Source organism: Thermotoga maritima MSB8, assembly GCF_000008545.1.
Lineage (GTDB): Bacteria > Thermotogota > Thermotogae > Thermotogales > Thermotogaceae > Thermotoga > Thermotoga maritima.
In genome coordinates, this window is sequence record NC_000853.1 from 1,211,103 (window position 1) to 1,268,773 (window position 57,671).

Annotated in this window: 48 protein-coding genes and 1 tRNA gene (2 of these 49 cut by a window edge); 15 read left to right on the plus strand and 34 right to left on the minus strand. The window is 47.1% G+C overall.

Annotated features, from left to right (window positions below; translation table 11 throughout):
* The 12 genes from lacZ to malE form a co-directional block, all read right to left on the minus strand.
* Window positions 1-2,934, minus strand: the 5' portion of a protein-coding gene (gene lacZ / locus TM_RS06070) for a beta-galactosidase LacZ (protein WP_004080135.1). Its footprint begins 321 nt before the window's first position; 2,934 of the gene's 3,255 nt are visible here — the first part of the coding sequence; the start codon lies at window positions 2,932-2,934; its stop codon lies off the left edge, out of view.
* 5 nt (window positions 2,935-2,939) lie between these two features.
* A complete protein-coding gene (locus tag TM_RS06075) occupies window positions 2,940-3,920 on the minus strand; it encodes an ABC transporter ATP-binding protein (protein ID WP_004080134.1) in 981 nt (326 codons plus the stop codon).
* Window positions 3,921-3,934: 14 nt separating this feature from the next.
* Window positions 3,935-5,884 (minus strand): beta-galactosidase, encoded by a 1,950-nt coding sequence (locus tag TM_RS06080; protein ID WP_004080133.1) that lies wholly within the window; start codon window positions 5,882-5,884, stop codon window positions 3,935-3,937.
* Between the two features lie 12 nt (window positions 5,885-5,896).
* A complete protein-coding gene (locus tag TM_RS06085; RefSeq protein WP_004080132.1) occupies window positions 5,897-6,856 on the minus strand; it encodes an ABC transporter ATP-binding protein in 960 nt (319 codons plus the stop codon).
* Between the two features lie 21 nt (window positions 6,857-6,877).
* Complete coding sequence (locus tag TM_RS06090; protein ID WP_004080130.1) at window positions 6,878-7,753, minus strand: ABC transporter permease; 876 nt, start codon at window positions 7,751-7,753, stop codon at window positions 6,878-6,880.
* 16 nt (window positions 7,754-7,769) lie between these two features.
* Window positions 7,770-8,774 (minus strand): ABC transporter permease, encoded by a 1,005-nt coding sequence (locus TM_RS06095; RefSeq protein WP_004080128.1) that lies wholly within the window; start codon window positions 8,772-8,774, stop codon window positions 7,770-7,772.
* 69 nt (window positions 8,775-8,843) lie between these two features.
* On the minus strand, window positions 8,844-10,745 hold the full coding sequence (locus TM_RS06100; RefSeq protein ID WP_004080126.1) for an ABC transporter substrate-binding protein: 1,902 nt from the start codon (window positions 10,743-10,745) through the stop codon (window positions 8,844-8,846).
* Between the two features lie 154 nt (window positions 10,746-10,899).
* Window positions 10,900-11,901, minus strand: a complete 1,002-nt coding sequence (locus tag TM_RS06105; RefSeq protein WP_004080120.1) for a LacI family DNA-binding transcriptional regulator — start codon at window positions 11,899-11,901, stop codon at window positions 10,900-10,902.
* A gap of 15 nt (window positions 11,902-11,916) precedes the next feature.
* A complete protein-coding gene (locus TM_RS06110; RefSeq protein WP_227738447.1) occupies window positions 11,917-13,728 on the minus strand; it encodes a glycosyl hydrolase 53 family protein in 1,812 nt (603 codons plus the stop codon).
* Window positions 13,729-13,752: 24 nt separating this feature from the next.
* Window positions 13,753-16,224 (minus strand): ABC transporter permease subunit, encoded by a 2,472-nt coding sequence (locus tag TM_RS06115; protein WP_004080111.1) that lies wholly within the window; start codon window positions 16,222-16,224, stop codon window positions 13,753-13,755.
* Window positions 16,224-17,957 (minus strand): DUF4896 domain-containing protein, encoded by a 1,734-nt coding sequence (locus TM_RS06120; protein ID WP_004080110.1) that lies wholly within the window; start codon window positions 17,955-17,957, stop codon window positions 16,224-16,226. Before TM_RS06120 ends, TM_RS06115 begins: the two co-directional genes overlap by 1 nt.
* 60 nt (window positions 17,958-18,017) lie before the next feature.
* Window positions 18,018-19,193: a maltose/maltodextrin ABC transporter substrate-binding protein MalE gene (malE, locus tag TM_RS06125; RefSeq protein WP_004080109.1), complete on the minus strand. Its 1,176-nt coding sequence runs from the start codon at window positions 19,191-19,193 to the stop codon at window positions 18,018-18,020.
* Between the two features lie 326 nt (window positions 19,194-19,519).
* Here malE and TM_RS06130 point away from each other — a divergent pair, with 326 nt between their 5' ends.
* Genes TM_RS06130 through TM_RS06190 form a run of 13 tightly spaced genes read left to right on the plus strand, consistent with a single transcriptional unit; the run spans window position 19,520 to window position 30,078 of the window.
* Complete coding sequence (locus TM_RS06130) at window positions 19,520-19,987, plus strand: Na+/H+ antiporter subunit E (RefSeq protein ID WP_004080108.1); 468 nt, start codon at window positions 19,520-19,522, stop codon at window positions 19,985-19,987.
* Complete coding sequence (locus TM_RS06135) at window positions 19,984-20,232, plus strand: cation:proton antiporter (protein WP_004080106.1); 249 nt, start codon at window positions 19,984-19,986, stop codon at window positions 20,230-20,232. The genes TM_RS06130 and TM_RS06135 overlap by 4 nt, the downstream gene beginning before the upstream one ends.
* Window positions 20,229-20,552 (plus strand): monovalent cation/H(+) antiporter subunit G, encoded by a 324-nt coding sequence (gene mnhG / locus TM_RS06140; protein ID WP_004080104.1) that lies wholly within the window; start codon window positions 20,229-20,231, stop codon window positions 20,550-20,552. The genes TM_RS06135 and mnhG overlap by 4 nt, the downstream gene beginning before the upstream one ends.
* Window positions 20,549-20,791: a Na(+)/H(+) antiporter subunit B gene (locus TM_RS06145; RefSeq protein WP_004080102.1), complete on the plus strand. Its 243-nt coding sequence runs from the start codon at window positions 20,549-20,551 to the stop codon at window positions 20,789-20,791. The genes mnhG and TM_RS06145 overlap by 4 nt, the downstream gene beginning before the upstream one ends.
* The gene (locus TM_RS06150) at window positions 20,788-21,552 is read left to right on the plus strand and encodes a Na(+)/H(+) antiporter subunit B (RefSeq protein WP_004080100.1); all 765 of its coding nucleotides are present in this window, start codon (window positions 20,788-20,790) and stop codon (window positions 21,550-21,552) included. Before TM_RS06145 ends, TM_RS06150 begins: the two co-directional genes overlap by 4 nt.
* A 6-nt stretch (window positions 21,553-21,558) precedes the next feature.
* On the plus strand, window positions 21,559-21,897 hold the full coding sequence (locus TM_RS06155) for a sodium:proton antiporter (protein ID WP_004080098.1): 339 nt from the start codon (window positions 21,559-21,561) through the stop codon (window positions 21,895-21,897).
* Entirely contained in the window at window positions 21,894-23,294 is a 1,401-nt protein-coding gene (locus TM_RS06160) for a complex I subunit 5 family protein (RefSeq protein WP_004080096.1), read from the plus strand. The genes TM_RS06155 and TM_RS06160 overlap by 4 nt, the downstream gene beginning before the upstream one ends.
* A 1-nt stretch (window position 23,295) precedes the next feature.
* Window positions 23,296-25,176 (plus strand): proton-conducting transporter membrane subunit, encoded by a 1,881-nt coding sequence (locus TM_RS06165; protein ID WP_004080094.1) that lies wholly within the window; start codon window positions 23,296-23,298, stop codon window positions 25,174-25,176.
* Window positions 25,177-25,180: 4 nt separating this feature from the next.
* Complete coding sequence (locus TM_RS06170) at window positions 25,181-26,062, plus strand: respiratory chain complex I subunit 1 family protein (RefSeq protein ID WP_004080087.1); 882 nt, start codon at window positions 25,181-25,183, stop codon at window positions 26,060-26,062.
* 12 nt (window positions 26,063-26,074) lie between these two features.
* Window positions 26,075-26,611, plus strand: coding sequence for a NuoB/complex I 20 kDa subunit family protein (locus TM_RS06175; RefSeq protein ID WP_004080086.1), 537 nt, complete (start codon window positions 26,075-26,077; stop codon window positions 26,609-26,611).
* Window positions 26,592-27,119 (plus strand): NADH-quinone oxidoreductase subunit C, encoded by a 528-nt coding sequence (locus tag TM_RS06180; protein WP_004080084.1) that lies wholly within the window; start codon window positions 26,592-26,594, stop codon window positions 27,117-27,119. The genes TM_RS06175 and TM_RS06180 overlap by 20 nt, the downstream gene beginning before the upstream one ends.
* The gene (locus TM_RS06185; RefSeq protein ID WP_004080082.1) at window positions 27,112-28,218 is read left to right on the plus strand and encodes an NADH-quinone oxidoreductase subunit D; all 1,107 of its coding nucleotides are present in this window, start codon (window positions 27,112-27,114) and stop codon (window positions 28,216-28,218) included. The genes TM_RS06180 and TM_RS06185 overlap by 8 nt, the downstream gene beginning before the upstream one ends.
* 12 nt (window positions 28,219-28,230) lie before the next feature.
* Entirely contained in the window at window positions 28,231-30,078 is a 1,848-nt protein-coding gene (locus tag TM_RS06190) for an FAD-dependent oxidoreductase (protein ID WP_004080080.1), read from the plus strand.
* 24 nt (window positions 30,079-30,102) lie between these two features.
* On the opposite strand, the gene TM_RS06195 is transcribed toward TM_RS06190, so the two are convergent.
* From TM_RS06195 to TM_RS06280, 18 genes are all read right to left on the minus strand, one after another.
* Window positions 30,103-31,089 carry a LacI family DNA-binding transcriptional regulator gene (locus TM_RS06195; RefSeq protein WP_004080078.1) on the minus strand — a complete coding sequence of 329 codons (987 nt, stop codon included), beginning with the start codon at window positions 31,087-31,089 and terminating at the stop codon, window positions 30,103-30,105.
* A 1-nt stretch (window position 31,090) separates the two neighbouring features.
* Window positions 31,091-32,038, minus strand: coding sequence for an ABC transporter ATP-binding protein (locus TM_RS06200; protein WP_004080075.1), 948 nt, complete (start codon window positions 32,036-32,038; stop codon window positions 31,091-31,093).
* The gene (locus tag TM_RS06205; protein ID WP_004080073.1) at window positions 32,035-33,015 is read right to left on the minus strand and encodes an ABC transporter ATP-binding protein; all 981 of its coding nucleotides are present in this window, start codon (window positions 33,013-33,015) and stop codon (window positions 32,035-32,037) included. The genes TM_RS06200 and TM_RS06205 overlap by 4 nt, the downstream gene beginning before the upstream one ends.
* A complete protein-coding gene (locus TM_RS06210; protein ID WP_004080070.1) occupies window positions 33,012-33,860 on the minus strand; it encodes an ABC transporter permease in 849 nt (282 codons plus the stop codon). Before TM_RS06210 ends, TM_RS06205 begins: the two co-directional genes overlap by 4 nt.
* Before the next feature lie 5 nt (window positions 33,861-33,865).
* Window positions 33,866-34,855, minus strand: coding sequence for an ABC transporter permease (locus tag TM_RS06215; protein WP_004080068.1), 990 nt, complete (start codon window positions 34,853-34,855; stop codon window positions 33,866-33,868).
* Between the two features lie 55 nt (window positions 34,856-34,910).
* On the minus strand, window positions 34,911-36,584 hold the full coding sequence (locus TM_RS06220) for an ABC transporter substrate-binding protein (RefSeq protein ID WP_004080066.1): 1,674 nt from the start codon (window positions 36,582-36,584) through the stop codon (window positions 34,911-34,913).
* 131 nt (window positions 36,585-36,715) lie between these two features.
* On the minus strand, window positions 36,716-37,822 hold the full coding sequence (locus tag TM_RS06225; RefSeq protein ID WP_004080064.1) for an ROK family transcriptional regulator: 1,107 nt from the start codon (window positions 37,820-37,822) through the stop codon (window positions 36,716-36,718).
* Window positions 37,823-37,835: 13 nt separating this feature from the next.
* Window positions 37,836-38,816, minus strand: a complete 981-nt coding sequence (locus tag TM_RS06230) for a glycoside hydrolase family 130 protein (RefSeq protein ID WP_004080062.1) — start codon at window positions 38,814-38,816, stop codon at window positions 37,836-37,838.
* Between the two features lie 52 nt (window positions 38,817-38,868).
* Entirely contained in the window at window positions 38,869-40,551 is a 1,683-nt protein-coding gene (locus TM_RS06235) for an ABC transporter substrate-binding protein (RefSeq protein WP_004080060.1), read from the minus strand.
* Window positions 40,552-40,553: 2 nt separating this feature from the next.
* A complete protein-coding gene (locus tag TM_RS06240) occupies window positions 40,554-42,563 on the minus strand; it encodes a glycoside hydrolase 5 family protein (RefSeq protein WP_004080058.1) in 2,010 nt (669 codons plus the stop codon).
* Window positions 42,564-42,721: 158 nt separating this feature from the next.
* The gene (locus TM_RS06245) at window positions 42,722-43,522 is read right to left on the minus strand and encodes a MurR/RpiR family transcriptional regulator (protein ID WP_004080056.1); all 801 of its coding nucleotides are present in this window, start codon (window positions 43,520-43,522) and stop codon (window positions 42,722-42,724) included.
* On the minus strand, window positions 43,506-44,648 hold the full coding sequence (locus TM_RS06250; protein WP_004080054.1) for a glycosyltransferase: 1,143 nt from the start codon (window positions 44,646-44,648) through the stop codon (window positions 43,506-43,508). The genes TM_RS06245 and TM_RS06250 overlap by 17 nt, the downstream gene beginning before the upstream one ends.
* Window positions 44,645-45,928 carry a mannosylglucosylglycerate synthase gene (gene mggS, locus TM_RS06255; RefSeq protein WP_004080052.1) on the minus strand — a complete coding sequence of 428 codons (1,284 nt, stop codon included), beginning with the start codon at window positions 45,926-45,928 and terminating at the stop codon, window positions 44,645-44,647. Before mggS ends, TM_RS06250 begins: the two co-directional genes overlap by 4 nt.
* Window positions 45,925-48,423 (minus strand): alpha-mannosidase, encoded by a 2,499-nt coding sequence (locus TM_RS06260; RefSeq protein WP_004080050.1) that lies wholly within the window; start codon window positions 48,421-48,423, stop codon window positions 45,925-45,927. Before TM_RS06260 ends, mggS begins: the two co-directional genes overlap by 4 nt.
* Complete coding sequence (locus tag TM_RS06265) at window positions 48,420-49,487, minus strand: ABC transporter ATP-binding protein (RefSeq protein ID WP_004080048.1); 1,068 nt, start codon at window positions 49,485-49,487, stop codon at window positions 48,420-48,422. Before TM_RS06265 ends, TM_RS06260 begins: the two co-directional genes overlap by 4 nt.
* 13 nt (window positions 49,488-49,500) lie before the next feature.
* Complete coding sequence (locus tag TM_RS06270; RefSeq protein ID WP_010865285.1) at window positions 49,501-50,298, minus strand: carbohydrate ABC transporter permease; 798 nt, start codon at window positions 50,296-50,298, stop codon at window positions 49,501-49,503.
* On the minus strand, window positions 50,295-51,140 hold the full coding sequence (locus TM_RS06275; protein ID WP_004080044.1) for a carbohydrate ABC transporter permease: 846 nt from the start codon (window positions 51,138-51,140) through the stop codon (window positions 50,295-50,297). The genes TM_RS06270 and TM_RS06275 overlap by 4 nt, the downstream gene beginning before the upstream one ends.
* A gap of 42 nt (window positions 51,141-51,182) precedes the next feature.
* A complete protein-coding gene (locus tag TM_RS06280; protein WP_004080042.1) occupies window positions 51,183-52,445 on the minus strand; it encodes an ABC transporter substrate-binding protein in 1,263 nt (420 codons plus the stop codon).
* A 155-nt stretch (window positions 52,446-52,600) separates the two neighbouring features.
* Here TM_RS06280 and TM_RS06285 point away from each other — a divergent pair, with 155 nt between their 5' ends.
* Window positions 52,601-53,668, plus strand: a complete 1,068-nt coding sequence (locus TM_RS06285; RefSeq protein ID WP_004080040.1) for a radical SAM protein — start codon at window positions 52,601-52,603, stop codon at window positions 53,666-53,668.
* Between the two features lie 4 nt (window positions 53,669-53,672).
* Here the strand turns inward: TM_RS06285 and TM_RS06290 are convergent, their stop codons facing one another.
* Genes TM_RS06290 through TM_RS06305 form a run of 4 tightly spaced genes read right to left on the minus strand, consistent with a single transcriptional unit; the run spans window position 53,673 to window position 57,516 of the window.
* Window positions 53,673-55,619, minus strand: a complete 1,947-nt coding sequence (locus TM_RS06290; protein WP_004080037.1) for an ATP-dependent helicase — start codon at window positions 55,617-55,619, stop codon at window positions 53,673-53,675.
* A 9-nt stretch (window positions 55,620-55,628) separates the two neighbouring features.
* Window positions 55,629-55,997: a divergent PAP2 family protein gene (locus TM_RS06295; RefSeq protein ID WP_004080035.1), complete on the minus strand. Its 369-nt coding sequence runs from the start codon at window positions 55,995-55,997 to the stop codon at window positions 55,629-55,631.
* Entirely contained in the window at window positions 55,990-57,072 is a 1,083-nt protein-coding gene (gene ychF / locus TM_RS06300; RefSeq protein WP_004080033.1) for a redox-regulated ATPase YchF, read from the minus strand. Before ychF ends, TM_RS06295 begins: the two co-directional genes overlap by 8 nt.
* Window positions 57,073-57,081: 9 nt before the next feature.
* On the minus strand, window positions 57,082-57,516 hold the full coding sequence (locus TM_RS06305; protein ID WP_004080031.1) for a hypothetical protein: 435 nt from the start codon (window positions 57,514-57,516) through the stop codon (window positions 57,082-57,084).
* Window positions 57,517-57,642: 126 nt separating this feature from the next.
* Here TM_RS06305 and TM_RS06310 point away from each other — a divergent pair.
* Window positions 57,643-57,671, plus strand: a tRNA-Pro gene (locus TM_RS06310) (it continues 48 nt past the right edge of the window).

Genomic DNA, 57,671 nt, shown 5'->3' on the forward strand with positions numbered 1-57,671 from the left:
GAAAGAAAAGCGATACGGCTTTGGTAGAAGCCTGTACTCCAGATGAGGCATCGCACCCCAGCTGTCGTCTCCTCCAAGGCCCATCTGTCTGAAGTCCACGTTCACGGTGACGAAGTCCCTCTCCGGGAGTTCACTTATGTGCTGAACCCTCTCGAGATCCTCCATGGAAAAAGGCCAGACGCTGAAGTCTATCTGCGGCATGCCCGACACAAAGAGTTTTGTTTCACCATCGGAAAGCGCGAACCATCTCACGTCCGATCTGTTCCCCGTTTCCTGGGGCCTGACGTACCTGTGCATCATCTCACCGACAGCTTTTCTGTACCTTGCGAAAAGACCACTTTCTTTTCTGTCCCAGTAAGTCTCGTGCGGTCCCCTTCCGTACCACTCCACGGTGCCGAACTCTTCAGGAACCGTGAACTGAAAGCCAATCCTTGGAATCTCCGGTACATCCTCAGCGGGAATCAGAGAAAGGTCCACTAGGACGTCTCCATTTCCGAAAACGGTGTATGTTGTGTACACCCAGCTGTTTCCCGGAAGCTGAAAAACACTATGGACAGAAACACGATTTTCTTCCTTTTTCCAGTGCATTTTGAAGAGTTTTCTCTCTTTCGATGCCCTCTTCCAGATGGCGAGCCTCTGTGGCATTCTGTTTCCGATGTCGTTGTCGGTTGGAACCCTCCAGAAGTTGGGAACAACGGGACTTTTCAGGATCTTTTTTCTTCTGTGAAGGATCTGCTCCAGAAGGCCTGTGAGTTTTGAGAAGACGTACACCGTGTCTTTTGCTTCAACGGTGAGATGTTTCCCATCCTCCCTGAGTGACACTCCATCTGAAATGGATTTTTTCTCAAATGCCGGTGCTTTCAGAAGGAACTGCTCCCACGCCACAACGTGGCCTTTTTCTGCCCAGGGGGTATCCTCAGAAAGGGAGAAACTGATCTCGAGGAAATACTCAGAATCGTCCATTTCTGGGAGTGGTATCTTCAAGAGACGCTTTTCTCCAGGTTCAGCGAAGATCTTGAAGGTTTTTTCTTCGATGACTTCTCCGTCTTTTCTGATTTTCCAGGCGCCATCGAACATCTCAAGGTTCGTGAATAGATACCTGTTTTCCACCTCATAAGTGTCTTTCGATACCTGTCTTATTTTGACGTTCTGATAGACCTTCTTCACCTCGTAAAGTTCCGGCTCAGGTGTTCTATCGGGCAGTACCACACCGTTTATACAGAAGTTTCCGTCATTCGGTGTGTCACCGAAGTCACCACCGTACGCCCAGAATTCTCTTCCGTTCTCGTCTTTCTTTCTTATTCCCTGATCCACCCAGTCCCAGATGCAACCTCCATGAAGGTACGGATACTTTTCTATCACGTCCCAGTAGTCCTTCAGATTTCCCACACTGTTTCCCATCGCGTGGGCATACTCACACATGATGAAGGGCTTTTCCCTCTTCTTTGAAGCGTACTCAAGAAGAATGTCCATCTTCGGATACATGAGAGAGAAAACATCGACGTAGTACGATTCTCCCCTCCTTGTTGTTCCCTCGTAATGGATAAGTCGCGTGTTGTCTCTTTTCTTTATCCAGAGAGCGGCTTTTTCGAAATTCACTCCATCTCCCGCTTCGTTCCCGAGAGACCAGAAGATGATACTGGGATGATTCTTGTCGCGCTCGACCATCCTTTTGATTCTGTCGAAATGTGCCTTCTCCCATTCCCATCTGTTCGCAAGGGTCACTTCAGGATCCCAGTCTATACCGTGGGATTCGATGTTTGCCTCGTCTATCACGTAGAGTCCAAAGTAGTCACACAGATCGTACCACTTCGTCTGGTTCGGATAGTGTGATGTGCGAACCGTGTTTATGTTGTGCTGCTTCATGAGCTTTATGTCCTGAATCATTCTCTCCACTGTCACCGCATGACCCCTGTCGGGATCGAACTCGTGTCTGTTCACTCCCTTTATGTAGAGAGGTTTCCCGTTGAAAAGAAGCGTTCCGTCTTTTATCTCTATCTTCCTGAATCCGAAGTTGACTTTCTTTTCGTCCTCTCCCAGTTTCAGCTTCAGAACGTACAGGTGAGGTGTCTCCGCGGACCACTTCTTCGGATCTTTCACGTCAAAGGCAAAGGAAAGGACTCTGTCCTCCGGCTTTACTGTCTCTTTCACGAGTGTTTTTTCGTCTCCATCCGGTGTGATGAGTGTTACTTCAAGGTCTTTTTCTTCTTCCTCACCGAGATTTCTCATCTCTACGTCCAGAAAGATCTTTCCGTTTCTGTAATTTTCATCCAGATCCGTTCTCACGAACACGTCCCTGATGTGAAACTTCGGCAGCGCGTACAGATAAACGTCCCTGTATATCCCCGCAAACCACCACATGTCCTGATCTTCGAGATAGCTTCCATCGCTCCACTTCAGAACCTCAACGGTGATCAGATTCTTCCCTGGTCTTAGAACATCGGTGAGTCTGAATTCAGCGGGCGTGCAGCTGTCTTTGCTGAAACCGATCTTCTTCCCGTTCACCCACAAATAGAAGAAGGATCGAACACCTTCAAAATGCAGAAAGATCTCCTTTTTAAACCAATCCTCAGGTATCTCGATCCACCTTCTGTACACCCCGGTCGGATTGTCGTCTTTTGGAACAAAAGGAGGGTTCGGTTCAAATGGATAAACCACGTTCGTGTAGATGGGCTTTCCATATCCTTTCATTTCCCAGTTGCTTGGAACTTCTATCTCATCCCAGTTCGAGTCGTCGAATTTCTCCGAAAAGAAATCCTCCGGCACCTCGAAGGGATTTTTCGCGAAGAGAAACCTCCAGTTCCCGTTCAAAGAGATGAATTCCTCAGGGTACTCCCATTCCCCGCTGAACGGGTCCAGATAGGGTATGAAGGAAGCGTGTGACTTCTCCGTTCCTTCACTCACAAGCTGTGGGTTTTCCCATTCGTAGGGCATATTCTTCACCCCTCCATTAAAAAACAGGCCACTTTATGACCCGGTTTTATCTCCTTTAAAAGTGGTTCTTCTTCCCTGCATCTCTGGCTGGCATGCGGACACCTCGGGTGGAATCTGCACCCCGGTGGGGGCGCTACCAGTGAGGGTGGCGAACCGGGAATTCCTGATCTCAGTTTCTTATCACCGATCGCTGGAAGAGACTGTATCAGATAACGTGTGTAAGGATGGAGAGGATTTTTGAAGATTTCCAGCGTGGGGCCCTCCTCCACGATCTTTCCTGCGTACATGATCGCCATCCTCGTTGTGATCTGGGCGTGCACACCCATATCATGAGTTACCAGAACAACGGTGTTTTTCAGATCATTTTGAATCTTTCTTATAAGCTGCATAACAGCTCGCTGAGCCACCACATCGAGTGCCGTCGTCGGTTCATCAGCGAATATGACGCGCGGTTTCAGGACCGTGGCGAGTGCTATGGTAACCCTCTGTCTCATACCTCCCGACAGCTGATGCGGGAACATGTTCAGAACTCTCTCAGGAAGGCCAAGATCCTTCAGATGCTGAACTGCGAGGTCGAGAAACTCCTTAGTCTGCTTTTTAACGTGACTGCTCAGAATTTCTATGAACGTATCTCTCACTCGCTTTACGGGATTGAGAACGTGCATTGATCCCTGTGGAATGTAAGAAATAAAACTCCACCTCAATTTCCTTATTGTTTCGCTTTTCAACAATGTTACATTCGTAGGCCTTCCTTCTATGTTATACAACAACTCACCATCCATCAGACGTAGCGGTGGATCGAGAAGAGCAAGCAAGGCCTTCAAAAGCGTGGACTTTCCACAACCCGATTCACCAGCTATGCCGTAAATTTCGTTAGGTAGTATGTCGAGGCTAACGTTATCAACAGCTTTTACCACTTTTTTACTGCCCCAAAGGTCAAGCACGTAATAAGCTTTCAAATTCTTTCCCGATATCAACGTTTCCATCTGCTGGATCCCCCTCAGCGTTCGTTTTCCTTCCATATCAGCAGTCCATAGGGAGGAATCTTTTGATCTCCTAGAACTATCTGAACTTTCGTTGGTATTTCTAAATCTACCTCCTCAGAGGTGAAATTGAAAGAAAAAACATATTCACCTCTCCTTTGAATGCGTACTCCTTCTGGCATCCTTTTCGTTTCAATTCCTGATTCTTTTGAAAGTGCTTCAAAGAAATCTACGAGAAAGTCTCCATTCGGCCAGAAAGCAAGGTAGAAGACGTTTTCCTTTCGAAAGATGGCTCCAAAACCATCTTTGAATCTTGCGATCACTTCCGTGATGGTGGGGTCCACATCCTCTCTCCATATCGAGACAGGGTATTCCTTACCGTTCCAAACAAGTGTCTCAACATTATCTCCAAGGCTTTCAACCTGTCTCACTTCAACGGGTATGATCTCCTTGAGAAGACCTGGGGGCATTTCTGGTGGTATCTGGAATGTCTCTGTTTTGCTTCCGCTTCTTGGGCCAAGTACGAGAAGACCGTCGTATTTTTTGAACGTGTCCAGAACCTCCTCCTTCACGATGGCAAGGCTTGGAACAACGATCATTTTGTATCCGTCCAGTGAAGATCCAGGGGGTACTATATCCACGTTCAGACCGAGTCTTCTGAGGGCACTGTAGAATCTGAAGACAAGATCGATGTAGTTCACCCCCTCGCCGTGCGGTTGTATGGAGAAGACCCACGCCGTTTCATAATCGAAGACAAGTGCCACTTCGCTTTCCACGGGCTCATTGATATCGATGTTTTTGAGCTCCTCGAAAACCTGCTTTACCTCGTGGTATCCAGGGTAAGGTGCTGAATCCGGTGCCAGAAGTCCAGAGTGCATCTGCTCCTGCGCAAAAGGTGCCTGTCTCCATCTGAAGTAGGAGACCACCTCCGCACCGTGTGCGAACGCCTGCCACGTCCAGAGTCTCACCGCTCCCTTGGCGGGCCAGAGATTGTAAGGAGCCCAGTTCACAGGTCCTGCTTGCTGTTCCATCACCCAGAATCTTCCTCTGCCCACTCCCCGGTACAGATCGTGCGAGAATGAGATGATGTCCGGGTGTCCCACTCTGTCGAACGGATTTTTTGTCTCACCCTTCATTCTCAGAAAAACGAGGGTGTGTCCGAGCGGGTAATTGTCCCAGGTTGCGAAATCCAGGTCTTTCGAGAGTTTGTAATGATCAAAATCTGTGAAACCGGACATGAAATTGTGTGTGATGAATCTTCCCGGCGAATACTCCCTTATTATCTCCACCTGGAGCTTGTTGAATTCCACCACTTGGTCGGAGGCTAACCTGTAGTAGTCGAGAAGATGCGACGGGTTCGGGTCGGCAGGGGTGAGATTCGGAAGCTCTATTTCGTCGAAGGATCGATACTCCTGGCTCCAGAACACTGTTCCCCACGCTTCATTCAATTTCTTTATGTCTCCCTCGTACTTTCTTTCCAGCCATTTTTGGAAGGCTTTTTTGCACCTCGGACAGTAGCACCTCACCGTATCGTGACAGCCGTACTCGTTGTCCGTCTGCCAGCCTGCGACTGCCGGGTGTTTTCCGTATCTTTTCACTATTATGGTGACGATTCTTTTCACTTCCTCTCTATAAACAGGGCTGGAGAAGCAATAATGTCTTCTGGAACCAAAATTTTTCACCCTGCCATCTTTATCAACGGGAAGGATCTCCGGGTGTTCATCGATGAGCCACTTCGGAGGTGTGGCTGTGGGAGTTCCCAGTACGATCTTGAGCCCCATCTTCTCTGCCAGCTCAAGTGTTTTGTCGAGCCAGTCCCAGTTGAACTTTCCACGCTCCGACTCTATCCTGCTCCAGGCGAACTCTCCAATCCTCACGTACTCTATCCCGAGTTCTTTCATCCTTCTGAAGTCTTCTTCAACTTTCTCTGTTCCCCAGTGTTCTGGATAGTAACAGACGCCGAGCATCACAGTCCCCCCTCACTTTTTGTAGATATGACATTTCACCAGTACTCCATCCACGAGAACATCATCTGGCTTCTCACGTCTACAGATTTCCTTCACGTAAGGACATCTTCCCGCGAATTTGCAACCTTCTTTCAGATATTCTTCGTATTCGGTGTCTGAGACTGTGATTTCTCTGGACCATTTCTTTTCCGGATCAGGATCGGGAATGGATTCACGAAGCAGTTGTGTATAAGGATGCTTTGGATCAATCAACACTTTGTCAACAGGTCCCGTTTCTACGATGTTTCCCCGAAACATGATGGCTATTCTGTCACTCACGTAATACGCCGTTGCTAGATCATGCGTGATGTAAATAACACTGACTCCCAGCTGATCCCTCAACTTTGCAAATAAATTGACAATGGACATTCTCAGTGATGCGTCAACCATCGAAACTGGTTCGTCTGCGATCAAAAGAGAGGGATTACTCAAAAGTGATCTTGCGATGGAAGCCCTTTGAAGCTGCCCACCTGAAAGTTCGCTTTGATAACGACCATTAATATCTTCAAACTTCAGCCCAACAAGTTGGAGTTTCTCATCTATTAATTTCTCTGCTTCGTTTCTTGAATTTGCAAGTCCGTAGTTCATAACAGTTTCGAAGAATATATCATCTACCGTGAGCAGTGGATTAAAACTCTCAAAAGGATTTTGAAAAACTGCCTGCACCTTTCTCAAAAAATCTTTTTTTCTCTTTTTCCACCATTGGATGCTATTGCCTTCAAAAATAATATCGCCACTGGTTGGTTCTTCAAAGCCCAATATCATTTTGGCAGTTGTAGATTTTCCACAACCGCTTTCTCCAGCAAGGGTAAAGATCTCTGCCCTCTTTAAAGAGAAAGACACATCGTCAACAGCCGTTATTTTCGATCTGAAAAGAAGAGAACCTATTGAATACACCTTGGTAAGATTCTTAAGAATCAGTGTATCTTCCACGCAATAACACCTCCGTTATTGCTACTTTCCAACACCTACTCTCTGAAAACGTGCCCTTGGATCGAGATACTCACTTATACTCACCGATAACCAGTAAAGGGCTATGAAAAGCAATATAGCGGTTACTATGGGAGCAGCAAGCCACCACCATAGCCCAAGGAACAAAGCTTGTCTGGTTATAGCTCTCTGAAGCATGGTCCCGAGTGTCGGAACGGTAGGATCTATTCCTAATCCCAAGTAAGCCAAGGTAATTTCCATCCCGATTGCCCACGACATGTTGTTTATAAAGGTCGTGAATATCACTGGTAAAACATGAGGAAGAAGCTGCTTACCAACGATTTTCATGGTTGACATACCGGAAAGAACTGCTACACGAACAAAATCTCTTTCCCTAACGCTGAGTACCTGAGATCTTATAACACGTGCATCCCAAGCCCACGAAAAGAACGCCAGTAACAGACCCAGGTTGACAAACGATCGAGCCCAGTCTTTTAGAATCATGGAAATCACTATGAGAACAATCAAAATTGGCAGAACCATTGTTGTGTCTCCAATTGTCATCAACACCTGATCCAATGCTCCACCTTTATAACCCGATACTATTCCAACAATAATTGCAATGATACGTGAGAAGAAAGCTGTTATGACAGCTATCAAGAGTGAATTTCTAACAGCAAATGTTAAACGCCAGAATACATCCTGACCGAGCCAGTTAGTACCAAAAGGATGTTCAAAAGAAGGGGGAAGTCCACGTGGTACCTGGTATATACTTACGGGATCATACGGCGATACATAAGATAATAGAGATAGAACAAGAAGGAACAGCAAGGCAATAAAAGCTACCGTGAATCGATAATCTCTAAAAAGATCTCTGAAAACTCTTACTATTTGTTTCATCTTCTCACCTTACCTTTCATCTGTATCTCACTCTGGGATCAAACAATGGATAGATCAAATCCAACAGGAGAATAGAGGTTGTAATAGCAATTGTAGATATACACATCACGCCCATGATCAGATTGTAATCTGCCTTCATGATGGCATCGTACAAGATCCATCCTATTCCTGGATATGCAAAAACCATCTCGGTGATGAGAGCACCTGAGAATATACCTCCAAACTGGAGACCTAGCTGGGTTATCATGGGAAGCATCGCGTTTCTGATGACATGGTTTCGCACAATCATTTTCTCTGTAACTCCAGCTGTTTTCGCGTACCAAACATGGTCTTCAGATTTTACTATCTGAACTATCAATTTCATGCTCTGAAACTGCCAAGCAATTCCTACTATCATGAGGGTGAGGGCTGGAAGAGTTCCGTGTTTTACGATGCTCAGGATAGTTTCTAAATCGAAAGAGAGTTTTTGACCAATTCCGATCCCTCCACTGAGGGGAAATATGGGAAAAACATAGGCGAACAGGATCAAACAGATCAAAGCCATAACGTAGTAAGGGATCGGCCTTATTATCATGACAACAACATCGAGTGCTTCCATCCAACGTTTTCTATAGTATCCCACAATTCCTCCAACGATCACAGCTATTATCCAGCTCAAAATGGTTGTAAGTGATAGCAATCCAACGGTCCATGGAAGAGCCTGAGAAATAACCTTTGATACAGAAACCGGAAACCTAGAAAACGAAGGTCCAAAATCACCTGTGAGTAATCTTTTCCAAAAGTCCAAATACTGTTCCCAAAGAGTTCCTTCCAGACCGTAAAGCTGCCTCAGCGTCCTCATCATCTCCTCCTGCTGCTCTGGGGGAATATAAACGCCAAAGGTTTGGTACTGCTGAAGTTGCTGTTTAACAGGATCTGTGGGAAGTAACCTTGGAAGAAAGAAAATCGCTGAAAGACCTAAAAATGTCACTATGAAATACTGAAGCAGGCGAGGTATGAGGTAACCCTTTATGAAGTTCATGTTCGATCTTTTCCTCCTTTGTTCTTTTCAAGTTAAGGGAGGGGGAACCCCTCCCCGAAAGTTCCATGATCATTTAGCAGGTTTGACCATGTGGAGCAGGTACTTCAGCTGAGGCCAGGTGGTGAAATTGTCGCACCTTGCGTAATCGTTCTCTGGACTTGGGAAGTTGGTCCAGTAATACTCGTCGAAGACGATCGTTATAGGACAGTTGAACACTGGAATTGCTACCATCTCTTCAATTTCAAGCTTCAATCCTTCAACTCCAAGCTCTATAACTTTTTCGTAATCGTTCCAGTCTGTTTTTTCGAGCTCTTCTATTATCTTGTCCATCCTGGGATCACTCCACCTAAGAGCACTACCAAGTGTCAGTTCACCAATGGGTTTTACAAACTCACTTCTGAACGCATTGAAACATCTGTAAAGATCCGGATGGAATCCCCATGGTTCACCAGCAAAACCACCGTGTGCTGTGTTAACTACCTCAAATCGCCCTTCACCTGCGAGTGTTGAAGCAGCAGAAGAAACGTTGAAGACGACTTCTATACCGAATTCTTTCCACTGTTCGGCGATTCCCTCTATGATGATGTTCGCCATATCCGTGGGATCCGGTCCCCTGAGTATGGTTATCTTCCAGAGATCACCGTTCGGCAGGTGCCACTTCCCATTCTCATCCCGGTAAAATCCGTGTTTCTTCAAAAGTTTCTCCGCTGCATCCGGAGCGTATTTCCACCAGCCGTAACCCAGGGTCAGACGCACTTCTTCCTCGCTGTTCGGATCGATGTCCACTTTGTACATCTTCTTAGCCCATTCCAGGAGTCTCCATGGAGCCTTTGGATCCCATGGTTTGAAGGTTTCACCGTTTCCAAGATCCAGCGTGAGTTCTTCCAGCCACGGTTCCAGTCTCTTGAAGTACCATTCGTAGAAGTTTTTGTTGACAACCAGCGGGAGTCCCGGAGTCATGGCCACCATCCCATCGTACGTCGAGATGGCGAGTTTTACTATGTCTATAGACAGAGCAAGTGCCCATCTCACGTCTTTGATGTTGTACGGATAGACCATGTGGTTGAAACCGGGGCCTCTGGTGGAGATATCCCTCGGGTCTATGTATGGCCACGTCTTTCTGTAGCTTCTGGTAGTTTTGCTCATTCTCAGAAGTGTAATCAATTGTTCTGCCGATCCCTGAAGAACGTCCAGTTCGTGCCTCAGCATGGCCATCGTGTTCTTCTCAGGAGTACCGTAGTTTATGAAGAGGACGTACTCGGGGACAGGTTCACCGAAGAGCTGACCGGTGACCGTTCTCTGCCAGTCTTTTCTCTTCTCCCAGAGCACCCAGTATCCTGCGGGATCGTAATCTTTCAGAACGTACGGGCCCAGACTCACGGGCGGATTGAAGTCGAAAGAGACCACATCCTCCACCTTCTCGAAGATGTGCTTCGGCATGGGTCTCAAGGCGCCCCATCTTTCAACAAAGTAGGCATGGAATCTGCTGTTTGGTCTCTTGAGCTCCACCACGACCGTGTACTTGTCGAGGGCGTAGACGTCCTTCACATCCTGCATCGGGCCGTGATAATCCAAACCAGATGTGTCTTTCACCGTTTTAATCGTGAACACAACGTCGTCCGCCGTGAATTCAACCCCGTCGCTCCAGTAAATTCCCTTTCTGAGCTTGATTGTAAGCTTTGTGAAGTCTTCGTTGTAGATAGGAGGTTCAGCAGCGAGTGCGTTGATGATTCCGCCTTCCTCAGGATTGGGGTTGATGGTCCAGAGAGGTTCAGTAACGAACTGGTGAAGACCGCAGTTCTGAGCTCTCCATCCTGCCCAGAGGTTCCAGTTACCCGGAGCTGGAAGTGGTGCAAAGAGGAAAGGCAGTATCAACGTCTTTTCCCTGGGAATACCAGGTGGTAGCATCTGAGCCATGACTGCTGAAACAGCGATGAGGGCTAAAAACACGAACACAAGAACCTTTTTCATGAAAATCCCCCCTCTACTGGTGTCATAGTAAATGATACCGTGAACGTTCACGTAAAATCAAGAATAAGAAAAGGTTGAAAAAAAGAAAAAGAAAAGATTAACCACAAATAAATCTTTCTATTTCCAGATAATCACCTGTAATTGTCAGAAAAAGCTAACCACTTTCCCTCACAACGAGCTCTACGTCTAATATCACCCGTTTTCTTTTCTTTCTTCGTCCCTTCAACCTCTGAAGAAGCATCCTGAAGGCCTCAAAACCCATCTCAAATTTCTTAATCCTCACCGTTGTCAGAGACGGGCAAATAAAGGAGGAGTAAACGATGTCGTCGTAGCCAACAACAGCCACATCTTCTGGTATACGATATCCACACTCTTTCAAGGCTTTTATCACACCGAAAGCGAGCAGATCGTTGTAGCAGAAGACCGCTTCGAATTCAAGTCCCTTTTCAATCGCTTCCCGCATCGCCCGATATCCACTCTCTATATCGATGTCCGTTTCAATGATCATTTTTTCACTGAATGGAATTCCGTACTCTTTCAAAGCCTTTCTGTATCCTTCAAGTCGCATGTAGGCAGCCGATTTGAACAGATATCCGCTGATCATAATGATGTTTTTTCTTCCTCTTTCTATGAGATGTCTGGTTGCAAGATACCCTCCTTTTACCTCATCACTGTGGATCTCATCCACTTCTAACTCTTCGAAGTGTCTGCCGACTATGACGAAGGGAACTTTTCTTTCGATCAAAGTTTTTATGTCGTCTGATCTGTCCTGAACAGGTGTTATGAGAAGGCCATCTACTCTCCTCTGGAGAAGCACTTCTATAGCCTTCTCTTCATTTTCGTAGATTCTTTCGGTGTTCATGAGCATGATCTGATAGCCGTACTTTCTCGAAGCGGCTTCTATTCCCTTCAAGACCTCCGCGTAGAACGGGTTGGCACTGTCGGCTATGATGACCCCCACGATGTTCGTTTGCTTGCTCCTCAAAGAGGAAGCGGTGGCATTTTTCACGTATCCCAGTTCTTGTGCAATTTTCAGAATTTTTCTTCTGGTTTCTTCGCTGATGTCGGGCTTGTTGTTGAGTGCCCTTGAGACTGTGTTTATGGAAACACCCGCTTTCTCTGCTATGTCTCTGATCGTAACGTACTTTTTCTTCATGTTCTAACCCTCCGGTTACTCTTCCCTGAAAAGATAGAAATCATCAATGAACCCCCAGTCACCTGCCCTTCCCTCGACAGAAACGGTGATCTTTATTCTTCCTGTTTCAACTTTTATGTTCCTTATCTCCGGGTTCTTCCATTCGAGCCAGCCCGTTGTTTCAACTTCTACAGATCGCTCATTCCCTCCGTAATCACTTACCTTCAGAGCAATCTTCACACCTTTTTCTCCATGGGTCCAGAACCCTACTCTGTACACACCTGCTGGAAGTTCCACTTCTTGTGACAGTTCGAAACTGAAGGATTCATCGAGCCAGAAATTCACTGCGTACTCTCCCTGGTGCGCATTGCTTGAAGGATTGGCTTTCACAACTTTCACCGCTTTTTTGTCTCCCGAGACCCGCCAAGGCGAAAATTCTCCTGTTTCAAAGCCCGGATTTTTCAGATAGTTTCTGCTACCCTTCACGGTGAGTGTCGCGAAAATTTTCCGGTCAATGTCTTTAATGTAGCCTTCCACTTTGTAAACACCGGATTCTTCAACAAGGGCAGAATCAAAGTTCCATTCGACGGGTAAAGATCTGATGGAATCGTCGCTGAACAGAACTTTCACAGCATCTGGAAATTTTGGAACCTCTCCCAGGTTGGTTGTAACCTCCACAGGAAGGATCTCTTTTATCGCAATCTCCACTGGCGACGATGTTTTCACCAGTTTGAAAACATTCAGTGATGGGAGAGCGTTCCCACTGAAATCGAACATAGCCTGGTTGTCCCAGGGGTTTCCTTCCCCGGTTTTCCATCCAGCCCCCCTCACAGGGATCCAGTCTCCTTCCCAGTAGAAAATCCCGAGTCCATGGCCGTTGGGAACGCTGTTTACCACTTCTATGAGATCTCTCAGAAATGTTGCCTGTCCTTGAACGGTTGCCTTGTAGCCACCTGTTAGTTCCATCTCTTCACCATTGAAGATGTTGGGATAACCATCTCCATCCTCGAGTGTCCAGGCGTAAGCTGTTTCAACAACGAGCACATCCTTGTTATATCTTGTGGCTATGTCGTAGAGGTTGTTTTTCAGATCCTCGAGGGTTCCGTGCCAGTACGGGTAGTAAGATACACCTATTACATCGAAGTCCACGTTTCTTCTTGTGATCTCGTCGAAGAACCATCTGAAGAGAGAGTTGTTTCCACCTTCCGCCAGATGAATAACGATCTTTATATCCGGATCAACCTCTCTAACGGCCTTGATGGCAGCTTTCAAAAGTCTTGTGAATCCGTCGAAACCACCTGCACCTTCTCCAGAAATCTTGCCGTCAGGCCAGAGAAAACCGTTGTTCACCTCATTTCCCACCTGGACCATATCTGGTAGTGCCCCGTTTCTTCGCATGTGGTTCAGTACAAGTTTCGTGTAGGAGTAAACCGCCCTCTCCAGAAGTTCTCCATGAAGATATTCCCACTCTTTTGGTTTGTTCTGCTTTCCAGGATCCGCCCACCAGTCGCTGTAATGGAAGTCAAGAAGCACTTTCATTCCGAGATTCTTTGCCCTTTTAGCGATTTCTGTCATCTTCAGGTAATCGCAGTTTCCTCCTCCGAGAGGATTTCCATTCTCGTCTCTCGGATCATTCCACACCCTCAACCTGATCCAGTTTATTCCATGATTCTTCAGTATTTCAAGACAATCTTTTTCCACACCATTCTCGAAATATTTCCCACCAAGCTGCTCGATCTCGTAGAGCATAGAAACATCCATTCCAAAGATGAAATCCTCGCGCAGGTTTTCCACCGGGTTGACTATCAAACCAAAGGCCATGGAAGAAATCATCAGCACGAAAAGCACCCCTCTCAATCAAACCAACCTCCTTCATTCTTTAACTGCACCCCTTGTAAGACCACTCACGAGATACCTCTGGAGTGAGAGGAACAAAATCACCATCGGTGTCATTCCAAGAAGGGCTGCCGCTGTGAAAAGTCCCCATTCCGTTTCATATGGACCTGTGGCGAACGCTTGAAGACCAAGAGCGTACGTGTAGTGCCTCACATTTTGAAGGATTATCCTCGCAACAACGTATTCGTTGAACGTTCCAATGAAGACCAGCAGGAACACCACCGTGAGAATTGGTCTTGCAAGTGGAATTATGATCTTGTAGAAACTCTGGAAGCGCGTTGCTCCATCGACGATGGCTGCCTCCTCAAGCGAGGTGGGAATCGTGTCGTAGAAACCTTTTATCAAGTACATGTTGTAGGCGATGTTGGTGAGGTATGCGAAGATCAATCCACCGAGAGTGTCAATTCCTATGAATGGAATGTACTTTCCCATGAAGTTCAGAAGGTCGTATATGGCAATCATGAAGATCACACCCGGGAACATCTGTATCAGAAGGAGTGCCATGATTCCGTAACGCCTTCCAAAGAACCTCATTCTGCTGAATGGATAAGCCGCTATAGCACACACGGTCGTTGTTATGAATGCCACTATCAGGGATACAATCACGGAGTTGAGAACCCACAGCCAGAAATAGTGTTTCGTTTTCTGTTTCCAGATCTGGTCTATTCTGAAAAGCTCTCTGTCTATATTTCTCAGGTCTTTCTTAACTTCGGAGAACGGTACAAGGTCAATCAGGTTACCGGCCCGCCTCGATGCAACTGACATGTTCGCCCTGACTTTGTTGACGAAATCCATCTTCACAATGTCGTACATTCTGCTCAGAACACTCGAAGACACGTACACTCCCTGAGATGAAAGGGATATGAAATCACCGTAAGATCTTTCGAGGTCGCTTAGTGAGGTGTGCATTTCTTCCAGTATTGCTTTCAGATTCTCTGGGAAAACATCGAATTTGCTTGCAAAATCTCTGTACTCTTCTATCCACCGCATCTCCTTTACCGCTCTGGATATTCTGCTGTAGAGTTCGTCTTTCTTCCAGTAAGAATTCATAAAATTGCGAAGAGTCTTCAAAGCGGAGGAGTATCTGAGAAGATCAGTTTTTTTGAAAGCTTTAACTCTTTCAAGTGAGGAAATTGTTTTCTCAAGCTCGTATCTGAAGACGATCAGGTTCAATGTTCTCTGAGGCTCCAATAGTTTCTGCTGAACCTCAGAAATTTTCTGCTGATACTCAGAAATTTTCGCAGTTAGATCCTTTTCCTGGATTTCAAGATCTTTTAGACGCTCATTGAGAACGTTCAGAACCGCTATTCTGTCTTTTATGCTGGCAATAGTCTCGGCGGTTTCTTTCAGAATTCTGATGAGTCTTGGATGCAACTCTTCGTAAATTTTCACAAGATCGGAGAAAAGGAGACGGTTTCTCAAGTCTTCGCTTCCTTCGGAGAGTTTTGTAAGCTCCTTTTTCAATTCTACAAGTGAATTTTTCAACGAATCGTATTCAGCGAAAGAGCCCATTTCATTGAGGAATTTATTCAGCATCTGAACAGCTTCTGAGACGTTTCGTGAGAATTCTTCATCATTCACAGGAAACGGGCTGCGCAACGCAGTTTGTCTTATTTGTTCCCTGAGATTGTTGAGTTCTGAAAGTGAGATCTTTATTCTTTCCAGCTCCGGTATTATGTCTTTTTCGATCACGAGATTGGCTTCCATTACATTATCCTGAAGAGCGCTATACTGTTGTCTGAGAGAAGACATCTCCTCCTTCACAGCATTCAGTTCTCTTTGAGTTTCTTTAATGAGTCCATCGTATCCATCAGCCAATTTTTCGTAGCTTTCTTTCAGACTCTCTATCGCTTTTTCGTATCCGTCTCTTGTACCGGTGTCAACACCCGTGAACCTTTCCAGTAACTCTTTCAACGCCTTGTGAGCTGTTGAATTGTATCTTTCCTTTGAAAGAACGAGATAAAGAGCCGCTCTGTTTTCTACCGAATCACTCAGATCCGGTATCTGGATGGATGAAAGAAGTTCTCTCATTTCCTCGATCGTTCTGTTTTTTATCTCTTCGGAGTGATCGTTCAAAAAAGCATCAACTTTTTCAAAGGAATTCACAGCGTCGTTCAATCTAGTCTCCGTCTCTGACAGATAGGCTTTCACTTTTTCGATAGAACTCTCTACAGCGTCTTTGAGTTCTTCCTCAGACCAGGTATCGTAAGGTTTTACCTTTGAAATCATTGCCTGGAGATCCTGCACTAGAAAAGGAAGATTCTTTTCGGGTGCCACAAGATCCCTGTAGTGTTGCAGAGTCAGTCGTGATGTGAACAGTTTTGATGAAAAGGCCGCTTCATCTCTTCTGAGAGACGTTGTTACTACCCAGACAACGGGAAACAAAATCACCGCAATTATAAAAATGAGAAAGATGTGTGTAAAGATATTCCCTCTTCTCTGCACCATTATCTGCTCACCTCTTCGAATGCACCGGACAGCTTGAAGTTTACGAAGCTGATTCCTCCAACTAGGAAGAAGATGAGTATTGAAATGGCACTGGCAAAACCGAAATCCTGTCCCTGACCACCTTCAAACGCCAGTTTGTAGACGTAAGAGATCAAAATGTCCGTGTATCCTGTTGGAGTGGTCGAGTTAGGAATTGGAGGCCCACCACCCGTAATCAGATATATGATTGTGAAGTTGTTGAAACTGAAAGCGAAACTGCTGACGAGGAGTGGTGCAATGATGGTCATAAGGAGTGGGAAGGTGATGTGTACGAATCTCCTGAATCTTCCTGCACCATCTATTGCCGCCACCTCGTAGAGCTCTGGTGGAATGCTCTGAAGGGCACCGAGTGAGATCGTCATCATGTACGGGAACGTGAGCCAGACGTTGACGAGAAGGACCCCCACACGTGCCCAGAAGGGATCGTTGAACCATTTTATTGGTTCAAGGCCAAAAAGAGGTAAAAGGAACTTGTTGATCACACCGTAAGACTCGTTCAGAAGTCCATTGCGCCAGACCAGAGCCGAAATGAAAACTGGAATGGCCCAGGGAATGATCAGAAGCGTCCTGTAGAGGTTTCTTCCCTTGAGTCTTGGATTGTTCAAAACGAGCGCAAACGGAAGTCCCACAGCGAGGGAAAGGACCACGCTGAGAACAGCCCACACGAAAGTCCAGAGAAATATTCTGAAGAAAGGACCGGAAACCTTTGGATCTTTAACGATCCTCAGGAAGTTTTTCCATCCCACAAAATCTATGAATCCAACAAGGAACGTCTCGTTCCCATTTTCGTCCACATCATAGAAAGCACCTTCACGTTCTACCACTTCTCTTCCCGTGAGATTGTTCACCACTGTGGTTGTTATCTTCATTTTCACACCGTCGTATATCTCTTTGTAAGCCAATCTGTAGAGTCTCTCCACGTACATGAATCTCCATTCTCCATCCGGAGCAATTCTCAGGGCCAATTTTTTTCCATCGGGAAGCACGTATTCTGCGTTCACCAGATAACCCTGAGCTATTCTGCTCTTGAAGTAAGGTGCATTCAACCTCAGAATCTCGTCATCGGGTGAGTAGAAGCTCTTGTAGGTCTTCTCACCACGTACTACAAGATTGATCTCCGAGAGATCCGCAGGCCATGGAACGATCCTGAAGGTGTCGCCGTTCAGTGAGATCGTTTCACCCGTGATCGGAACCAGATTGAACTGACTCAGGAGGACCTCCTGACCTCGTGCAACAACTGGTTTCGGTCTTTCACCAAGGAAAATGGTATCTCCCGTTTTGAAAAGTATTAGGAAGTCATCAGTGGGAGAGAGACCATCGTACACCACAAACACCTTATATGAAACAGGAGTCGAATCTACCACATAAGAAAAATTTGGGTCATAGAGAAGTCTCTCTATAGCTTCCTGTCTCGACATGAAGTGGCCCGTTCCATAATTGGTGAATGCCACTTTGAAGGTGAAGTATATCGGATAGAGTACAAGAACAAAAAGCAGAATAAGAGCAGGTATGGTGTATCTGTAAGGATATCCCCTTGGGTTGATGATGAAGAAATCTATTAGAACTAACAGAGAGAAAAGCACTATCGAAAGTTCGTAATACTCGTTCTGGAAAAGAAAAACACCTGCCCAGAAAAGAGCGATGTTCAGAATGGCAAGAAGAAACCAGAGAAACAATTTAACGATGTTTTTCACTGTTTTCCCTCCCTGAACGTATGGAAGGGGCTGGGGACCCAGCCCCGTAAAAGTTTTATGTTACTGAATCTGAGCTTTGATTCTTTCAACGGCGTTTTTGAGCGCTTCTTCGACCGTTGCTTTTCCGTTCACAACGAGATTGAGCGCATCGTTCATAGCGGCCCAGACAGCGGCCATCTGTGGAACGTTGGGCATTGGAATACCGTTGGCTGCGCTCAGTGTGAAGCCAACTACGTCTGGGTTATCTTTCACAAGTTCGAGCACGTCCTTTCTGGAGGGAAGTCTTGGATCTCCAAGGTAGATTCTGTACATCGTTTCCTTTTTTGCAATGAAACTGGTCAGGAATTCGATGGCAAGGAGTTTGTTTGGGGATTTTGCGTTCACCATGAAGCCCTGGACCCCAACGAAAGGTCTTGCAGGAACGCCAGGTTCCAGATCGGGGATTGGGGCTACACCATAGTCTATTCCTGCATCCTTGTACGCCTTAATGGCCCACGGTCCGTTGATGATCATCGCCGCCTGGCCTTCCCTGAACATGGAATCCATGATCTGATAATTGTCACTGGGATCCAGTATTCCCTCATCAACCAATCTTTTGAGGAGTTTCACACCCTTGATGGCTCCTTCGTTGGCCAGTCCGATATCGTTGACGTCCAGTCCTTTTTCTGTCTGTTTGAATACGTATCCACCGTATCCGAAAATGAAAGGAGCAATGTAGTAAAACTCGGCCGCTGAGGTGATGAAACCTCTCACTTCTCCTCCAAATTCTTCATCGATCTGTTTTGCTATTTCTATAAGCTCGTCCATGGTCTTTGGGGGTTCAGGAACATAGTCCTTGTTGTAGATGAGTGCGATCGCTTCCATGGCGTAAGGAATACCGTAGAGTTTTCCACCGTAAGAGAACGCGTTGAGAGCGGTTTCATAGAAGTTTTTCAGGTCACTGAAGTTTGGAATGGGTTCGATCAAACCGTTGACTGCGAGTTCGCCTACCCAGTCGTGTGCTCCAACGATGATATCTGCACCCTGTCCCTCAGGAGCTGCTGTTAGGAACTTAGACTTGATGTCTTGGAAGTTCACGTACTGCACTTCAACCTCTACGCCGTACTTCGCCTTGAACTCCTCTCCGAGTTTCTGAAGGATGTCAACCTGCTTCTCAGAGCACCAGATGGTGAGTTTCGGTTGGGCGAGGACAACTAGAGAAACGACAAGCAAAGCGATCACCAGAAATTTTTTCATACCACCTTCACCTCCTTGCGGGTAGATATTACCATACGTAAACGTTACCGTGAAAGTTACCGTGATGTCAAGCGACATCCCGAGGAGATTTTCAACGTTATTTCCAAATAATTTCCTGGAATCGACTTTTACGTCCAGAAAACGAATATTTCTGTGTTTCGTTTACATAATCTGGACTCTTTTGGTCTAAATTTCCCTCTTCGTTCTCTTCGAAACTGTTTTTTATCTCTACTAATTAGGTTGACATTATTGATTCAGAAGAGTAAAATTACTCTTGTGTTGTGATTGTGAAAACTTTCTCTTTCAATCCCGAGGAGGTGTGATGAGTGAGCGTTTTTCTGACGAGTTTGATATTGTGGCTCGTGATCACCAGGTTTTCCTACTCGGAACTACTCGCAGGAATCGTGGTTTCTCTAGCCGTGTCTTTGATTTTTCGAAAGTACCACGGTATCAGATTCGATGCGAAACTACCACTGAGGATCGTCCGGTACGCGGTGATGTTCCTTCCCATCTTTATCATAGAGATGGTGAAAGCCAACATCGATGTTGCATTGAGGGTCTTGAATCCACGCCTTCCGCTCAAACCGGGCTTCGTTGAATTAAAAACGAATCTGAAAAAAGATGCTTCCCGCCTCTTTCTTGCCAACAGCATAACCCTCACCCCTGGAACGCTCAGTGTAGATGTGAAAGACGACAGGATTTTCGTCCACTGGATCGAAGTGAAATCCACCGAAGAGAAAGAAAGATACATTTCCGGAAAATTCGAAAGACTCATCAAGGGGGTGTTCGAATGAGTTTGCTGTTCTTCGTTCTCGTTGGAGCCGGTGTTCTGCTTTCATTCATCAGGGTAATAATAGGTCCCACCTCCTCTGACAGAGTAGCGGCTCTCGATACGATGAACGTTATGCTGACAGGACTCATAGTCTTCCTCGCCTACGTCTTCGACAGAGCAATTTATCTGGATATCGCCCTTGTTTACGCCCTTCTTTCTTTTCTGGAGACGATCATCGTATCCCGCTATCTGGAGGGGAGAAAATGAACGAGGTTATCGGAGAGGTGCTGATAGCGATAGGAGCGTTTTTCTACTTTCTCGGAGGTCTCGGTGTTTTCAGAATGCCGGACGTTTACAACAGACTCCAGGCGGGTACCAAGGCCACGACTCTTGGAACCTTCTCAACCGTGTTGGGAATCGGCATCGCAAAACCGGAATTTCTTTTGAAAGCCATCGTTATCATCGCGTTCATCGCTCTTACAAATCCTGTTGGAAGTTCTGTGCTGGCTCGAGCTTCTTACCTTTCTGGTGTGAAACCGTGTGAGTGCACGGTCATCGACGAATACAAAGGTGGTGATGAAGGATGAATCTGCTGATATGGCTGACTGGAGGTATGATGCTGATCGCCGCTTTCTTTGCAGTTGAAGCGAGAAAAATTCTGGACAGCGTCATAGCCTTCTCATCGCTCAGTCTCCTTTCGGTGTTTCTTTTCATCATCATGAAAGCTCCCGATGTTGCCATAACGGAAGCATCGGTTGGCGCGGGTCTCACAACGGCTGTTCTTCTCATCACACTCTTCAAAATGGGAAAGGATGATGAAAGATGAGAAGATTCTTCGCCATTCTTATATCGGCCGCGTTCGTCTACGTGATGCTTTCGTTCATCACCACTTTGGAACCATTTGGAAAGATCGATCTCTCCAGAAGAGTCTCCGTTCATTACCTGGCGAAGGATGTAAACACCGTTGATTCCAGAAAATGGATCGAGGGAAACTTGCAAGTACCTTCTGAAAGAAGAATATACGGCGAATCGAATTTAGAAGACGGAAGTGCCAACGTGGTGACATCAATTGTCGTCAACTACAGATCTTTCGACACTCTGGGAGAAGTGACTGTGCTTCTTGCCGCTGCCATCGGTGTGGGAACGATCCTTCGAGGAAGCAGGAGGATGAAATACAGAAGAGAGCCGAATTTCATTCTCAAGGTGAGCACAGGAATCCTTCTGCCTTTGATCCTGATGTTCGGTGTTTACATATTCGTTCACGGCCACCTCTCACCCGGTGGTGGATTTCCCGGAGGTACCGTCATAGCCGCAGCGATTCTGCTTTTATATCTCTCGAACGAAGAATTCACATTGAACGAAGGAAGAGCAAAGCTTCTCGAAGGATCGATGGGTGCTCTCTACGTTCTTGTGGGATTGATCGGTCTGCTCACCGGCGGTGCTTTCCTTTACAACTTTCTGTCTACGGGAAGAGTAGGAGATCTCTTCAGTGCCGGTGTGGTTCCCGTTGTTTACATCATCATCGGTCTCAAAGTCGGATCGGAACTCTCCGGAGTTATATCAGAGATACACCGGAAGGGAGAGTGATTCGAGATGATCTATGTGATATCCATTCTCCTCGCAGGAATAGGAATTTACGGCTTGCTCACGCAGAAAAATCTCTTCAAGCATCTCGTCTCACTCACAATCATCGATACGGCTGTTAACCTGTTCATAATAGCGCTTGGTTACAGAGAAGGAGACGCACCCATATACACAGACAGAGTCATGAACTTCTCGCTGAACTTCGTTGACCCTCTACCACAGGCTCTCGTTCTCACAGCGATCGTCATAGGTGTTGGTGTGCTGGCACTCGGAGCTTCTCTTCTCGTTCGGATCAAAGAAAAACACTCCTCACTTGATCTCGAAGAGATGAAGGGAGTGAAAGAATGATCAGCCTGCTCGTGGCTGTGCCACTCCTCGCGGCTTTCGTTTCGCTTTTCTGGAAAAAGGCGTCAGATGTTCTGTTCTCGCTGGTGGCTCTGTTCAACGTGATCGTAGTTCTCAGCAAGTGGTTTCCGGGCGTCGTGGAGATTCATGCCATGGGAAACTGGAAACCGCCGTTTGGTATAAACCTCGTTCTGGACGATGCCAGTTTTTACGCTGCTTTGATCGTGAATCTCATCTTTTTAATGGTTTCGTTTCTTCCGGTGGAGACAAAGAAAGGATACGAAACCTCTCTCATGCTCCTTCTGGGGGCCACGAACGGATTCGTTCTGACGGGAGATCTCTTCAACTCGTTCGTCTTCATGGAAATAATCACGATAACGGCGGTCACGACAGCCGCGAAGAGAGAAAATTTCTACAACGCTTACAAATACCTGATACTCGGTGGCATTGCTGGATCGTTCTATCTTCTGGCAACAATCTTCGCCTACGGCGCAACGGGAAGTTTGAATATGGCGCACATCGCAATGGTTGGACTTTCTGGAAGCTCTCTACTTGCGGTGACCATGCTTTACACGATCGGTCTTGGAGTTGAGGCGAAACTGTTCCCGTTGAACGGATGGGTCCCCGGAGTTTATGGTGGAAACGAGGTCTCTCCGATCGTTCTCGGAACGGCCGTTTCGTTCGCTGCTCTTTATATGCTCGGAAGACTCTTTGGAACGGTATTCCATGGCAGTGGATTGAACACTCTGTACGTTCTCTCCCTCGTTACGATCCTGACCGGTGAAATGGCGGCTCTCAGAGAGTCCAGACTGTTGAGAACTTTCGCTTATTCGAGTGTTGCACAAGCCGGAGTTGTGGCTGCGATGATATCTAAGGGAACGGAAAATGCCTTGAATCTTGCGTATTTTCATCTCACGAACGATGTTATAGCGAAGTTCGTGATCTTTCTCGTGGCAGGTTTTCTGGTTTACAGTTACAGAGATCTGAATGGAGTTTTCAGAAAACACAAATTGCTTGGAATTTCTTTCAGCATGGCCACGTTTTCTCTGGTAGGGTTTCCAATGTTCGCAGGCTTTCAGAGCAAGATCAGGATGATCATGGAAGCTTTCTCAACGAAAGATTTCCTGTTTCCGGCTGTGCTTCTCATAGCTACAGCCATTGAGGTTGGATACGTGATCAGATGGAACGTGAGACTCTGGTTCGAAGAAGAAACCTTTGAGGAAAGATCGAAAGTACCTCTCACGATCGGGTTTTTCTCTTTTGCCCTCGCGATCCTTCTCGTTGTCGTCTTTCTGCAGCCCGATGTGTTTCTTGAAGGAACACAAAAGATGGCAAAAGCCCTTCTGGACACAGAAAGTTATGTGAACGGTGTCTTTTCTGCGGTGAAGGGAGGGATGTGACGTGGCACTGGGTCTTCTCCCATTAGTTCTCCTCACACTTTCCATTTTCATCTACCTCGTCTCGAAGATGAGCTGGAAAATGGGAGCGCTTCTGAATTTTCTGGCAGGGCTCTTCACTATTCTGTACGTCTTCACATTGAAGGTGGGCACTTTTGAGAAGCTGGACCTGTTCGGTTTAAATATCCAGTTTGAATGGACAAACGTATCTTTCTATTTCTCTTTTGTCAGTCTTCTGGTGATTGTGTCCGTGATGCTCTTTTCCACGAAGTGGCTTGAGACTCAAAAGTATCGAGCAAGCTACAATATGTTCCTGCTCATGGTAACGGCGGGATCACTCGGTGTCTTCATGGCTGCTGATCTCATCACGCTCTACGTTTTCTGGGAGATAGCAGTTCTCTCTTCGCTACTGATCGTTCCCATGGAAAAGAAAGAGGCACGAAAAGCAGTTGTTGTATACGCGGTCATGAGTGCTGTGGGAACGTACGCTTTCCTCTACGGAACGTTTCTCGCGTATCAGAGATATGGAACGTTGAACATACACGGCATAGCACAGGGTATGCTCAACGACACTTCGATAGGGTTCAAAATGGCTGTGTTTTTGCTCTTGAGCGCGGCCGGTATAGCAAAAAGTGGAATATTTCCATTACACATCTGGCTTAGAGAGACTCATGGTCTTGCACCAAATGCGTTTTCTTCAGTACTTTCCGGACAGTTCATCAAACTCGGAAACTACATCTTTTTACTCGTTCTCTCCGTTATACCTTCCTTGAAAGTCTTCTCAGAAGTCACCGTTTATTCGGGAATCCCTCTTCCAAATTACATCCTCATCGCTCTTGGAAACGTGTCGATCGTGATAGGAACACTCATGGCAATAAAGCAGGACGATATGAAGATGCTCATGGCTTATTCCTCGGTTGCGAACGGAGGTTACATCCTGATAGGAATCGGCACCATGGATCCACTGGGCTTCGAAGGAGGAATGTTCCACATCTTCAACCACGCAGTCGCTTCTGCGGTTATATTCATGGCTTTCGCTGCGGTCATTTACAGAACGAAAACACAGAAGATCAGCGAAATGGGTGGTCTGATCCACAAAATGCCCGTTACTTTCCTGGTTTATCTCTTCTCCATCATCTCTCTTGCCGGAATTCCTCCGATGAGTGGCTTCATCTCGAAGTGGATGATCTACCAGGCACTGGTCAGAAAGGGTATGTTCATAACCGCTTTCTTGGCATTCTTTGGATCGATAGGATCTTTCCTATACGTCTTCAGGCCACTTGCAGGGGTGTTCCTGGGACAGCTTCCCAGAAAGTACAGGGACGTGAAAGAAGCCCCCGCTGTGATGCTGACACCCATGGTTCTTCTTGTTCTCATCAGTTTCTTTCTGGGTGTATGGCCTTTCCCCATTCTCCAGGCGATCGAAAAAATCAGGGTGGATCTGGATGTCGCACCTTCATTCAAAATATCTGATCCGGAGAACTGGCTTGTGAAGGGATTCGCGGGAAGCTGGAATCCCGTGCTCGTCTTCGGTCTATTTCTTGTGGGCTTCATCGTTGCTTACATCCTTTACTCTCTCTTTCCAAGGCCAAAGAAAGTGGACCTTCTGGCACCTCACAGGGAGGAGGGAACGCCCATCAACATCTACACGGGCGGAGAGTTCATATACAATCCAGATCTCTACCACTACAACACGAAATTCTACGCGGGTTTTGAAAGAATGTACGAAAAACATCCATCGTGGGAGAAACTCCTCAAAATGTTCGGGAAGCTGTTCCACGACGCTGGAGAATGGATACACAGCTGGTTCTTCGAACCTTCCTCCTCGGCTTACACTTTCTGGGTTGTTGTGACTCTACTTCTCGTATTCTGGGTGAGGTGGTGAGAGGATGATAAAAGCACTGTTCAACCTCGTTCTTGCCTTCTTTCTCGTTCTATCTCTTGAGGGAATCGCAAGGAAAATAGTCGCGAGGGTCCAGAGGAGAATAGGACCTCCCTGGTACCAGAACTTCATAGATGTCTTCAAGGCGCTGTCGAAACATCCCTTCAGCAACGGTTGGGTCTTCGATTTTGGAGTCCTGATGGCACTCGGAGGATCCGTCGCAACGGCCATGCTCATGCCTCTCGGCTCCTTGAAATGGACTCCGTTCCCAAACACAGATAACTTCTTCGTGATCACGTACCTGTTCACCGTTGGTGCCCTCGGCATGGCGATGGGAATGGTGGGAAGCGGAAACCCCTGGGCTTCCATAGGTATAAGCAGGGCGCTCACACAGATGCTCGGCTACGAACTACCGTTCCTGGTTGTTATGGCATCCGTCATATTCAACTATAAAACCGCGTCGATACACCAGTTGATAACCTTTCAAGGAGAGAAATGGAACCTGTTCAGTATGCCTCTTGGTGCAATTGTGGCGTTCATCTCACTCATCGGAATGATGGGAAAGAAACCCTTCGACATCGCTATCGCTCCCGCTGAAATAGCCTCCGGTCCCATGGTGGAACTGTCTGGAAAGTATCTCGGTCTTCTTCAGATCATGCATGACTTCTCACTGTTCGTGGAAATCTCCCTCTTTGTGAACGTGTTTCTCGGTGGTGGGAGCCTCGGCTGGTTCCTCGTGAAATTCGTGACCGTCTGGGTCGTAGCAGTTCTCATCTCTTCTGTTCTTCCGAGGTTCAGAATAGAACAGATGCTGAAGTTCTACTGGGGTGTTCCTCTTGGACTTGCCTTTTTGAACGCGCTCTTTGTGGTGCTCGGTTTGACACTCTGAGGAGGTGATCCGATGAAAGAAAGAAGCATCTGGGAAAGAATAGCAGACAATCTAAGATCGCGTTCCATATGGATGCTCCATTACTGTACCGGATGTGGTGCCGTCGAGCTACCACCTTCCATGACCTCGAGATTCGACATGGAAAGGTTCGGCATAGCTCCCATGGCAACGCCGAGGCAGGCCGATATCCTTCTCATCACAGGATACCTGAACACGAAGACCCTCAGGAGAGTGATATACACGTACGAACAGATGCCCGATCCAAAGTACGTCGTGGGCTTTGGAAGCTGCACCATAAACGGTGGTATATACTTCGACTCCTACGCAACGGTGAACAGGCTCGATTACTACATACCCGTCGATGTGTATATAGCCGGCTGCATGCCAAGGCCAGAAGCAATTCTTGAGGCCTTCAACTACCTGATGGAAAAGATCAGAAAAGGTGAAGCGGACGGCTGGAAAAGGTACAGGGAGAACTACGAGTGGTACAAACAGAATCAGATCCGCTCCCTCGGGGAGGTGTATGTGCATGACGAATTCCATGAGTGATGCGTTGAAAACTCTGGAAGTTTTCCGGCCAGAGGTCGAAGAAATAGACGAAAGGGAAGTGAAGCTGTCCGTCGCACCGGATAGAGTTATTGCCGTGCTGGAAACGTTGAAATCTCTTGGATACTCTCACCTTTCGTTGATGACCTGCATAGACTGGATCGAGGACAGTCAGTTCGAGCTGGTGTACATCCTCTTCTCGTGGAAAGACGGCGGGAAATTCATCGTTACAACGAGGATAGACAGAAACAATCCGCAGTTTGTAACAGTGAAGGAAATATGGCCTGTTGCGAGGTTCTACGAGAGAGAAATCCACGAGTTCTTCGGCGTGAAGTTCTCTGGAAACGAGGATATGAAGCCGCTTTTCTTAGAACTCTGGGACGACAAACCACCCCTCAGAAAGGACTTCGATCCTCTCGAGTACTCCAGAAGAAAATTCCCCGGAAGGGAGTACCAGAAAGACGTGATAGACGAGGCGAAAAAGATATTCAGAGGTGAGATCAATGGGTGAAACGAAACTCTTTTTCGGGCCGAATCACCCGGGAATGCACGGAAATTTCTCCGTTCACATGTACGTGGAGGGAGACATCGTAAAGAAGGCAAGACCTGTACCTGGTTTTCTTCACAGAGGATTTGAAAAACTCATGGAAAGGCGTTACTGGTATTCCAACATCTCACTCATACCGAGAATCTGTGTTCCCGAGCCGGACATCAACGAAATATGCTACGCTATGGCAATCGAGAAGATAGCAAAGGTCGAAGTTCCAGAAAGGGCCCAGTGGATACGGATGATCGTTCTGGAACTTGCAAGGATAGCGAATCACATCTGGACCGTTGGAGGAATAGGAGGTCCCCTCGGACTGTACACGGCGTCTCACTGGGGAGTGGCCGATAGGGACAGAATTCTCGATATATTCGAGGCACTGAGCGGTGCGAGAGTGTACCATATGTACATCATTCCCGGCGGTGTGAGAAAGAACATGACACCAAAAATTGAAGAAATGATCTGGAAGACACTCGACTACATAGAGTCAAGACTGCCCGATTATGAAAACCTGATCTTCAAAAACAGGATCGTCCATTCGAGGCTCAGGGGAAGACTCATTCTCACAAGAGAACAGGCTGTGGAGATGGGGGTCACCGGCGTTGGTTTGAGAGCCACTGGCGTGGAGTACGACATAAGGAAGGTGGATCCTTACCTGTTCTACGACAGGGTGGAGTTTGAGGTTCCAACGGCAACAGACGGAGACGCTTTCAGCAGGGTCTATCTGAAGTTCAAAGAGATACCTCAGAGTATAAAAATCATCAGACAGGCTCTGGAGAAGATGCCACAGGCTGACAGAGTTAACGTTCCTATCGGTCGTGGGAACGGTCTCAGAAGAATCGTTCCAAAGGGTATGGCTTACGCGCATGTGGAATCGACGAGAGGCGAATACGGATTCTTCGTCGTCTCCGATGGAAAAAACAAACCCTACAGAGTGGCGGTGAGGGGAGCTTCTTATCCTCAGGGACTCTACGGAATAGAAAAGTACCTTCCAGGAACGAGAATAGAAGACGTCCCCATCTGGCTCGCTACGATGGACGTCTGCGCACCTGAAATAGACAGGTGAGGGGTGAGAAAAATGGCAGTCCAGAAGCTACCAGAAAAGGATTTCTTTGCTCCTCTGAAGGCATGGAAATTTCTTGTCAGAAAACCGGTTACAATAGAGGTTCCAAACAAAATCAGGAGAGAAGCTTCGGAAAGATACAGAGGATTCCACGTGAACGACTGGGGAAAGTGCATAGGGTGCGGTACATGCGCAAAGATCTGCCCAACCGATGCCATAACCATGGTGGAGGTCCCGGATCTCACTCAAGAAGATGGAAAACTTCCGCAAAGACCCGTCATAGATTACGGCAGGTGTTCTTTCTGTGCGCTCTGCGTTGACATCTGCACAACGGGTTCACTCAAGATGACGAGGGAATACATCCACATCTCGGAAGATCCGGAAGACTTCATCTTTATGCCAACGGATAAGGGATTGAACGCGAAAAAAGGTCTCTACGAATTTGGAAAGGCACCCCTCGGCTGGGTGAGGGATGAGAACTCTGAGCTGCTCGATCTCGAAAGAATAGAAATGCCCGTGGAACCACCGGAAGTCAGGATCAAATCTTTCATAGAAATCGTGAAAGGATACAGTAGAGAACAGGCCATGCAGGAGGCCGCCAGGTGTGTGGAGTGCGGTGTGTGTACCTACACCTGTCCCGAACACATGGACATACCCCAGTACATAAAATCCGTGTACGAGGACAATCTGGAAGAAGGACTGAGATGGCTCTACAGAACGAATCCTCTCTCAATGGTCTGTGGAAGGGTCTGTACTCACAGGTGTGAAACCGCCTGTTCTGTGGGAGTCAGAGGAGAACCCGTTGCGATTCAGTGGTTGAAAAGGTACATAGTGGACAGCATTCCTCTCGAGAGATACGGAGAGATCCTGGACATAAAACCGGAGAGAAAAGGAAAGAGTGTGGGAATCATAGGATCGGGTCCCGCTGGGCTCGCCGCAGCCTACTTTCTTGCCACCATGGGATACGATGTTACCATATACGAATCGGAATCAAAACCTGGTGGTGTGATGAGGTACGGTATTCCAAAATACCGACTTCCCGATGAAGCGCTGGACAAGGATATCGCATTCATCGAGGCGCTCGGGGTGAAAATTCTACTCAACACGAGAGTCGTCCAGGATGTGTCTTTCGAAGATGTCAGAAAGAGACACGATGTTGTCTTTCTTGCAACAGGCTTCGGTCTTGGAAGGTCAACGGGTGTTCCGGGGACCGATCACCCAGATGTGAAACAGGCACTCCCCTTGCTCAAGATGATAAGGGACTACCTGAGGGGAGATGGTCCAAAGCCACCGGTCCCAGAGAGACTCGTTGTCATCGGTGGAGGAAACGTCGCGATGGATATCTCCAGGTCGATGGCAAGACTTCAGTTCATGGAGTACGGAAGGGTGAACGTTCAGGTGCTTTCACTTGAAGGATGCTTCGAGGACATGCCGGCTGATATGGAAGAAATAGAAGAGGCTCTCGAAGAGGGTATCGTCATAAATCCAGGATGGGGACCGATGGAAGTCGTGATAGAGAACGACAGGATAAAAGGTGTGAAATTCAAAAAATGTGTCAGTGTGTTCGACGGCGAAGGACGGTTCAATCCACAGTTTGACGAAAAAGAACAAATCTTTGTAGAAGCGGACATGGTCGTAGAAGCGATTGGACAGGCACCAGATTATTCCTACTTACCCGAAGAAATACGAAGCAAACTCGAATTTTTCAGAGGAAGAATCAAAACAAACGAGTACAATCAGACCTCTGTGGAATGGTTGTTTGCAGGAGGAGACATCGTTCACGGACCGGATATCATTCACGGTATTGCAGATGGATACGCCGCGGCAAAAGGGATAGACATGTACCTGAGAAAGGAAAAATGAAAAAGCCCCTCTCCGGAGGGGCTTTTATAACTGTTTAACGGATTCTCTCTCAACGATCTCAACGGGTAGAACGACTCTTCGTGCAACGCCTTTTTTTCCAGAAAGTCTCTCGTAAAGAATCTCAAAGGCCACTCTTCCCATCTCTTCCCTCGGTTGCCTCACCGTGGTGAGTGGAGGAATGGTGTAGCTTGATATTGGATCGTCGTCGAATCCCATGACAGAAACTTCATCGGGAACGAGTACACCGAGATCGTGTAGTGCCTTGAGCGCACCGAAGGCCGAAAGATCGTTTATTGCAAAGATCGCAGTGAAATCCCTGCCGTGTTTTTTCAGGTACCTTTCCACCGCGTGGTAGCCGTGTTCGGCAAAATAACCGCACGGTGTGACTTTCACGTCTATTCCGTGTCTTGTGCTGTAATCTATGAAACCTCTTTCTCTGTCGGAAAAAGAATAAATGTCTTTTCTACCCTTCAAAAGGAGAACCTTTCTGTGACCCTTTTCCAGAAGGTACTTCGCACACATCCTTCCAGCGGCGTAGTTGTCGATGCCAACGTTGTCGAGCCTGATCTCCGGTTCTTCCCTGTCCACCACAACAACTGGAATGGCACTCTTTATCAATCTTTCGAGTTGTTCCTCGTCCTTCTTCGACGAGCAGACTATGATACCATCCACTCTTTTCGCAAAGAAAACCTCCAGTCTTTCCAGCTCCACAGAGGTCCTGTGAAGTGTTGTTGAAATCATGAGGGTGAAGTCTCTCTTTATCGCTTCTTTTTCTATGCCCGTCAATATCTCGTTGTAGTGAAAGCCCCCAAAGTTGGGGACGAGAACTCCTATAGTTCTCTTTAAAACAGCCCCTTTCACAGCGTACACGGGGTGATAGTTGAGCTTTCTGATGGCATCGATTACCTTCTTTCTCGTCTCTTCCGAGACGTTGTTGTAGCCGTTTATCACACGTGAGACGGTTGCTATAGAAACACCTGCGAGTTTTGCCACATCTTTGATGGAGGCCATTTCAATCCCCTGCCTTCAAACAGAGTACCTTATGATTCTCCTCTACCTCTACCATTGCTGGCTTTTGAACAAGACACCTTTCATCCCTTATAGGACACCTGTCGTAGTACTTGCACGGTGCGTTAGACGAAGAGACGAGTTCCGGGATGAATCTCTTGCTGAGATCCCACTTTCTGTCTATCTCCGGAACGGATTCGAGGAGCATCTTAGTATAAGGATGAATCGGGTTGTGAAAAACCTTCTCGGTGTCTCCCATTTCCACTATGTTTCCCCTGTACATGATGAAGGTCTCATCGCTGATGTAATAGCCAAGAGAAAGGTCGTGGGTGATAAAGATAACGGACATTCCTCTCTCACGCAGATCACCGAGAAGGTTCAGTATGTCCACCCTCGTGGAAGCGTCGAGCATGCTGATGATCTCATCGGCTATCAGAAGTTCCACGTTGAGAAGGAGCGTTCTCGCGATGAGTATTCTCTGAAGCTGTCCTCCACTGAGCTGATGCGGGTATTTTCCTAAGATTTCACGTGGGTTCATTCCAACCGAAGCGATCACTTCTTCCATCTTGGTTCTTCTTTCAGAAGCGGGGGTGTCCGGAAAGAATTCCTCAAACACCATGTCCAGAACCCTGTCTATTTTGTATATGGGATTGAAAGATGAGAACGGATCCTGAAAGACTCCCTGTACTTTTCTGTAGTATTCTCTGAGTTCTCTTCCTTTTATTTGAGTTATGTCTCTCCCGTTTAACAGTATCTGACCAGATGAAGGTCTTATGAGTTTCAGGATGAGCTTACCCACGGTGGTCTTTCCGCTTCCACTCTCTCCTATGAGAGATACGATCCTGGATCGCTCTATTTCAAAAGAAACGTCATCAACCGCTTTGAGTCTTTCCTTACCGAAGAAACCCAGAGGGAACTCCTTCGTCAAATTTTGAACCTTCAGAAGACTCAATTTGCATCACCTCTTTCGAAAAGCCAGCATGAGACCTTTCTCCCATCAACGTCGAACACTGGTGGATCCTGTTCACACTTCTCGAACGCGTAAGGACACCTGTCTCTGAATCTACATCCCGGTCCTATGTTGAGAAGACTGGGTGGATATCCCGGGATTCCCTTGAGCTTCGTCTGGGAATATCTGACACCTATCTTCGGAAGTGAAGAAAGAAGCATCTTGGTGTAAGGGTGAAGGGGTTCTTGGATGATGTCTTCCATTGGAGAGATTTCCGCCACTCTTCCCGCGTAGAGCACCATCACCTTGTCTGCGATCTGATAAAGGACCGAGAGATCGTGTGTTATGAACGCGAGTGATCCCATGATTTCCTTTTCTCTCATCTCATAAAGCATCTGTATAACCGATCTTTGAGAACTCACATCCAGGGCTGATGTGATCTCATCGGCTATGAGGACATCGGGATTCATCAATGTAGAGATCACCATCACCATTCTCTGCTTCATTCCTCCAGAGAGTTCGATCGGATACATGTTTAGAACTTTCTTTCCAAGGTTGACGATCTCGAGCCTTTCCTCGATAACATCTTTTTTTCTTTCAAAACTTTCTCCGTGTTCGTGCAGAAGGTCGTCTATGATCTGTTTTATCTTTTTCGTCGGGTTCATAGCGTCCATGGCATACTGTGGTATGATGGAGATCTTTTCGTACCTCACTTTCCTGAGCTCTTTTGGAGATAGTGCCATGATGTTCTTTCCATCGAGGATCGCTTCTCCTCCCATGTACTTCATGGGAGGTTTCAAAAGGATCAAGCCGTTTCCAAGAGTGGACTTTCCACAGCCAGATTCACCCGCAATTCCAAGGATTTCACCTCTTTTTATATCGAAACTCACCCCATCGACGGCCTTCACGTAGCCGTAGAGGGTTCTGTAATAAATTCTCAGATCTCTGACATCCAGTACCACTTCAGCCACGCCTATCACATCTCCCTGAGCTTAGGATTGAAGACTTCATCAAGGCCAGCATTCATAACGTAAAGAGTTGCAACCATGAGAGTGATCACCGCACCGGGAGTGATCGCCCACCACCACATGCCAAGCTGTATAGCGTTCCAGAGAGTGGCCTGCTGCATCATGATTCCGAGGGAGATACCCCTTGTCGGACCAAGACCGATGAAGTCGAGCCCCGTAGCTGCAAGAATGGCACCGCCGAACTGGAGAATGAACACCATGAAAACGTAGGACATCATGTTGGGCATGATCTCACCGAAAATTATTTTCATAGGTTTCCTCGCGGTGATTCTTGCAAGATCTACGAACTCTCTTGTTTTCAAGGAGAGAGTCTGTGCCCTGACAGCCCTCGCGGTCCAGGGCCAGGCGGTGAGACCGATTATGATACTCTCGATGAACACTCCCCTGTAGGGAAGGTACGCCGCTATGATGATGAGGAGTGCAAGTGTTGGTATCACCATGAGTATGTTGGTGAACATCATCAGAAGTTCGTCGAACCATCCACCTTTGTATCCTGCAACAAAACCAATGAGAAGCCCAATGACCGTTGCCAGAGTTCCTCCAAGGACTCCCACGAACAAGGAGCTTCTGAGACCGTAGACGAGCTGTGTGAAAATGTCCTGACCGAAGGTGTTGGTCCCGAGCCAGTGCTCTTTGCTCGGAGGTTGATATCCAGGTCCCACAAAAGCAAGGGGATCCTTATAAGGTGAAAGATAAGGTCCTACCAGAGCCAGGATGATCAACCCGGCGTACACACATATGGCAAAAATGACCTTTTTATTTTTCAAGAAGAAATGGACGAATTCTTTTCTCGTCATGGCTATCAAACCTCTCCCGAATAGGATTTTCTGATTCTGGGATCTATGATAACGTAGAAGATATCAACGAGGAAATTGGCAAGAAGCACTCCAAGGATGATGAACAAAAAGCACCCCTGAATCAGGAAATAATCCTGGTTCAAAATTCCCTGCATGAGGATGTATCCTATACCGGGGTAGGAGAAGACGATTTCCGTTGTGAGAGCACCTGCAACCACCGTTCCGAGCTGGATGGCAAGACCGGTGATCTGCGGGAGGATGGCGTTTCTGTAAGCGTATTTCCTTATGAGTCTCTGAGACGATCCGAGCGCCTCGAGATATCTGGAATAGTTCGCTTCCAGTTCGTAGATGATCATGTTCCTCATACCTATTGCCCAGCCCCCGAGCATCACAAGGAACAGAGAACCAAATGGAAGTACCCAGTGGTGCAGAAAATCGAGTATGAAATCCCAGGAGAATGAAGGTGTTATTCCAAAGCTGTAAGCACCTGCGAGGGGAAACAGAGGTATAACCACACCGAATATCCAGGCAAGAAGAATACCAAACCAGAAGTAGGGAGATGCTGTCAGAGTGTAAAAAACAGGCAGTGCAAAGTTATCGAGTCTCTTTTTCCTTGCAACGAAAGCTCCAAATCTGTTTCCTATCGCAAAACTCAGAAGAACGGCTGGAAGAAGCACTATCAGCGAGTAAGGCAAGGCACGAGCTATCACTTTTGCAACTGGTTGAGGATACATGTAGATGCTTATACCAAGGTCACCTCTGAAAAGCGCTTTCCAGAAATTGATGTACTGCTCCCAGAGGGGTTTGTCGAGACCAAAAGCCTGAGTGAAGTAGCTTTGAAGAACCTTGACAGATTCTGGAAGTCCGGCGAACCTTGAGATCAGAAAATTTATAGGGTTTCCTGGCATAAATCGAGGAATAGCCCAGTCAATTGTGACGGCAAAAAAGAAGGTCAGAATGTAGATCAGGATCTTCTTTGTAAGATACTTTCTCAAGACTCCTACCTCCTTCTTTTTTTAAAACCCCGCCCCGAGGGGCGGGGTCATCATTTTACTTTGCTTCAATACCAAAGAGCGTCTTGATTCCTGTGAGCTGCCACCAGCCGTTCCAGCCTATCGGGACAGCGTACGGATTCTTCTCCGTTGGCCAGTTGGTCCACACAGCTTCAGAAGCCTGGAACCATGCACCGTTGTACCACAGAGGAATGAACGGCAGATCCTTGAGCAGTATCTCTGACAGCTTGGCTACTACTTCTTTAATTTTAGCATCATCATTGCTTCTGTTGAGTTCGTCGAGAAGAGTCTCAACTTCAGGATTGGCGTACTTTCCAAAGTTTCCGGAGTAGGAGTACTCGGATTCTACTGCATCCGGATAGAACACACCGTTGAAATAGGACCAGATGGTAGCGGAAACACCGGTTGTAAAGTTGTTGAGTATGAGATCGAACTTTCCACCGTAGAGGTCGTCTGCGTATTTGGAGTAGTCGGGGTATTTAGGTTCGACGTTGATTCCGACTTTCACGAGATCTTCTGCAATGGACTGGATAGAAACCATCCAGTCGGTCCATCCGTACGGACACTCAATCGTGAGCTTGAACGGCTTTCCGTTCGGATCTTCTCTGAATCCATCCTTGTTCACATCTTTGAATCCAAGCTCGTCGAGGATCTTCTTTGCCATCTCCGGATCGTACTTGAATCCGTACTTATCGACGACTTCTTTCGGATAGTACTTCATGTAACCGGGAAGCGGCAGGATTCCAGCGGGATTGGCAGCCGTCACCATGTTCTCGTAAGCTCTGGTAACGATCTTCTCGGGATTGATAGCGTAAGCCATTGCTCTTCTGAACTCAGGTATGCTGAGAGGATACTTATTCACGTTGATGTAGATTCCTGCGGTGTTGGCCGGGAGCATGTAAGGAGCGTTTTCATACCAGGTGACGATTCCGTATGCTTTCTTCAAAACCGGAACACCCGGCAGGAAGAAGTTGCTCCAGTCGAGTTCTCCTTTCATGAGCATTCCTACTGCGACATTGTTGCTGAGCACTCTCAGTTCCACGATCCTTTCAGGTTTGGGATCGTAACCGAGTTCTCTGATGCCCCACCAGTTCCCGTTCTTCTTGAATACACATCTGTCGTCTGCCCAGCTTTCAACGTAGTACGGACCGGATCCAACTGGATTTTCATTGGCCGCCTGAAGAACTTCTTCCTCTGTTTTGTTTTCCCAGATGTGTTTTGGTACGATCGGTGTGTTGATGAGCATCTGTTTCCATTCCTGGTACCTCGGGTCGGAGAAGACGAACTTCAGCGTTCGTTCATCGACCCTTTCGATCCTGCCGAGCCAGTTCCACACAGGACTGTAGCTGATACCAGTGTACTTCTTGGCGATTTCAAAGGTGAAAACCACGTCGTCTGCCGTGAGAGGAACTCCGTCCTGCCATCTGAGACCCTTTCTGAGCGTGAGTACGTATTCGTTGTTGCTGACCCATTCTCCTTTTTCTGCAAGCCACGGCTCGAACTTGTCGTTCAGAGGATCGTAGAGGAACAGAGGTTCATAGACAAGACCGATGGTTCCCGCAACCGCGTTCCATGGTGTGAACGGGTTCCAGTTGGATGGAGGAGACCACAGCGCTCCACCCCAGTAGAGCGTTTTGTTTCTCTCAAAAGTCTGTCCGAAAACCGAAACCAGTGCCAGGACCAGAACGAGAACGACTAAAAACCTTTTCATAAGAACACCCCCTTAAAAGAGTATGAGATCGCTATCTCCACGTGTAAATGTACAGTGAAAATGTTTACATTCCAAATCCAGTCTCCCGGGATTATCAAGATTTATTTCTGATTATTTGCAACAACTTTTCTTTAACTCGTTGTTACTCTCTCGAGATAATTTTCCAGTGCGTGTACGGCTGCTCCAAAGGCGATCACCGGTTCCTGCACTTTCGAAAAACTCATGTCCACACTGTGTTTGTAAAGAAGGTGTGTTTCCACTTCGATTTTGATCTTTTTCAGAAAATTCTCACCAAGTTCTTTGAAAAACCCTCCTATGACGATCTTCGATATCCCAAAAAGATGTATCAAATTCAAAAGACCTATACTGAAATACCTCGCTATGTCATCAAAGTACTCTTTCACGCGAACATCACCAGAATCTCTTGCTTCAGCCAGAGAGCTGAATCCCATAGAAAGAACGTGTTTCAGAACAACATTTTCGTTGCACACATCTTCCAGGAAGACGTACTCGTTTCCATTGAAAACCCTGGTGTATCCGATCTCTCCTGCGTATCCGTTTTCTCCCCGGTAGAGTTCTCCATCGATGATGATGCCAGCTCCTATTCCCTTTCCTGTCAGGATCCAGGCGAAAGAGTCATCCCGCTTTGTATACCACTTTTCTCCCACGGCTCCCATGTCCGCGTCGTTCTCCACCCAGACCTCGATGCCGTACTTCTCTTTCAAAAGGTTCGCCAGAGGAATCTGTGAAAGTGGAAAGTTTCTCGGATCTATGATGATGCCTCTTTCAGTATCTATCGGTCCAGGAGCTGCCACTGTCAACGCTGAAAGTTTACTGCCGAGTTTTTCCATCATATCTTTTGCGCGGTCTATAATTCTGTACATGACATTCAACGTTTCCTCTCTATCGCTCTGAGATGGAAGAGGATGTGCTTCGTGTGCGAGAATGTTCATACTGGCATCTATGAGACAGGCAGCTATTTCGTCCCTCGTCACCTCTATACCGAGAACATAAGCACAATTCGGTGAGATTTTCAAAGATTTTGTGGGTCTTCCCACCCCCTTCGGAGAATCTTTCTCTTCAACGACGATCCCCTTCTCCAGGAATATCTTTGCGATCTCACCAACTGTGGTCTTGGTGAGACCGAGTTCCTCCGCGAGTTCTACACGCGACACGGGTGATTTCATTATTCGTTTCAGAATCCTCGATATGTTTTCTGCTCTCACCGATTTCGGCAAGTTCTCACTTCCTTCACATAGAATTTCTTTTCACAAAATCCACGATCTCGTCGATGTATCCAAATGCAAGGGCCACGTGGGTGTCTGCCGCACCGTAGTATATTGCAACTCTTCCTGTGTCGGCGTCGCAGAGCGCGGCACACGGAAAGACAACGTTTGGAACGAAGCCCACCGTTTCGTACTCTTCTTCCGGCGTCAGAAGATAGTACCTCGACCTGTAGAGAACCTTGCTGGGATCGTCGAGATCGAGGAGAGCTGCTCCAAAACTGTACACGTAGCCGTTGCAGGTGAGTGTCACACCGTGGTATATGAGCAGCCATCCTTCGCTGGTTTCTATTGGATACGGTCCCGCTCCTATTTTGAGGTTCTCCCACCAGTTGTAACTGCTTCTTCCCAAGACGAACCTGTGGTTACCCCAGTGTATCATATCGGGGCTTTCACTGAGAAATATGTCTCCAAACGGGGTGTGACCGTTGTCGCTCGGTCTGTTGAGCATCACATATTTCCCATTTATCTTCCTTGGGAAGAGAACTCCGTTTCTGTTGAATGGAACGTAAGCGTTCGGAAGTCGAACGAACGTTTTGAAATCCTTGGTCATGCCCACTCCAATCGTGGGGCCGTGGTCGTCTGTACAGAAGGTTATGTAGTAAGTATCCTCTATCTTCACTACCCTTGGATCGTAAGCGTAACTCGGCTGGAACGGTTCTCCATTCACATCCACCCACTGTATCTCTTCTGGCTCTATTTCCCAGTTTATTCCGTCTTTACTCCTTCCGAAGTGAAGGAAGGGCCTTGTGTTCTTGTGATCGATCCTGAACACCCCCACAAACTCTCCGTTGTACGGTACAACTGCGGAGTTGAAGACTCTTGCTCCCTTTGGAACCGGGTTTCTTCCAATTATCGGGTTTTTGCTGTATCTCCACACAGGACCAGTGTAGCCTTCCGGCCTTTCTTCCCAGGGAATGTTTGGAATTTTCTCCGTAAACACTTTCATCCATGCTTCCCTCCTTAGATTTAGAGCCCCACCCAAGAGGGTGGGGGAAAATTTATTTTGCCGGTTTGAGATTAAATAGAATTTTCAAGGCACCAGTTTGCCACCAGTTGGCCCAACCACATGGCCAGGCATATGGATTATGTTCGTTGGGCCAGTTAGTCCACACGTTATCTTGTGTTATAAACGCCATCGCTCCATACCAGAGAGGGATGAAAGGTAGATCTTTTAAAAGGATCTCTCCAAGTTTTCCACAGAGTTCGGTGACTTTCTCAACATTGTCAAGTGGTGTCCTGTTGAGTTCTTCAAGTAAACTTTCCACCTCGGGATTCTGGTATCTTCCATAATTTCCTGTGTAAGAGAATTCAGATTCTAAAGCATCAGGATAGAAAATAGTATTGAAATATGTCCAGGGAGTGCTGCTTATACCTGTTCCATTGGCATTCATTTCTATATCGAATTCTCCTTTGTACATGTTTTCATAGTATTTGGAAGAATCCGGGAAGTATGGTTCAGCGTTTATTCCAACCACCTTGAGTTGATCTACTATCACCTGAATTGCCTGCATCCAGTCGGTCCATCCATACGGACACTCGATGGTGAGCTTAATGGGTTTTCCATCTGGGGTTTCTCTGAAACCATCTCCATTTACATCCCTGAATCCAAGCTTATCAAGAATACTTTTCGCCTCTTCAGGATCGTATTTGAAACCATGCTTTTCTACAACTTCTTTTGGATAGTACTTCATCCAAACAGAATTCGGAAGAAAACCAAGGGGATCTGCTTTTAAGACGGCTCCTTCATAGACTCTTTGAACTATTGGATCTGCATTTATCGACATAGCAATTGCTCTTCTGAACTCGGGAAGGCTAAGAGGATATTTTCGTGCATTGAGGAAAAGACCAACAACCGTTGATGAGAGGTGATACGGTGGTTCGTCGTACCATGTATTGAGATTATAAACTTTTTTCAAAATGGGAACACCTGGGAGCATGAAATTACTGAAGTCCAGTTCTCCTTTCATCAACATGCCGAGCGCCACGTTGTTACTGAGGACTCTCACTATAACAACGTATTTCGGAGCAGGTTTCACACCCATAACTTTTGTTCCCCACCAATTCTCAAAACGCTCGAAAATCATTTTATTCTGGTCCCACGAGTGAGCAACATATGGGCCTGATCCCAATGGATACTCATTTGATGATTGAAGTATAGTGGTTTCATCTTTTTCTTCCCAAATATGTTTTGGAACAATTGGAAGTGTATAGAGGAGTTCATTCCATTCATGATATCGAGGATCTTTGAACACAAAAATGACGGTTCTGTTGTCGGGTGTTTCAATATGATCAAGCCATTCCCAAACACTACTGTAATGTATTCCCTTGTACTTCTTAGCTATTTCGAAAGTAAATCGAACGTCTTCTGATGTCAATGGAACATTATCATGCCAGTATATACCCTCTCTCAATACAACCCTGTAAGTCTTACTGTCTAACCATTCACCTTTTTCTGCAAGCCATGGATCAAAATTTCCAGTGAGTGGATCGTAAAAGAACATTGTTTCATAGACAAGTCCAGTTGTTCCTGGTACCGCATTCCACGGAGTGAACGGATTCCAATTAGAAGGAGGAGACCACAGAGAACCTCCATAGTACATAGTTTCGTTTCGTTCTAAAACTTGGGAGAACAGACTTGAGAAAAGAAAAACAACCACGAATACCAGTAAAAATCTTTTCATATTCACATACCTCCTGTTCTTTTATAAAGTCTCACATTATCGATGAAAATCGGTCCATCGTACCTCAGATGATCACCGACAACTCCTATGTGAAGTTCTTTCACCCCCGCTGTTCTGTCGAACTCAATTCTTACATGGAATCTTCTGTACTCTTTTCCGCCGAAAGTGATGATCTCCGCACTTTCCACGTTCGCGTTGTTCATGTCGAGGCCTATCTTCACCCAGCCGGGGTTCAGAACCGCGTACGGCCTCAACCTTCCCTTGAGTCCCTCGACGTTTGGAATGTAGATGTCGTACTCGAGGATCTCACATTCTGAGAGTCTTTCGAACTTCCTTGCTACTCTCACTTCTTCCCAGTCGCTCTTTCCGGGCAGTTTCACGTTCAGCTGCAGTGCTCCATTTCCCACCTCACCGTTCCATTCAATGTCAGGTGACCCGAACTCTGCCTGCCAGGTTCCGCTGTTCCACCAGTTTTTCACCTCTTCTGGAGAGGAAAAATCAACTTCCTCTGCGAGCACGTACCGTGCTTCGTTCACCACTTTCGCTTTGATAGAGTCTTTCACCGTTTTTCCCTGAAAGTGGCCTTCAAGGAACATTTCATGTTCTCCATCCGGGATCCGGGTTGTGTCGAGATCAAAGCCGTAAATTCCGTATCCGAGATGCTCTATCTCATTTTCAAAAACCAGATCTTCGACTTTGACAGACAACTTTTCAAACGTGTTGCTGTAGTCGAAAACACCAGCCCTCACTTCCACGGTCTTTTTGATCTCCATGCCGTCTTTTGGAAGGATGAAAGAGCAGGTGTCTTCTCTTATGTCTTCACCTGTGTTGAACAGCTTCGCGTATTCTCTTATCAGTTCCGCTTCTGGACTGTCGTCGTTCACTATTCTGAAACCGTCGTAGTCCGGATAGTACCCTCTCTCGTCTCTGTCCGAACCTTCCCCGATTCCCGCGAGCATCCAGAACATCGCTCCATCTCCACCGAGATCGTAGACCAGATCGTTCCAGAGTCTGTAGATGGCCGTTCTGTTAACTGGCGCACTCTTTGGAATTCCATATTCTTCCAGAACAACGGGTTTTCCGATCTCTTTTGCGATCTTTATGTGGTCTTCTATCCACTTCGCTCCCCACTGGGCATAGTTCTCTGGACTGACACCCCAGTGGGACGGATAGAGGTGGAACGTGCCGAAGTCCACCGTCTCTATCGAAAGGAGCTTCTTCCAGTCAACACCGGACCAGCCGTTGTAGGCCCACTCGGCTTCTCCACCGTAAGGTTTGAATCCTTCGTAGTTGCTGAAGAATCCTTCGTCCCCCACAGCCACGAGGTGGTTGGGATCCAGACTCTTTATGTAGGAGCTCATCTCCTTCACCCACTCAACGAGCGTGTTCCCCGATTTGTCCGTCTCACAGCGCGGTTCGTTTGCAAGCTCCCAGGCCATGATGGTGGGCTCTTCCCTGTAAGGAACTCCCGTGTAGGTATTGACATGGTTTACGAGAAAGGAGACGTACTTTTTGTACTCTTCTTTGATCTTCTCATCTCTGTAGAAATCGTCGTGATGGGTTCCTCCAAACCACCTCACGTACTGGTTCATTCCACCGAAGTCGTCCCAGTTGTTCACAAGAACAATGACAAGTTTTATACCGAGTTCTTTCGCTTTCGCAACTGTGTAGTCGAGTCTTTCGAAACCGCTCTGGGCGTTCGATATTCCTTCTGGCACCCCGAAAACACCGGGCTCAGGATGCATGTAGGTGTTCTTGTCTCTGCAGTAACTCTCCCCGTCGAGGAAACCCCAGATTCTGAGGACCTTTATACCCATGTCTCTGGCACTCTCCAGAACACTGTCTATCATTCTGTTGCTCTTGTAGTGCATGTAGTAGTTGTTGCTTCCAATGAATCTGAATTCTTTTCCGTTCAGAGCGAATTTTCCGTTTTCCACTTTCACGAACTCGTCACTTGCAAAGAGAACGAAAGAGAGCTCAACGATCAATAAAATGAACATAAATCTACGCATACCGATACCTCCCGTTAATTAGTAAACTTTACTTATTTATCAGGGTCATCGAGAAAAAATGTACCATTCGGACTTCTGCAAAGTCAAGTCCTATTTTTCGTGATTTTCGAGTTTTATTTGTGAAAGTGAGCAATTATTTCCGATTAGAATCTAAAATCTCAAAATCTCTTCGGTTTGAACACTCCTTCCAGGTTTTCGAAGTGTTTCTTCCTCTCCCGGTATATTCTTTGGAACGTTTCCTTGAAGAGCACATCCACAACGGCGATCTCTCCGATGTTCTCCCTGAGGAATTCGTAGGTGTCGTACTTCACGGGCGGGCTTTGAAGCACCAGATGAACCACCTTGGCGAGTTCTGACTGTCTGTTCGTTGTGATTGCGATCGTCTTCGCTCCCATGTCTTTTGCCACCTGGGTGGATTTCACCGTGTCTCTGATGTTTCCCGTGTGACTGATCGAGATCACCAGGTCTTCACCGGTCAGATTCACGGCCTCTATCACCTGAACGTGCGGGTCGTTGGAAAAGAACGTGTGGAAGCCAAGAAGAGAGAACTTCAGGCTCGCGTACTCAGAAACCACTCCCGAGAGTCCCACACCGAAGAAAAGAATGCGGTGGGCGGAGAGTATCCACTCCACCGCCTTTTCCACGTTCTTCATATCGAGGGTGTCCTTGAGCCTTCTGAGGATGTCTATCTCCTCGTCTATGAAATCTCTTCTTTCTATGGTTTCTTCGAGCCCGCTGAGTTCTCTTGCAAGTGCGATCTTGAAGGCCTGGTAACCTTCGAAATCGAGCTTTTTGATCATCCTGTGAATCGTGGTTTCGCTCACACCCACGATCTTTGCGAACTCTGTGATCGAGTAGTGGATGACATCGTCCGGCCTTTCGAGCACGTAATCCGCGACTTTGCGCTCTGCAGGACTGAACTGTGTGTAGACGTTCAGAATTTTATCTCTTATCTTCAACTTTCCATTCCTCCCTGAGCGAGTGTTTCTTCTCCAGAAACACATCGAGCTGTTCGTACACGTACCTTTCTGCCTCTTCATCCGATAGAGATTTTACCTCTTCCGCAAAGCGTGCGGTTCTCGCGAAGTAGAACGGCAGAAGATTTTCCACCACTTTTTTGTCCCTTGTTTTCCTGTACTGAACAGCGCTCCTGTAGAGGGTGTCGACCCAGGAAGAGAGGCTCAGTGTACCGCTCTCTTTCACTTCCGACAGGATACCGCGATCTATGTATTCCACTTCTTCAAGGGTTTCTCTTGCGAGTTTTTTGAGGTTTCCAATGTCTATACTCATAGAAGGAACTTCCTCTTGAGGAGTTTCACCATAGATGGGAACGTCTTCTATTTTCCATATTTCTTTCCAGACGTTTTCGTAGGTGATCACAAGTTCAAAAAGCGTTCCCACGACCTGAAGGAACATTCCTTTAAGGTGTTTTCCCGGGTCCTTCACGTCGTGCACCTTGGTTCCAAGAGCTGCCTGAACAACCCTTCCAGATTCGTTTATGGCGGTTGTGGTCATCCATATGTCGATCCCGAATCTTGCAACGTCCGTGTTCCAGATCTCTTTTGGCTTTCCCAGGTAAATCTCGAGGAGCTTTCTTCCCACACCGAAATCCCCACCAATGGGCTGGCGCACCTTTTTACCGTAGAGAACAGCCGTCATAGGAAAACACACGTTGTTCGTGATCGTGCCGTCGAACCTGTGCCTCAGGTAGAAGGGAGTGACGTAATCTGCCTCCCCTTTCAAAACAGGTCCTGCGAGTCTTTCCACCCACCAGGGTTTGACACTCCGAAGATCCGCGTCGAGAAAGACGACCGCCTCCGCATCCTGCTTCAGGGCAAACTCCATGATCGCTCTCATCGCGCTTCCCTTTCCGGGAAGGCCTTCATAAACGAAGCTCTCTTTGGGAAGACCGAAAGTATCGGTCTCCATGAAGCGCTCTCTTGTCCCATCTGCCGATCCTCCATCGGAGTTCACGATCATACCATCACCATCGAAGAAATCTACAATTCCCTGCGCCGCTGTTCTCGCAACGTGAGAAATCGTTTCGGCGTTGTTGTAACTCGGTATCCCCACAACCACTTTCATGGTAATACCTCCCTGCTCAGTATGTCTTCTAGTCTCTCTAAACTGAAGTGCCTCTTTCCCACTTCGAAGTTGTGTTCGACAGTCTCCCTGTAAAGAGACGGATCGAAGAGGAGACGAGAAATTTCCTCGACGGCCTTTTTCAAAATCCTCTCGTCCACCTTTACAAGGCCGTTCTCTCTGAAGCATCGATCTCCAAGACTGACGTATTTCAGGCCGGCTGGTTTTATATCTGATTTGAAGACTTCGTACTCGAAAAGCACCACGGGCTTTTTGGCTGCGATCGCTTCCAGAAGCTGATTCCCCCATCCCTCGAGTATCGATGGATACGTGACAAAATCGGCGGCGTTGTAGAGCTTCCAGAACAAAGAGGTGTTTTTTCTCACTTCCTCGCTCAGGACAAGAAGCGATACTCCTTTTGAAGAAGCGTATTCTTTGAGTTCTTTCAGATACTCTTCGTCTTCGCAGATACCGGAAAAGAGAAGGATCACTTCTCCGCTGTATCTCTCTCCGTTGTAGAGATCAGCTTCTTTTTTCGATGTCAGTGTTTCCTTCAGAAGTGACACCACATCTATCGAAAGTTCGATCGTTTTTCTTCTATCGATTCTGGTTGCCTGGAGGGCCACAATCGTGCCAGGCGCTATCTGAAGTTCTTCTCTCACCCTGTGGTACATCTCTTCAGAAGTGATGGGAGAGCTGAAATCCATGACGTTTGGCACCACGACAGAATCGATGTTTCTGCGTCTTTTAAGCTCCCTTTGAGCGATCGTGTTTATGACAACGTGTTTCACGTTTGGAAGATCTGGAGGGAAGTGTTTATCAAGGATCTCCCTGAATCTTCTGTTTTCCGGAATCAGATGTTTCCTCTCCCACCAAAAATCGTGGTGATGCGCGACGAAGTTCTTTTCCAATCTCGAAAGGGCAAGGCCCAGGGACGGAAAGAGTCCAAGGGACCAGATGTTGTTGGGAACGATGAGATCGTAATCTTTCAAGGCTTCGTTCAGGATGTGGAAGAGCTCTTCCTCTTTTTCTTTCAAGAAATCGAGAAACTCTTTTTCACTGAGGAAATCTTTTATTCCTCCGAAGAAGTTCCTGTTCACCCTTTCAAAATCTGGATTTTCAAAACCGATCTCCTTTAGAGTGAGATCGACTCCCTCTTTCTTGTTTTCGGCAACGATGTGGACTTCGTGGCCCATCTTTGTGAGAACCTTCTTCCACTTTTCCATCTCGAGTGAGACACCATCCATGAGACCTCCCCGGTAGTGAATGAGCGCTATTTTCATTCTCTCTCCTCGCTTTCAAAGAGTTCCACCACGTAGTCGTAGGTTCTTCTCTTCATTCGAAGCTCGTTCAGCTCTCTCGCTGTTTTCTCGACATCTATCAGATACTGAAGGGAAAGTTCTATTTCCTTTTTCGTTCTCAGAAGAGAGAAGAGCCGATGCTTCGATCGAGGATCGTCCTTTCCCTCAAGATTGGTAATTTCATCTTCGAGGCTGGAGAGCGTTTCTTTCAAAAATTCGATCACTTCACCTTCCGGGTTCTTTTCCACGGAAACAACGGGAAACTCCGGGAAATTCAAAATGTTCAGTCTCGAAACAAAGCATTGTTTCTCTGAGAGAGACTCTATCGATTTCTCACCTATCTGAAGCGGTCTCAGACCTTCTATTTCTTCGAGGTACGGATTGTACACCCAGAGGTGATACCGATCCTTCACACCGGCCCAGGGGAGAGAAGAGAAGAAGAAAGTTTTCTCCTTTTCGGTGCCGTCAGCTTCAACATCTAAAAGAAGAGGAGGATTATCGAAGAGAAGGTACCATCTGAAGAACTCTTCGCTACGTGGATGAACCGGCAGTTCCATGAACGCAAGATCCACTGTGAAAACTCCTTCACACTTTGCCCCCGGAACATACATCATGGGTCCCGCGTCACCAACTCTGTTTTTAACCTCTTTTGCTATCCACTCAACGGACCTGCTCAAAGTGACGTGTACTTTTCCTTCTTCCATCCAGTACTCTCTAAGACCTCTTGCGAGAATAGTCTTTGAACTTTCTTCACTCCAGACGGACACAAACCCCTGAAACGGAAATTCCCTCACTTCACCTGTTTCTCTTGCTGCAAGCAAAATCCCCTTCAGTTCCTCAGGAGGTGTTTCAGGAAGAAGGTAGGAGTCTTTTTCTTTCCTTTTCACCACGTCAAAAGGCATCTTCGCGAAGATTTCGCCACTTCCCGTTTCATAAACCATTGAAAGCTTGTAGTTTTTCCCCTTTATCTTCAACGCGATACGCCACTTCACGAGCGGGGTTTCATCGAAGATCACGCGTTCTTTCGTCTCGATCAGGCATTGCGAGGAACGTATCGTTCTTTCCAGTTCCACCACCATCGAGTGTTTCGTCTGCAAAACTGTTCTCATCTTCTCCAGAGAAATCGAAAAATCAGTTTCTTCAACAGAGGTGGTGTAAGCGTCACCATCTTCTTTGAACAGTTTCAAAACACCCGCTTTCCTGTTATTCAGAACAAGTGTGCCGTCTCCTTCAAAATAGGCTCTGTAGTATTCGTTTTCCCAGGTGAGTTCCTTCACTTCTTTCTTCTCGTCGGCAACTTCTGTTTTGAACAGCCCTGCACCGTTTGTTTTCAACAGGAATGTCCTCTCGCCATCGCAGAAGTGATGGTTGTAGGAAAAGGGCGATAGAGAGAGTGCGTAGGTTCCCTTCTCAAGACCTAAACGCTCTACAAGGTGCCTCAGCCTGGATTCAACAGAAGATTTCACAAGGAAATACACGTTTCTGTACGTTCTCTCCATTTTTTCGTGGACGGGGTCAGCACAAACACCGCAGCTGTTGTCGTGCGCGAGAGTTTTCAGGTAATCCCTCCAGAAAAGATCACTTAACTCCTCTCCGTTCAAAACAGAGAGAAGATCGTTCATTTTCAAAAGCTTCTCTACAAGATCACTTTCAAGCTTCAGATAAGCTCTTGTGGAGAGTGTCCCTGGAAAGACGCAGGCGTACCTTCCAGAAAGGAGCTCTCCAGAGAGGGTGGGGGCATTTTCAGGGAATCTCTCGGGAAACTCTTCTGGTGAGACAATCTCAACGTTCAGATAATCTTTGGGATCCTCGGGAGAGAGATCTATATCGTATCCGTCGAGAAGAAGAATTTCTCCAGATCTCGAGAATTTTGCGAGTTTTTCCACCTCGTGTTTCAGTCTCTTCTCCGCGATATCCTGCGTTTCCTTCAAATTGTAGAGGTTCCTGTATCCTCCCACGAGGAAAACACCCTGGACAGCCGTTCCATCGCTTCCTTTCCAGAAAAACTCCTGGGAGATCCCGTCGTTTTCGAAGGAAATTCCCCTCCACAGAAAGACCTTTTCTATTCCAAAGATTCTGTGCAGTTGAGGTTCCTGTGATATGTGACCGAAACTGTCGAGAAGCCATCCGGCGTTCATGCGTCGTCCAAAACGATTCGTGTCTTTTTCTCCTATCTCGAAGTTTTTCAAAATGGAAGCTTCACCCGGAATTCTCCAGTCTATCTGGATATAATACGGACCAACAAGGAGTCTTCCAGATCTCACAAGCTCTCTGAGATCTTCTTCGAGGTCCGGATGGTAAACGAGGAGATCTTCAACCGCAGCTGTTTGGCCATCCAGAACGTACACGAATTCTGGATTCTTCTGAACAAGCTCTTTCACTCTGAAAAAAACTTCTTTCAGCCATTTAGAGGTCACTTCAGAAGAGGTGAACCACTCTCTGTCCCAGTGGTTGTGAACAACCACCTTCACTTTCATGAGATTCTCTCTCCCGTCTCAGGGTGAAAGAGATGGATCTTTTCAACGTCCAGGAAAAACGTGATCTTCTCACCGCTTCTGAAATCCACATCCCCTGGAATTTTTGCGACGATCTTCTCACTTCCAACGTTGAGATGGAGAATCGTATCCGACATGAGTTTCTCGGCGAAATAAACCTCTCCTTCCAGCTTCAAAGTGTTCGGCTTTTCCTCCAGATAGACGTTCTCCGGTCGAATACCAAGGATCACCTTTTTTGCACCTGGATCGGTCTTCGCGGGAATCTTTATCTCACCGTTTTGGAGGACAACGCTATTTCCTTCCGATCTCACTTCCATCTCTAAGAAGTTCATCTGCGGTGATCCCACAAAACCAGCGACGAAGATGTTCACCGGATGGTGATAGATCTCAGAGGGCGTTCCAACCTGCTGAAGCTTTCCCTGGTTCATCACCGCGATTCTGTCTCCCATCGTCATGGCCTCTGTCTGGTCATGAGTCACATAGATGGTGGTGACTCCAATTCTTTCCTGAAGCTTTTTCAGCTCGCTTCTCATCTTCACCCTCAAAAGTGCGTCCAGATTGGAAAGAGGCTCGTCCATCAGGAGTACTTCGGGTTCGTGAACGATCGCTCGGGCAACGGCAACCCTCTGTCTCTGACCTCCGGAGAGCTGTGCGGGGTACCTGTCGAGGAGTTCGGAGATGTGAAGGAGATCCGCTGCCCACTTTACCCTCTTTTCTATCTCCTCTTTCGGGACTTTTTTCAGTTTCAGAGGATACGCGATGTTGTCGTACACCTTCATGTGGGGCCACACCGCGTAGCTCTGGAAGACCATCGAAATGTTCCTGTCCTTTGGAGGAAGGTTCGTCACGTCGCGATCGTTGAAAAAGATCTTTCCCCCGGTCACCTGTTCGAGACCCGCTATACACCTCAGAAGGGTCGTCTTTCCACAACCAGATGGACCGAGAAGAACGAGGAACTCCCCTTCGTTCACGACAAGGTCGATTCCATCGAGAGCCCTCACATTCCCGAAATATTTCTTCACTCCGTCTATTTTCACCTGCGCCAAGATCGATCACCTCTCATTTCAGGGTGATACCCCACATGCTTACAAGATATTTCCTTATGAAGAATATGAAGACCATCGCAGGAACGGCCATGATCGTTCCCGCAGCGAACTTGAAGTAGTCCGGTGATGCCATGGCGGTGTTCAGAATGTGTGCTGGAAGTGTTCTGTTCGTGAGTGTGAGGATCGAAGAAGCGAAGACTTCGTTCCAGGACATGATGAAGGCGAATATGGCAGATGCGGCGAGGCCAGGAAGAGCAAGAGGCAGCGTGATCCTTATAAACGCCTGGAATCTGCTGAGACCGAAAACCATCCCCGCTTCTTCGTATTCGACAGAGATTCCGGAGAAAACACTGGATGTGATGAGAACGACGAACGGAAGTATCATGGAAGCGTGAGCCAGTGCCACACCAAGCGTGGTATCCGCGAGGTTAAACCTCATGTAAAGAACCACAAGAGGTACCGCCACCACAATCAACGGAATCGATCTTGTCATAAGCATGGAAAGTCTGATGATGTTTTTTCCCGGAAACACGTACCTTGTGAGGGCGTATCCAGCTGGAAGCCCCAGCAGGAAAGAGATTCCTATCGAGATGAGCGCCACCTGCACACTGACCAGAGTGGCTTTCCCACCCCCGAGGGTGACGAACAGCTTGTAGAGATGTTCCAGTGTGAGACTACTCGGAAAGATCCTGCTGGGATTGTAGTAATCCGAGGACGGTGTTAGAGACGCAAGAACAATGAAGAACACCGGCGTCAGAAACCACAGGGAAATGATCACCGAAAGAAAAATTATGAAAAACTTCTTCATCATCGAGCCCCCTCTAAATGTTTTGCACTGAGGAAGGTGATGTAAAACCAGCTAACCACGATGGTGACAAGAGCGATCACGAGAGCGTACGCACTGGCCATCTTTGGGTCGTTCATGAAGGTGTACCAGTAGTAGGTCTCACCAGCGAGAACGGGAATGTCTCTTCCCGCAAGAAGCCACACCACACCGAATATCTGAAACGCGAAGAGAGTCCTCAGAAGGAGCGCCGACATGATCGATGGTTTCAAGAGCGGGAGTATGATCTTTGTGAATTTCTTCCATCTTGAAAAACCGAAGAGATCTGCAGCTTCGAGATACTCTTTGTTTATCGACTGAAGACCCGCCAGGAGGATGATGAAAACAAGGGGAGTAGCCCTCCACACCTCCGTGAGAACGATCACCCAGAATTCCCTCGCTTTGAACATGTATCCAAAGAAATAAATGGGTCTTTCTATCAGATGCAAATTCATGAGAATTTTGTTGAGATAGCCGTTCGGCGAAAATATAGTGTAACTCATGAGTGCTGCTGTCACATCACTCAGAGCCAGTGGGATCGCTATAAAGTAAAGTACCGTCGTGTAACCTTTGAACTTCTGATTGACGAAAAGAGCGAGTCCCAGTGCGAATATGAGCTGAAGGGGAACGATCACTGCTGTGAGAAGAATGGTGTTTTTCATGGCGCCCCAGAAACCACCATTCTCCACAAGGCGCTTGAAATTTCCAAGAAAACCTTCATCGCTTGTAAAAGCGAGTCTGAACGTTTCGAAGAGAGGATATCCCATCAACAAAACGAGATAAAGAACAGCTGGAAGGATCAAAAGAAAAGAAATCCATTTCCCTCTCATGGTGCACCCCCGGAAAAGGGGTGGGGATCCCCACCCCGGGTATCAGAAGAGACTTGCGTCGGGTTCTGGAAGTTCCGCTCCGGATTCTTTGAACAGCTGTCTGATTCGCTCACCGAGTTCCTTCACTACCTTCGCTGGGTCTTCACCCTGGAAGACGATCCTCGTGAAGGCCATTCTGTAGGTTTCGGTGAACTCTCCGCTCTTTGGTCCAAGACTCGGTATGAAGGAAACGATAGAATCCTTCGTGGCGGACTGATTTATCACACCTTCTGCGAGCACTTTGAGGGCACCTTCTGGCACGGCACCAACGGCTTCCTGAACCACTGGGAAGAAACCGACGTTCTTGAGGATTTCAACCTGCATCTCTGGAGAAGTGAGGAAGTCTATCACTTTCGCGGGTTCTTCGAAGTCCGCATCCTTCGGTATGGCAAGGCCCACGAGCACTATGATGTACCCTCTACCCATCGGCCCTCTTGGGACCGGTACAACAACGAAATCGTTAGGCTTTTCAACGATCGCGGGTTTGAGTCTTGCAGTGTGATCCCAGGCGATCCAGACTTCTTCTCTCAGGAGAGGATCGGCCATCCCGTCCCAGGTGGAGCTTGCCGGATGTACGTATTTGAAGAGCTCCTTCAGATAGTTCCACATTTCAACGGCCCTCACACTGTCGAACTTCAGAGCCTGCGCTCCCGTGAAGGATGGATAGATGTAGCCGTGGAGGAACCTGTGCCAGAGTCCCTTCGGTCCGATCGGGAAGCCAAGAAGGGGTTGTTTCGTCTTCTCATAGATGTTCTTTGCCCACTCGAGCAGAGCGTCGTAAGTCCACTTCTCCGTCCCCCTGATGACGTCTTCTTTCGAAAGACCGCGCGGCAGGTAGTCAAACGCCTTTTTGTTAACGGCCATCACGTAAGTTGCCTGGAGCCAGGGAATGAACACCTTTTCACCTTTCACATAAGCGAACTTCTCAAGCGTCTCGATGAAGGTTTTTCCTTCGAATTTGAGATCCTTGAGATCACTGAGGAATCCTTCAGAGGCCATTATGTAGAGGTTTCCCTGGAGGTCTGCAATCAGGTTCAGCGTATTTTTACCGGCTCTGATCTCCGCCTGGAGCCTGCTGTAGAGCTGTGGATACTCGAAGTTGAGGAACTCCACATCGATACCGCTCTTCTTCGAAAATTCCGCGAGTTTGTTGAGCATGAACTCCCTTTCAGCAGCGGGTGTCATCTGTGTGGACGCGAAGTTCACCTTTCCGAACATGAGACCCGCAACGATCAGAAGAACCATGAAAAACAACCACTTTCTCACCTTGAACACCCCCTTGAAAAGATTTTTCAAAATTGGATATGTGATAGAAAATTTTCTACATCCATATCATAATAAAAAATTGCTCCCTTTGTCAAGAGGTGTTAACATAAAAGGGATATTCGTCCTTTTGAACACTCTATGGAGGGTTTTTCAAGATGGGAGTCTGCAGGATTTGTGGTCTTTCACTTGATGAGATCAGCGATTCGATAGGTGTCTGCCTGGAGTGCCTGAGAAAGGGGAATCTGGATTTTGCAAGGAAGGCCCACAGAAAATGGAGGGAAGAGATCGGTCTTCCCGTTGAAAGGTGGGCTCGTGAAGAAGGAAAGGTGTGTTTCCTCTGCGTCAATTCGTGCGTGATACCGGAAGGGAAAACAGGATTTTGCGGCGTTCTCAGAAACGAAGGAGGCAGGCTCTCCTATATAACAGGCTCTCACAGGAAGGCCTTCCTTCACTGGTACTACGATCCCCATCCAACGAACTGCGTCGCACTACCTATCTGTCCGGAAAGAGAACACAGGGGCTTTTACAATTTCGCAGTCTTCTTCGCAGGATGCAACCTCGACTGCCTCTTCTGTCAGAACATAGATCACAAGTACATGGTGAAAGACGGAAGGATATCCGAAGGAAAGATCGTGGACATCGACGAACTCGTTGAGATAGCTATGAAACCACGCGTCTCCTGTGTGTGCTTTTTCGGGGGAGATCCCACTCCCTGGACTGTGTTCGCACTGGAGTTTGCCGTGAAGCTGGGAAATCGCCGAAGGATCTGCTGGGAAACGAATGGTCTTGCTCATCCCAGGATCATGGAGAGGATGGCCAGAGTCAGTCTTGAAAGTGGTGGCATAGTCAAGATAGACTGGAAGGCCTTTTCACCGGAGGTTTATGAAGCGCTGACCGGAGTTGACGGGAAGAGTGCCGTTAGAAGAATCATGGAGAACGTGCAGCTGGTTTCCTCCATGGGTAAGGGAAGAGAAATACCACTTCTTGTTATCAGTGTTCTTGTAATACCTCACTACATCGACGAAAAGGAAATAGAAGGAATCGCAGGGTTCATTTCATCGGTGGATCCAGAAATTCCCCTTGTTCTCCTTGCGTTCGCTCCTCAGCACCTGATGAGCGATCTTCCAACCACCAGAAAACATCACATGGAGAGAGTGAAACAGAAGGCACTCGAAAAGGGTCTGAAGAGGGTGTTCGTGGAGAACGTTTGGCTTCTGAGCTAAAGTCTCATTTCACTTCCCAAAACTCGACGAGTTCAAGCGGTATTCTGTCAATGAAATTCTCTCCGCTTCTCATGATGAACCTGTTTCCGCGGTATGGGTAGGAGGTTCCGGTGACCTGGTAGGAAATATACAGCTGTTCCTTTGCTCTTGTTATGGCAACGTAGAAGATCCTCTCTTCCTCATCGAGATTCCCTTCGGATATCGCGAAATAATTCGGAAAGTCTCCGGGATTCACAGAGATGACAAAAACGACTCTCCACTCGAGCCCTTTTGCCTGATGAACGGTGGTGAGAGTGACCTTTCCCTCTTTTTGAGAGATTTCTCTTTCTATTTCAACGTTTTCCGTCACAGCAAGATCCGTCAGGAAGGATTCGAGACTTGTGTAGCGAGACGCTATTTCAACGAGCCTTTCCAGATCCATCTCCCTTTCACGGAAATCAGGATACCTCGCTTCCAGATATTCGGAATAAAAAGAAGACAGGACGCGCTCTATCATTTCCCCAGGAGAATCGAGCTTTCTGATCTGATCGAGAATATCGATAAACCTGCTGTACTCACCACTGAAACTCACTTTCTTCAGTTCCTGGAAGGGATCCAGACCTTCTTCCACGTAAGCGCTGGCGAGATCCGCTATCTTCGAAGCCGTTCTGTCACCGATCCCGTAGAAGAGTTTTGCAGCCCTCAACCAGGCGGATTTGTCTCTCGGATTTTGAACGATTCTGAGAAAAGAAAGAACGTCCTTCACGTGGGCGCTCTCGGTGAATCTGGGACCAGACAGCACACGGAAATCTATTCTACTTCGAACGAGTTCCATCTGAAGTTCCAGAGAGTGCGAATGTGATCTGTAGAGAACGGCGATTTCTTCTGGTTTGAACCCTTCTTCTATTAACTCGAGAATCCTCTGAGACACGAACCTCGCTTCTTCATATCTATCCCAGGTCTTGACAACAACGGGTTTCATGCCATCTTTCTTTACCGGCTTCAGTTCTTTTGGAACGGATTTTCTCGGGAGCATGGCGTTTATGAATTTCACAATACTTTCCGTGCTTCTGTAGTTCGTCTGGATCTTGAAGATCTTCGTTCCGGGAACTCTTATGAAATCCTCGACGTTTTCGTATCTTGCCCCTCGAAAGGAGTAAATACTCTGGGCGTCGTCTCCAACCGCCAGGATGTTGCCGTGTTTCGACGAGAGGTGTTCCACTATCTTGTACTGAACGTAGTTGGTGTCTTGGAACTCATCCACGAGTATCCAAAGGAATCTTTCCGCCTCTCGATCTCTTATTTCTTTGTTCTCTTCGAAGAGTCTGTAAGCGTAGAAGAGAAGGTCTTCGTAGTCCACCACGTTCTGAGAGCGTTTTTCCTGCTCGTAGAGATCGAAGATCTCCGAGATTTCTTCCTTCAAGTCCAGAAACTTTGGATTCTTCACTACGATACTTTCCCTCAAAGATTTGAGAGTATTTTTCATGTAAGAATATATAGCCATCAAAACAGAGGGCTGGGGAAAGTTTTTTCTCTCTTCTTTACTCTTTCTTTCGAGGTACTTGCTTCTTGCATGCCTCATGAGGCTCTCCGCGTCTTCTCTGTCTAGGATAGAGTAATTTCGTTCCAAACCCACGTAAGGTGCGTACTTTCTCAAGAAGTGGTTGCACACATGATGGAACGTTCCGGCGAGCATCTCAGAAAGCTCTCTTCCGGTCACCGCCTTTGCCCTCTCCACCATTTCCCGCGCCGCTGCTCTGGTGAACGTGACCAGAAGAATCCTGGAAGGATCCACACCGTTCGCCAGAAGATAGGCGATCTTGTACGTGATAACCCGGGTTTTCCCAGACCCCGGGCCTGCTATTACGATGCATCTTCCCTCTGATTCAACGACTGCTCTTCTCTGTTCCTCATCCAGATCTTCCAGAAAAGAAAGATTCGCTTCCCTGGGTCTTATCCGGTATTCTTTCATCCCTTCACCTCACCAGAGATGGAGCCGCGCGGGGAAAATGTGGGCGATGAGCATTCCGAGTCCAAGGCCAGCGAGCGCCTCCAGAAAGTTGTGCCCCAGATCCTTCTTCACAGCCGGTCTCAGAACAATAGCGTCCATGAATATGATCACAAGGAAAATGGCGGCGATGGAGGTGTAGGGAGAGTCGAATCCCGTGCTCCGGGCGAGTGACCACGCAAGGCCAGAAACGGTGGCTACATGACCGCTGGGCATACCACCGTAACTCTTCAGCATCTTCACGTCTCTTTTGATCAGAAACTTTATGAACTGAGCTGTCAGAAAAGAAATAACAGCCGTGGTGAACGGCGTGCTCCGAAAGATCTTCCAGACGTCAAGCACGGAATAGGAAATGGATCACATCCCCCTCTCTTACAATGTAATCTTTTCCATGTGTTTCCACAGCTCCAGCTTCACGTGCTTTTTTCAGAGAACCAAACTCTACGTATCTTTCGAAAGGAATAACTTCAACCTTTATGAACCCTTTCTGTATGTCTGAATGAATCAGACCCGCCGCTTCATAGGCAGTGGATCCTTTCTTTATAGTCCAGCTTCTCGCCTCGTTCTGTGTCGCTGTCAAAAATCTTATAAGGTTCAGAAGTTTCAAAACCTTCTCGAAAAACTCCTTCCTTTTGTCACCGAAAAGGTTGTACTCTCTTCTGAAAACTTCCGCCTCTTCTTCCGGGAGAAATTTCAATTCTTCTTCGAGCTTCACGTTTATTATAATGTATTCCTCGTCCTTTTCTTTGACGATTTCTTCTATCAGTTTTCTTTTTTCTTCGTCCAATTCATCGACGTTGAAAACCAGTATCTGAGGTTTATCTGTGAGGAGGAATAGGGATTCGATCACCTCTTCCTCGAATCTGTCGTGCCTTGGAAATTTCGAGGCCTTTTTACCCTGAGAGAGAAACTCCCGAAGATTCTGGAGGAGTTCTACCTCTCTCTTTGCTTCCTTGTCTCCCGTTCTTGCAACTTTCATCCGCTTTTCGAGACGCTTTTGAACGGTTTCGAGATCTTTGAGTATAAGCTCGGTTTCGACTATTTCTATGTCCCTTTTTGGATCCACGTTCTGATACGGATGAGAAACTCTTCCATCTTCGAAGAGACGGACAACATGGGCTATAACATCCACCTTGCTTATGTGGTCAAGGAACTGATTTCCAAGTCCTTCTCCTTTGCTGGCTCCCTTGACGAGTCCCGCTATGTCCACAACCTCCACGAAAGGATGAACCACCTTTTTCGATCCTTCGTTCTTCGCGAGAATCTCTATCCTTTCATCCGGCACAACGAGAATCCCCACGTTCGGCTCAATCGTGCAAAAAGGAAAACTTTCCGCAGGTACGCTGTTGTCGGTCAGGAAGTTGAAAAAGGAAGATTTCCCTGCGTTGGGAAGACCTACTATTCCCACCCTCTCCAAAGTATCACCTCAGTATTCATCTTCTTCGTCAAAGAAATCCTCTTCTTCTTCCTCTTCGAAGAAATCCTCTTCGTTGAAAAGATCAAAATCTTCATCCTCATCGTATTCTTCTTCTTCCTCTTCTTCCTCATGCTTTCGTTCAGTTTCCGTCTGATGAATGGACAGGGGCTTTCTTGGATCAAGCATGCCGTCGAACACTTTCCTTTCCTTGCCGTTGACTACAAGGTATCCTTCCGCTTTGGCAGGTTTTCCATAGGCAGTGATCACCATCATGATGAGATCTTCATCCACATCGTAACCCGGTTCTGACTCGATCACCAGAGCGTTGTCGTAGTAGAGTTTGTTCTTTACTTCACTGGCTCTTTTTTGAATTTTACTGTTGTTTAGGATTTCCTCTGCGGCTTCTTCACTGATATGGATCCTGAGGATATACCTGAAGTCCACGCTCTTCACTCCCCTGAGAAATTTTTTTACGCTCTTCGAATTATACAGGAGAAGTTTTAAAAGTCAAGGGTTCGATCGGTAAACGATTGCCCGGTGCAAAATCATATGTTATAATACCAGAGGCTACGGGGAGTAGCTCAGACGGCCAGAGCGCC

Bases quoted from the DNA above. Each gene is read 5' to 3' on its own strand.
- TM_RS06075 (WP_004080134.1), bottom strand. From the start codon at position 3,920: ATGGAAACGTTGATATCGGGAAAGAATTTGAAAGCTTATTACGTGCTT.
- TM_RS06080 (WP_004080133.1), bottom strand. From the start codon at position 5,884: ATGCTCGGCGTCTGTTACTATCCAGAACACTGGGGAACAGAGAAAGTT.
- TM_RS06090 (WP_004080130.1), bottom strand. From the start codon at position 7,753: ATGAAACAAATAGTAAGAGTTTTCAGAGATCTTTTTAGAGATTATCGA.
- TM_RS06095 (WP_004080128.1), bottom strand. From the start codon at position 8,774: ATGAACTTCATAAAGGGTTACCTCATACCTCGCCTGCTTCAGTATTTC.
- TM_RS06100 (WP_004080126.1), bottom strand. From the start codon at position 10,745: ATGAAAAAGGTTCTTGTGTTCGTGTTTTTAGCCCTCATCGCTGTTTCA.
- TM_RS06105 (WP_004080120.1), bottom strand. From the start codon at position 11,901: ATGAAGAAAAAGTACGTTACGATCAGAGACATAGCAGAGAAAGCGGGT.
- TM_RS06115 (WP_004080111.1), bottom strand. From the start codon at position 16,224: ATGGTGCAGAGAAGAGGGAATATCTTTACACACATCTTTCTCATTTTT.
- malE (WP_004080109.1), bottom strand. From the start codon at position 19,193: ATGAAAAAATTTCTGGTGATCGCTTTGCTTGTCGTTTCTCTAGTTGTC.
- TM_RS06135 (WP_004080106.1), top strand. From the start codon at position 19,984: ATGAGTTTGCTGTTCTTCGTTCTCGTTGGAGCCGGTGTTCTGCTTTCA.
- mnhG (WP_004080104.1), top strand. From the start codon at position 20,229: ATGAACGAGGTTATCGGAGAGGTGCTGATAGCGATAGGAGCGTTTTTC.
- TM_RS06145 (WP_004080102.1), top strand. From the start codon at position 20,549: ATGAATCTGCTGATATGGCTGACTGGAGGTATGATGCTGATCGCCGCT.
- TM_RS06150 (WP_004080100.1), top strand. From the start codon at position 20,788: ATGAGAAGATTCTTCGCCATTCTTATATCGGCCGCGTTCGTCTACGTG.
- TM_RS06155 (WP_004080098.1), top strand. From the start codon at position 21,559: ATGATCTATGTGATATCCATTCTCCTCGCAGGAATAGGAATTTACGGC.
- TM_RS06160 (WP_004080096.1), top strand. From the start codon at position 21,894: ATGATCAGCCTGCTCGTGGCTGTGCCACTCCTCGCGGCTTTCGTTTCG.
- TM_RS06170 (WP_004080087.1), top strand. From the start codon at position 25,181: ATGATAAAAGCACTGTTCAACCTCGTTCTTGCCTTCTTTCTCGTTCTA.
- TM_RS06175 (WP_004080086.1), top strand. From the start codon at position 26,075: ATGAAAGAAAGAAGCATCTGGGAAAGAATAGCAGACAATCTAAGATCG.
- TM_RS06180 (WP_004080084.1), top strand. From the start codon at position 26,592: ATGACGAATTCCATGAGTGATGCGTTGAAAACTCTGGAAGTTTTCCGG.
- TM_RS06185 (WP_004080082.1), top strand. From the start codon at position 27,112: ATGGGTGAAACGAAACTCTTTTTCGGGCCGAATCACCCGGGAATGCAC.
- TM_RS06190 (WP_004080080.1), top strand. From the start codon at position 28,231: ATGGCAGTCCAGAAGCTACCAGAAAAGGATTTCTTTGCTCCTCTGAAG.
- TM_RS06195 (WP_004080078.1), bottom strand. From the start codon at position 31,089: ATGGCCTCCATCAAAGATGTGGCAAAACTCGCAGGTGTTTCTATAGCA.
- TM_RS06210 (WP_004080070.1), bottom strand. From the start codon at position 33,860: ATGACGAGAAAAGAATTCGTCCATTTCTTCTTGAAAAATAAAAAGGTC.
- TM_RS06220 (WP_004080066.1), bottom strand. From the start codon at position 36,584: ATGAAAAGGTTTTTAGTCGTTCTCGTTCTGGTCCTGGCACTGGTTTCG.
- TM_RS06230 (WP_004080062.1), bottom strand. From the start codon at position 38,816: ATGAAAGTGTTTACGGAGAAAATTCCAAACATTCCCTGGGAAGAAAGG.
- TM_RS06235 (WP_004080060.1), bottom strand. From the start codon at position 40,551: ATGAAAAGATTTTTACTGGTATTCGTGGTTGTTTTTCTTTTCTCAAGT.
- TM_RS06240 (WP_004080058.1), bottom strand. From the start codon at position 42,563: ATGCGTAGATTTATGTTCATTTTATTGATCGTTGAGCTCTCTTTCGTT.
- TM_RS06250 (WP_004080054.1), bottom strand. From the start codon at position 44,648: ATGAAAGTGGTTGTGGGGATACCGAGTTACAACAACGCCGAAACGATT.
- mggS (WP_004080052.1), bottom strand. From the start codon at position 45,928: ATGAAAATAGCGCTCATTCACTACCGGGGAGGTCTCATGGATGGTGTC.
- TM_RS06260 (WP_004080050.1), bottom strand. From the start codon at position 48,423: ATGAAAGTGAAGGTGGTTGTTCACAACCACTGGGACAGAGAGTGGTTC.
- TM_RS06270 (WP_010865285.1), bottom strand. From the start codon at position 50,298: ATGATGAAGAAGTTTTTCATAATTTTTCTTTCGGTGATCATTTCCCTG.
- TM_RS06275 (WP_004080044.1), bottom strand. From the start codon at position 51,140: ATGAGAGGGAAATGGATTTCTTTTCTTTTGATCCTTCCAGCTGTTCTT.
- TM_RS06285 (WP_004080040.1), top strand. From the start codon at position 52,601: ATGGGAGTCTGCAGGATTTGTGGTCTTTCACTTGATGAGATCAGCGAT.
- TM_RS06290 (WP_004080037.1), bottom strand. From the start codon at position 55,619: ATGAAAGAATACCGGATAAGACCCAGGGAAGCGAATCTTTCTTTTCTG.